A 55,945-nucleotide genomic window follows, 5' to 3' on the forward strand; every position below is an offset into this window, starting at 1 on the left:
GTAATGAAAAAACGTGAACTGTCGTTTGCTTAAATACATTTGGATAGTGGCTGCTAAGAAACTCAACATAAATAATCGCCCCCATTGTTTAATAAATTCAATGATGTCTAACCAGCTCATGCGCTTTCCTTTGTTGTTGGGTTTAAGTCTGAATACTCAGGCTCTTTAAATTCAATATGCTGTGCAGCGGGTAAGTAGTTATTAATACCCAGTACGTCTTGCTGAAGCGGTACCACTTCATTGTTGTAATAAGCGCGGGTGATTTTGTCTAAATCACCAAAGCCAGGGCTATCACCAGATGATTGCCCGCTGAGTGCTTCTTGTGCGCGGTGCATGCTGAGCATGTCGTTTAGGGTTATTTTTTTGATGCGCTCAAATTCGTCTTTAGTGGATATATCACCGACAGGCGTTATCTTTATCGCCTTTTCAGCATCGGCTTTGTTGCTGCGGAAATTAAAATACAGGCTTTGAAAGTTACCCACGCCTTTTGAATTTCGAATCGCTTCTTTTAGTGCAGCTTCGTCTTTTTCACTTAAGTTTGGATCTGCCATGGAGAAGATAAAGCCCATGTGCGCACCGTTTTTGTAATAACGGCGCCTAAATAAAGTGGCATCTTCATTGAGTAGTGCAGACTGAATACCGCCATAATATTGCGGAATGCCATAAATACCTTGCGCAGGGTCGTACTCTTTTACGTGAATGACTTCGCCAGCCTTGAAATAAATAGGTTGGTGAGTGCGGTTGCTAAGCTGGGCGTAGACACCACGCGTCTTGGTATAACGCATCGTCAATGCGGGTAAATGGCGCAGCCTAATCACTTGCCCAAACGCATTACGAATAATCTGCAAGTAGGCGTTACCACTCCAAAGTAAATCAAACGCAAATTTGCTTAGTGCTTGGTGGCTCAACAATGGGTTTGGTTTATACCACTTTAAGATCATGTTGCGCTTAAAGTAGAGTATGGGCCCATGCTGAGCATTCACTCTGAGCAGTTTCACCAAACCTTGCAAACTAATAGGCGGTGCATAAATACCGTTGCTATCACTAAACACACCAATGTAATCAGTGAGTCGATTATCTAAGCACGGCTCAGGGTCGCCAAAACTAAAGGTATCGGTTACGGCTGTTCGTTGGCTGTAGTTCGGCAATTGGCCGTTACTGACTTGTAATCGTGGTTTACTCATTAAGCTGCAATTCCTACAGAGGTTTGGCGGCTGTGGGCATTGCCGTCCAATGGTTCAAATTTCATAGCATGCATAATTGCCCAAGCAATATCGGCATGGCCTGTGGTGGCTGTGCGGTTGGTGGCATACGTGATCTGGTCGCCAGACACTTTACGGCGAATATTAATAAATGAGCTGGCAATGTTTACCGCGTCTTGGTCAAACTCAAAGCGGCGGTTTTTAATCACGTTAATGGCTTTAATAACCAGCTGGTTCTTGATTATTGGGTTGTAATGAATAGGCTCAGCGTTCGGGAAAAACTTAGTGATCATTTCCCACACGCCATAACCAATCCCAGTGGTATCAACGCCAATATGTTGTACGTTGTATTTTTCAGTGAGTAACTTTATCTCTGCGGCCATGGCTTCAAAGTCATTACCGCTTAAATCGATTGCTTCAAGCAGGCGGAACTTTTCACCTGGTTTCATTGGGCAGCTTAATACTGCCACACTGGCTTTATCACCAAAGCGGGCGGGGTCAAAACCAATCACCACCGGTTTTAACGCAAAAGGGCGCTCCCATTCTAAATTGAAGTCATCCCATTTAGTTGAATCAACCACACACGCCATGATTTGGTTCAGGTTAAAGGCGCTGTGTGCATCATCAATAAACTTACACATAAACAAGTTATTAAACTCGTCTGTGCTGTATTCGTTTTCAAGTACGCCAATATCAATGCGGTCAAAGCCTGAATTAACCACATCATGTACAGTGAGCATTTGGCGCCAAATACCGTCGTCACACAACATGCCATCTTTCAGCGCTGTGTGGCTTACATCAATTTCAAATTCAGGATCGTTACAGGCTTTTGTTTTGCGGTACCACTTACCATTCCAATGATCATACGCTTCATGGCTGGTAACTGAAGGCGTACTAAAATAGGTAATACGTAAATGCTTGTGCGTGGCCATGGCTTGTGCAAGGCCGCGTAATGTTTTGTATTTTGGTATCCAAAATACTTCATCGATGTATAAGTCGCCGCTTTCCGATTGTGCCGTTCGTGCGTTGGTCGATTTAAAAATAAGCTTAACCGTTTTACCACCTTTAAGGTTTAACACCATTGGTGAGCCGGTTAATTCAATATTAAAGTGTTCACGTACTAGCGCGACAATATTTGCTTTAAATACTTCGGCTTGGTCGCGGCTCGCTGATATAAAAATCTTGTTCCGGCCGTTAACCACTGCATCGTAAAATGCTTCAAAGGCAAAGTAGAAGGTTGCCCCAATTTGGCGTGGCTTTAATATGAATCGGCTGCGGTGATCTTGATTCTCAAACCAATGCTTTTGGTGTGGGTAAAGTAGTTTGTCTTTAAGCTCATTAAGCATGTCAACGGTAATGCCAGAGCAATCGTTTTTCTTTTTCGACTTTTTATTGCTGCCATTACTTTGTTGGTTTGGCGCATCATCATTAATGGCACGTTGCTTAGGGGCAGGGGCAAGTTTACTTTTATTCAGTGCGCATAATTGGCGCGTGCAAAAGTCGAGCTCTTTGTAGTCCGCTTCGGTTTTGTTGTCTTTATCAGCCAGCAGGTTTATGCGCTTGCTAAAGGCCATTTCAGCGTTATAGCTTGGACACATGTCCTCCCATTTGCCCGCCTCAGCCCAGCGGCGAACACTACGCGCACTTGGCATGTCATCCAGGTCGGCAATTTCATCCACCGTGTAACCTTCAACCACATACAAGTCTTGTGCTTTTTTGCGTATTTCTGGTCCGTAGTTCGCCTTCATAATGCACCGCGTTTAATAATCCATAGCGGCAGTGTATTCGTTATAAAGCGTGTGATCTGTCAGTTAAAAACCTATCAATTCCTAAAAGCTAAATATAGGAATTTCAAAAAGTTAAACCGTTGGAAAGGTGTAAAAAGAGGGTGCAAACTGCAAGCAACTTTAAAGCAAAACGCTCAACCAACAAAGGTTTTATTTATGCCAGGTCAACTACGTACAAAACCACTTTCCATTGCTGCGGTAGGCATGACAGTTGATGGTCGTGAAATCACAGAGCAAGACGTAGCCGACATTGTAGAAACCTACAACCCGCGCAAATATGGCGCACGTATCAACCTTGATCATGAATTCAATTGGTCGGGCTGGGCAGCTAAAAACCTACACAACGTTGATATAGCAGGCATGTTGGGCGATGTGTTGAGCGTTGAAGCATACGAAAACGAAGAAGGTGTGGTGTGCTTATATGCGGTGCTTGCACCAAATCAAAGCTTTGTTGAGCTAAACAAAGCCGATCAAGCGGTGTACTTCAGCATTGAAATAAACCGTGACTTTATGGGCTCGGGCAAAACCTACCTAACAGGCCTTGCTGTCACCGATTACCCAGCGAGTTGCTACACAGACCGTATTAACTTTAGCAGTAAGAGTAAGTCAGACGACAAGGACGTCGCCTTATTAAAAGTCGAGTTAGGGGCATGCGAACCCGTCGATGATGAACCCACTAAAAAACCCTTTTTTAAACGACTATTTTCATTCAATCAGGAAGAACCCGATATGAAACCAGAAGACTTAGCCACCGCATTAAAAGATGCACTGGGCACACCGCTTGCCGAATTCAGCCAAAAGCTAGACGGCTTTTCAACAAAGCTTGATTCATTCTCAACCACCAAAGTGGAAGGCGAAGAAACACCGCCTGAAGATGGCGAAAGCACTCAAGTAGCTGAGCTAAAAGAAGAGCTATCCACAACGAAAAAACTGCTTACAGAACTGACAGACAAGTTTGAAAAAGCAGTAAACGCACCTGCGGGTAATACCACCGACGCCGACGATGAACCCGAAGGCGACGAAGGTAAATACAGCCAGTTGCTGTAATCACACGGATTGAACGTAACCAATTTAAACGCAGGAAAGAACATGAAGACAAGAACCAGAGAATTATTTGTTGCCATTATGGCAGGCATGGCCGTTAACTATGGCGTGGCATCAATGTCAGAGCAATTTAACGTTGAGCCAACTGTAGAGCAACGCCTTTATGACGCAGTGTATGAATCGTCTGAATTCTTACAGATGATTAATACCGCACCGGTTGATGACCTAGTCGGTCAATCGGTGATCATGAGTGTTGACGGTGGTGTGACGGGTCGTGCTGGTGTTGAAACCGACGACACCAAAGAGCGTAAAACCCGCGATGTATCGAAGCTCGATAAACGCGAATATCGCTGTTACCCAACTGAATGTGACATTCATATCACATGGGTGAAAATGGATCAGTGGTCGAAGTTCCCTGATTTCCATGAACGCTACCGTAACCACGTTCGCCAGGCGATTGCACTGGATATCATCAAAATCGGTTGGAATGGTACGCATGCCGCTGATACCACGGATATTGTGGCATACCCAATGATGAATGACGTCAACATTGGTTGGTTGCAATTACTTCGTCGTGATGCACCAGAGCGTGTTGTGACCGAAGGTGTAACAGTGAATGAAATCCGTATTGGTGCAGGCGGCGACTATGAAAACCTCGATCAAGCAGTGCATGACGCATTGCAAGGTATTCCAGAGCATAAACGTGCCAACATGGTGGCGATTATCGGTGATGAACTACTCGCACACGATAAAAATAAGCTGTACGCCAAACAAGCACACACACCAAGCGAAAAGACAAAAATTGAGCTTCAACAGGTCATTGAAACCTATGGGGGCTTGGCGAGTTACAAAATTCCTTTTTTCCCCGCACGCGGCATCTTAGTCACCAGCTTTGACAACCTAAGTCATTACGTGCAAACAGGTTCAACCCGTACGAGCGTTGAAAATAACGCGAAGAAAAAACGTGTTGAAGACTATCTGTCACGTAACGATTGCTACTACGTCGAAGACTTAGAAAAAGCGATTTACTTTGAATCAGCCAATGTGAAGTTACCAAATCAAGCAGGTGACGGCTGGGTTTAGTTTACTAACAGCAGCAATTGCCGCCCTTTTTTCCAAGTTTCAGGGCGGCTCTTTTTAACCAACTAGTAGAGTGTTTTTAAATGAGCTTAGTTAAAAAATCATTAGCCAAAACAGCAAACAGCGTACCAAATAGCACTGACACAAAGGCGCCAACAGCAGCGGTTGAAGCCGTTCAAGCTAATACGCCAGTAACCGACAATGAGCAAAAAGAGTACCCGTTTTTTGTAGCGGCCATCGAGTCTGACTTAGCTCAACTAAAAACATTTAGCGATATTGCAGATAAAGCCAGTTATAAGTCAGAAGCCCTAAAGCGTAATGACTATCTAGGCTATATCAACCGCTATCGCCTAAGCGGCCAAAACCACCCCAACACCGTGTTGGCATGGGTATTTATTTGGCTAGTAGATTTAAAACGCTGGGATGCAGTGCTAGGGCTATTGCCATTGATGGTTGAACAAAAGCAGCCATTACCCACGGTGTTTAATACCAAACATTGGCCTGCGTTCGTTATCGATCAGTTGTACGACGATGCCAACTTTTACTTATCAGAATCAAAACATGATGGGTTATTTGAAATCAGTTTTGTACTGCATCGCTTAATCAAGATCGTGAAAAACCAAAACTGGACAGGTTTAGAAGTCGTGGGCGGCAAGCTCTACGCCATCACCGCTAAGGTCGATGCGTCATTACACAATTACGGCTTTGCTGCGATTTTTGCTGAGCAGGCCCTCGCCATTAACGATGGTGCAGGTGTAAAGGGGCTATTAAAAGATCTGCAAAAGTTACTAAAACAAAGCGAGCCAGAAAAAGCGGCAGACGCTGACTAGCTCCATCGCCGGTGGGCAACTTAGCACAGCGTTTGCATTGCTTGCTTAACGCATGTGACTAAGTGGCGCCCACACCCAATTTAATTGTCATGTGAATGGTCTAGTGAAAGGTGTGTGATGAATTTAAGCGGTATGCCACAGGCAGATTTACAAAGCGTCAATGTTGAAGTGCCAGGCAATGGCTATTATCCAGCACTCGGCACGGCTCACTTTATTGAGCATTACGCGGTTGCCAGCGAGTACGCGAATAAACCTGATCTGCTCGTTGAAAAACTCACCCGTGCTCAAGCAGAAATAAACCAAGAGCTAGACGGTGTTCAACTGACCAATAGCGAACCGCTTAACGCGCAACAAGTGATTTTTTACTGTGATGCTGTGTACAGCAAAGCCAAAGCAAATTTGCTGGTATCAAAGCTTGGCAATACACACCGTGATAACGCGACAGCACAGAGCCAATCAGCGGTTGATAATCATGAACATTGGCAACGCGAGAGTATTAACGCTTTGCGTTTATTGCAGTCGCTCAGCGTGAACTTGTCGGTTGAATTGCTATGAGCCAAAGCAAAATAGCAATGCTTAAACAGCATTTAGTTAGCGCTGTGTATCAGGGTCACAAATTAGCCCTTGATACCCAGTTTGATAGTTGGATTGAAGGCGGACGCATTGAGCCCTGTAGCAAAACAATAAATGGAAACGGGTTATTAGCCGCACGTTTTTATTACTCAGGGGTGATCAGTATAAACCCGTGCTCAGCGCCAGCAGCATTGATTTGTGCCTTTGCCTCGTTTTGGCTGCAAAACAATGGCGGTAAATACGACAGCCGCGACCTTGAATTCAGTGCTGATGTGAATGATGACAACAGCAATGAAGTTGAATTGATGATTGAACAGCTATGTGAAGAGATTGAGCTTGTTCAAACAGAGAACGGCCCGTTTGAATTAGACGGCATACGTTATGACTTTGGTGAACAAAGCGTGTGGATTGCTGAAGAGTTTACATTGCTAGGGCAAATAAGCCGTGCTTAACGTCAAATTTGACGAGGGGCAAAGTAAAGAGCAGCTCGCGTTTTTACGCCTTAGCCCAAACAAGCGCCGCAATTTAATACGCGGTGCAATTCGCGCGGCAAACCGAAGTAGTAAAACGCGGATCACTGAACAACAAGACTTGATGGGGAAGCGCTGGCAAGGCAGGGCAAACGGCAGAAAAAAGAAAATGCTCACCAAGCTTAAGCGTCGCATGAAAGTGCGGTACGGACCTGATAGCGGCCGTGTGTACTTTAATCACACACGCACTGCAAAGATAGCCCGCGCCCATCAAGAAGGGGTCAGCCTTGATGTAGAAAAACAATCAAGTGCTGGCAATCAAACTAAAGATGGGCCAGCAACAAAAAACCTCGCCCGTGCATTAATTGCGGCGGGTTACACAATCCCACGGGGGAAAGGTAAAGGCACGAAACGGCCTACGATAATCTGGATAACCGAGCATTTAAGTAAAAACCAAGCAGGGTTTTTACTGCGCGAATTAAAGGGCAGCTCAAGTAAGAGCAGTTGGCAGATTGATTTGCCTGCCCGCTCATTTTTAGGGCAGACCGCCTCTGAGCAAAAAGAGCAGCAGAGTTTTATTTTAAACAAAGCTATGCAAGTGGCGTAGCGCAGCAAATAAGGAACGACCATGGCACAAGGTAAAGTATCCGTTGCAGCCAGACAAACAGGCAGTGGCGCTACGAAAGAAGTGGAGCGCAGCGTGTTATTCATTGGCGAAGGGCCAGAGAGTAACGGCAAAATTCTACCTATTAATGCACAAAGTGATTTTGACAGTGAATTTGGTGAAGCCGATTCGCCATTAAAAACACAAGTAAAAGCATGGCAGCGTAACGGTGATGATTTGGTCAGTGGCTATGCCATTGCTCATGCTGTTGGTGCGAACATTATGACGCTCATTGATAAAGCGATGGACCAAGACGTCAGTCCTGAAATCATCGTGATTTGTACGCCTGTTACAGGCAAAGCCGACATTGAAAGTTACCAGGCTAAAGCCCTCGAAATCTTATCAAGTCTTGCAAGACGGGTTCATATTCTTGTTGCTGCGCCAGGTCTTGCCGCAGAGCAAACATGGTCTGATTTAGTAACCGCGCTTCAACCGTTGACAGATGGGGTGGTTGCCCCACGTGTGGCGGTGGTGCCATTGCTATTTGGTGATGAACTCGGCGCGGTAACAGGGCGCTTGTGTAAACGCTCAGTCACGATTGCAGATAGCCCAATGCGTGTACTGACGGGTGCCATGTCTTTGATGCCACTACCAGAAGATGCCGAAGGCAAACCACTCACCAATGCAACCACGGCAGCACTGGATGCACAGCGCTTTAGTTGCACTCAGTTTTATGCTGATTTTGATGGTGTGTACTTTGGTGATGTGAACACCCTTGATGCGGAAGGTGGCGATTTTCAACAAATTGAAAATGGTCGCATTGTTGATATGGCCGCGCGGGCTGTTCGCATCATTGCGATTCAAAACATTAAGAACCGCCGCTTAAACAACAGCCCCAGTGGCACTGAATTTGGCAAGCGCGTGATGAGTAAACCATTACGCGAAATGAGTAAGTCAGTGAACATTGGTGCAGATAAGTTCCCAGGTCTCATTGAACCGCCGAAAGAAGACAGCATTAGCATTACATGGCTGAGCGCTAAGCAAATTCAAATAATGATGAAAATCACGCCGTATGATTCACCAAGTGAAATCCTCGTCGGCATCATGTTAGACCGCCAAGATCAGGAGTAAGGCACATGCAAAAAGTATTAGGTGGTAAAGATTTTGATGTGTTCATTGGTTCGTCAATGGTGCACGTAATAGAAGCACAGGTAAAAATCACCGATGGCCGAAAACCTAAAACCGTGCGTGGTGTGCCTAAAGGCTACATTGATGGCCCAGTGTCAGCGGAAGTAACCCTAAAGCTTGATCATGAGAACTGGCTAATTGTGCAATCACAAGCAGAAAAAGCGGGAAGCTGGAAGGGGATTGAGCCGTTTGATGTGGCATTCAATGCTGAGGTATCAGCAGGGAAAAAGAATATTGAGGCATTTGGTTGTTTACCGCAACTAGAAGACTTGCTTGATCTGAAAGCGGAAGGAGGCGACGAAGACGTCACCTCGATTAAGTGCCCTGTGACGAGTCCTGATTTTATCAAAATCAATGGTGTGCCGTATCTAACCGCTGATGAAGTGAGAGATCTGTAATGACTAAAGCCATTCGCAATCTATCTGTTACAGCGTTACTTAATACATTACAAGCATGTGGCTACCGTGTGTTTGAAGGTGAATTAAACCTAAACATTATTGGTATTCGCCATGCAAACACCCGTGCCAATACGTTTAATGATGCGATTTGTGTGCTGTATCAACAAGGTGGTGAGTGGCAATTAAACCAGTTTAAAGCCACTACAGACGCAGGCCTTTACTGGCGTAAACACCCGATGAACGTAGACGGTACTGCCGTGCTAGTTGCAGGACAGCATAAAAGCTTATGGACGTTGGGTTATCACCAGGGCAAATACCGCGCCCTTGTACAACATAAACCCGTTGTTGTCTTGCGTGACAACAATAAAGACACCGAGTTAGACACGGACGTCACACCAGAGGCGCAACTACAGCAAGGTTATTTTGGCATTAACTGCCACCGCGCAAACAGTAAAACCACATCAACCCAAGTTGATAAGTGGTCTGCCGGTTGCCAGGTGTTTGCAAATCCAAATGACTTTGACGAGTTCATTGCCTTGTGTGAGCAATCCGCTGCCAAGTATGGCCCTTATTTTACCTACACGCTGCTAGACCAAGCAGATATTAAAGAGAGTATTGATCATGGCGTTTGAAAAGAAAATTACCGTTGAGACTTCGAAAGGTGAAATCACCTTTAACATTAACGCTAACGACTACAACAAGTATTTAAATGCAACGCAGCCCAATAACAAAGTGCAACCGGCAACCAACTTTTTGTTAGACACCGTCATTGAAAGTCATGTAGCGAAGCTTAAAGAGTTAGTGCAAGAGCCTGGTGCGCCATTGTTCTTAGTGGGGGCGGTGGTTGAAGAGTATCAACCAGAGTTTAATTTCAAAGTAAAAAAATCGAAAGCCGAGCCAAGCAAATAGGCAAAAACAGACTTGATCAGTTGTTGGCGTATCACGCTAAATACTTTGGCGTGATCCCCCCAACGGATGAAAGCTTGGCACAGGCTCTTTACTTATACACCAGTGAACAAGAGAACTTAGCAATAGCCGTAAACAACGGTATTTGTACAGCAATAGGCGGCGATTAATGGCAACCCTCAGCAAGTTAGATAAGCTCACTTATTCAATCGGCATCATTGATAAAGTCACTGGGCCGGTTAATAAAGTCATGGCTAAAATTAACCAGCTGAGCAGCCAAGCACGAGCTTCGCAAGATCAAATGATGCGCGGTGCAACAACGGCTGTCGCGGGCGGTTTTGCGCTGGCTCGTTCTTTAAATCCCGCCATTGATCATGTGGCCGCATTGGGTGAAGTACAATCATTGGGTGTTGCCGATGATGCGCTACAAAAACTGACTAAAACCTCCTATGAGTTTGGCTTTCAATTTGGCGGTAACTCCGCAGAGTTTGTGCGAAGCGCTTATGACATTCAGTCTGCGATTGCGGGCTTAAATGGTGATGAATTATCTGAGTTTACGAAAACATCAAACATGCTCGCTGTGGCGACCAAAGCGGACGCGTCAACAATCACCAGCTACATGGGCACCATGTACGGTATTTTTGAGCAAACCGCCAATAAAATGGGGAAGGCCAATTGGGTAAATCAAATTGCAGGCCAAACAGCGACAGCGGTACAACTATATAAAACCACCGGTGCTGAAATGCAAGCCGCATTTGCCAACCTTGGGGCAACGGCAACCAATATTGGCTTAAGCTCAGCACAGCAATTTGCCTTAGTGGGTGAATTACAGCTGGTTGCTAAATCAGGCTCGGTGGCAGGCACGCAAGCCGCCTCGTTACTACAGGGCATTGGCAAAGCACAAGACGCACTGGGCATTAAACTGACCGCTGATAATGGTGATATGTTGGCGATTGATGTGGTGTTAGGGCGTATCAATGAACGCTTATCCTCATTGGGTTCTGTACAACGCGGTGATGTGTTGACACAAATCTTTGGTAAGCAGGGCGCGAAAGCAATCGACGTACTGAGTACCAAAGTTGATAAGCTCAAAGCAGGCATTAACACCTTTGAAAATGTACAAGATGCGTCAAAAGCCGCGGAAATGGCAAACATTATTGCCAGCCCGTGGGATCGTTTAGTCGGTTCGTTTAATGCCGCAGCCACCGCGGTAGGCAATCGTTTACTACCTGTGGTTGAACCATTTGTTGAACAACTCGCCGCTGGCTTTGCATATATCGTTTCCCTGACTGAGCGCTTTCCTGTTTTATCCAGTGTGATAGCAACGGCTGTGGTGGGCATTATTGCGCTGATCACCGTGTATGGGTTGGTTATTTTCACAATGGGCCTTTATCGCATGGCGCTTGTATCAACCGCTGCACTCACCAGTGGTTTAACCTTACTGACTAAGCTTTGGCAAGGGGCGTTGATTGCTTTACGTGTACTGGGATTCTTATCACTTATTGCGACAGTCGCCGCTGCATCGATTGCGTTTGGTGCGTTTAAAACCGTGATGTTGGCAGGTAAAGCCGCCACATGGTTATTTAATGCTGCACTGTGGGCAAACCCTGTTACATGGGTTGTTGCAGGTATTATCGCATTGGTTGCCGCCGTGGCTGCGCTGATTTATTACTGGGATGATCTTGTTGCCGCATTCCAAAACACGGCATGGGGTCAAGCACTCATGCAAGCATTTGTGAATGTGAAAGCATCGTTTGATTACGTGATTGACAGTGTTAAGTGGTTACTTGAAAAGCTTGGTCTTATTGATGATACCGAAGCAAAAATAAGAACAGAAGCGGTATCAGCCTATGAAAGCATTGATCGCAGCCAACCAAAAAACTTAGTTATGCAGCATGCGGATCAGGCCTATAGCCGCGACTATGGCAAACGCATTATTGATAATGCCGCTGCTATACCTAATCGTACCGTTACGAATAACTATGCTTCAGCTAACCATTTTACTAACGCTGCTAATTCGCCTGTATTTGATGCAAAACAAGCCGAGTTATCTGGCCTGAACAGTCATATTAGCCAAACAGTAGCAAAAACAGATCAGGCAGTTACTAACGCAGTACACACCAATGCTAACAGCGTTGAGCAACTGAGTACCCAACAACACAGTAAAAGCTATAAGCCAAGTGTGAAAAAGTCAGCGTATTTGCAAAGCCTAGCAACAAGTAACAACACAGACAATTCGCGTCAAACGGATAACAGTAAACGTGTCTACATCGATAATTTAACGGTTAAGTCTGAAGACCCATTAAACAGTATTGAAACAATGATGGAGCTTACAGGCTAATGACAACTATCAATATTGATTTAAACATTGTTGATCAGGACTTGGCCCTTGATAGCTTTGCCGTGCCTAGCCAGCTAACGAATAGCGATGTGATTGCACAGGATATTAAGCACCGCATTATTGAAAGCGGCAAACTGGTTGAGCTCATTGGCCTTCGTAATAACAACATCGTTGCCAAAATTTTAACGGAGATAGAGTTGATAGTGGAGCAAGATCAGCGTTTGAAGCCAGGCACCATCAAAGTGATAAAGCAGCTGACAGGTGAAATTAGTGTCACCGCTCACACGATTGAGGGGGCCATTTAATGGACTACACCACGTTATTTAAGCAAGAGCTTCAAGCCGCGGGCATTCCTGTCACGGATGAAGAACTGCACGCACTGTGGCAAAAGCATGTTGAGCAAGGTGAGTTTTCGGTTAACAACACAAGCACGTTTAGCCCGTTTTTTCGTTTGCAAAAATCCATCATGGTTGAGCCTGCACGACAGCTTATCGATAGCTTGATCACAAAGGTAATGCCTAATTCCTTTGTTATGCTTGCCAGTGATGAGTGGTTAGAGCAACACGGCGAATCGCGTAAAACCTTTAAGTTGCCTGCGGTAAAAGCAAAAGGACTGATTGAATTTACACGCACAGATACCGACACGGAATTAGTGATCCCCCAAGGCACAGTAATAGAGAGCTTACCGATCAACGGGCACGTATATCGTGTCGTGACGTTATTTGATCAAACCTTTGCTGCGGGAGAAGCAACACACACTGTGTCAGTCGAGGCTGAGCAGACAGGGCAAAGCTACAACTTAGCCGCGGGTTACTATGTACGTGTTATCTCAGATATTGAAAACCTCACAGCTACGAATAAGACTGATTGGCTAACCAGAGCAGGGCAAGACGTTGAAACAGATGATAACTATCGGTTGCGTATACGTGATGCATTTTCGTCTCTAGGCAGCTATCACGTTGATGCGGTGTATCGCTCTATTATTTCAACCTTTACGGGTATTTCAGTTGATAACATCGTATTTGAAAAGAACGCACCACGGGGGCCAGGTAGTGCAAATGCCTATGTGTATTTAGATGTAGGTGCAATCAGCACGGCTTTATTGAACCAAATTAACAATCACATTGCTGAAGGTAATCACGGCAGTGGCGATGATTTGCAGGTTTATGCAATTAACTATCAGCCCTTTGATATTGTCGCGAACTATCAACAACACCCCAATACCGCTGATCGTCGTGCCGACATTGAGCAGTTTATTCGTGCAGCATTCAGACAAAACGCGGCTTACAAGCATGTCACTCGATGTCGGCCCAACACATTATTTAGTTTTAGCCAGCTCGCCAGCGAATTACACGCAGAGTTTCGAGAGCTTAAGACAATCCGTTTCGACAATGCAGATATTAACTGCGAGCTATGGTTGCCGGCAATCAACAGTGTGGTGCTAACGAATGCATGATGAATTAGTACCGCAATTACCTAGTTGGTTGAGCGGCAAAGATGCAGAAGCACTGGCAAAGGTTGCGCAAAGTTACTGGCAGGAAGTTGAGAGCTATCTATTTTGGTGGCTTGAGCAGCAACACAGCGAAACAGCACAAACCGCTATTTTAGACTTGCTTGCATGGGAACGCTCTATCAATCGCCTACCTGGTGAATCAGCCGCACTTTATGGCTTGCGTGTAAAACATGCGTTTGCCAATGCCACTGATGCTGGCTCAAATGTTGGCATGGAGCGGATCTTTAAGCGTCTTGGTTTTGGTTATATCCAAGTGAATGAGCGCGTACCAGGCTTTGATTGGGATATGGTGGAAATTGCCATGTTAGAAGATGAGTTTAGCGGCAAAGAACAACTTGTTAATGAAGTCATCGAGCAGTATGGCAGAACATGCCGCCGCTACTTTTTAAGCGCGATGGCAACGGTCAATACAACCGATGCCATTGGCCTTGTGGAATATGATCAAGAGGTAACAGGGTGAGTCAATTACAAATAACCAATGCGGGCTTAGATTATCGCAACGCCGTATTCGCCGGTGATGAAGTACAAAACATTACGCATTTTGTGTTTGCGAATATTGATGGCCAAGACGAAACCGCGCCAATAGACCCAAACACGGTGATCCCAGCAAACATTGTGCACAGTGAACCTGTTAAAGCGGTATCGCGCATCGATGGTAATGCCGTGGTGATCAGTGCCGTGATGGGCTACGACGTCGGCGACTTTGACTATAACTGGTATGGCGCCGTTGCGACCAAGGCGAATAATGAGCAAATTCTTATCGCGGTGGTCACGACTGCACGACAAAGTAAAACAAAAACGAGTGCTGAGGTTTATGGAAACTACAGCGCGAAAAGCATTGTATGGCGAAGCCAAAACATTGCTGATGACTTAAATATCACGTTAAGCGCGTTGCCCTGGCAAGTGCAAGTGGGGGAGTTTGTTAGTAAGTCTGAATTTGATGTCCACACACATGCGCAATACCTAGAAAAAACAGACTACATCACTAATTTACCCTTTAAACCAGAGGGGCCAATCACTGTTTTTAATCGTTATTCGTTAAAAGCCGCAGAGTTCGCGGCGCCAATTACTCGTAAAGACGAAACCCAATTACAAGATGGGGATTGGTTTTCAGTTCGAGCAAGTAACGGTGAGCCAGTGTTAAAAATCGCAGAGGGCAAAGCAACAAAGTTTAAGCGTCTAGAAGATGGTGCGGTTGATGTGCAAGTGAACATCGTGGCTGATGATAAAAACGAGCGGGTGTTTGTTTATAACGCCGCAGATGATGTATGGGAGTTTTAAATGGATAGCATTGTTAAGCAGCGCAACGATGGGTTTAAAGCTGGGGAGTTCTTACATAGAACCACGCAGTTATTGCCATGGCCTGAAAATGAGCGTTTAGCATACATTTATGATGCAACAACAGCAGCGAGTTATACATTTGGCTCAGTTGCATCACGAACTTATCCAAACGTTTATGATGCGCTAGGTGGTTATATCGATATACATGCGACAGGGCTTCGGTATTACAACAAAGACGGCTCTATTCGATGGGTATTATTGAGAAACGACTTACCGCGAAATAATGTTTCATTTAAAGGAAGCGTTTCAATCATACATTTGATTGATGGTGTGCCGCACTTTATTGGCCTTGTTGATGAAAATAGCTCTAGTTATCACAGAATTGTAAAAGTTAACTTGATTGATATGACGGCAGTAGTGAGCCCTACTGCATACGAAAATACAGAGTTGATATCGAGTTTCGGTATACTTGAAGATGGCACTTTATACTGTACTCACTTGTATTCGAATAATACGCGAAGCGCATCAAAGCTGGTTGACTTAAATACCCTCACAAAAACGGATGACATACCAGAGGTCGGCATAGTGAGGCAGTTAAGAAGTAATCCAACTTCTACATCGACCGACAAAGATTTTTCAGGCATTGCGTTATTCAATGGTTCGTTATCGCTAATCGGTTCATCAATCGGTTCGTCAAGCAGTGGCGGCTACACATATGATATTTGCAGCATTTTATTTGGCATTAACCCTGACTTAGATATGACAACAGCAAAAGCAGGAAAGACGCCATTGCGTACCAGCCACTCCTTTGCAGTGAATATGTTTTCAGGAGGGCTTACGCAAGTATCAAAAGATCTATTTATGTCGGATATGCAAGAGCAACATGGTTACTTCGCTATGACTAACATCTCGAATAAATATTTCACTCGACAAGCATTAGAAGAGTGGGCGTCTAATTGTCTTTATGAAACAACAGGTTTTCGTATTCCGCTAAGTGCAAGCGAAGGAACATGACATGCAAGTTTTATTATTAATTCAATCAGGTGCTATCGCACCACAGCTCCCCGATAGTATCACGTTATTTAAGCAACAGAGTATCGTAGATATTGGTGGGAAGGCCTATTTCTTTGCTGATTATATTGGCTCTAAAGCGCTTGTCAGTGATCACAATGTTGATGATTACCTCGCCAGTCTGAATCCTGTTGAAACACAGTTAATCCCTGTCATTATCGATAATGTTGCAGGGCAGCTTGAGGGGTATGTAAACAACGAAAACGAATACACGGTGCCGCAATCAAGTGATGCGGTGATTGCGACAGGAAAATTAGCTATCCCTGATCGTAAATTCAAAGTGCCGTTTAAGCGCGTTGATACGGGCCGTGTTCAATTAATGCCTGCCGAAGTGGTAGATGGTGTATTCACCTTGCCACTTAAATTTGAAACCAATGGCGTGTGGATTGTTAACCAAGCGCTTATCAATACCGACTATGAGCAAGATATTTTTGAGCTAAAAGAACGTAAGTTCTCTGTCATTTAGGGTGTAGCTATGCAAGTAAAACTTAACTTTATCAGTGCAGGCAAAGCACAATTACTTGAGCCACTCAAAACTAAGTTTGGTGAGGTGCACCGGTTCTTTGTTACAGACGGGTTTACCTTACCTTGGTATGTGCGCTGGTTTCATAATCCCTTTGGTAAAGGCTTACCCGCGGCTATTTGGCATGATTACGCATTGAAAACAGGTCGTGAGAATGCACATTACGAGTTCTTTATTTTACTTACGTTCTACGGTGTACCTCGTTGGAAAGCATACCCTATGTGGTTTTTTGTGTGGGCTTACGGCTCGTTAAAGTCACTGCTTACGGTTTTTAGGTAACGCTATGGAACTACCAGCTTCGTTTAATACACAAAGCAGGGCGGCACTGAATGCTGCGTGCAAGAGCATTCATATCATTGCCCTAAACAGTTACCAAACGCCTAGCCTTATTACGGCAGCGGCGGGGAGTCAGTTACTTGCAAAAGCAATCAACGATGCAACAAGGCAGCAACGACCTAACGCATTCAATGCAGTCATACTTAGTTGCAGCGCCCCAAGTGCAGCTGGTTTATCTAGCAAGCTTACGGCCTTTAATGTCCTGTGTGCGCTGCCAGCCTTTACGCATGCGCAGCAACATGCGAGCAGCTTAGCAACCCTTGATACCGATAAAATGCGTCTGCCTACAACAGAGCAATCAATCGAGTGGCAGCATGTAAATGATTGCTGTGCATTGCCTGCGCTTGCTAATGCTTTTGTCGACAAAAGCAAGCAGCTGGTGAACGACGAAGGTGTGCAACTCATTACAGATATTAATGCGGCACTTACTGACACCGAGCAGTTAAAAGCTGCCCGTGATAATCGGCTAACTGAAACAACCTTTCAAGCGGGTGCAAACTTAACGGTAACGCATAGCAATGCACAAAGTGCGCGAGCACTTGCACAGCAAATTGAAACATTAGGTAATAACGACATGCATTGGGCTTACTGCGTGTTTGTTGGCAGTGGCGATAACATTCAAACAATTAAAGAGCTTTTTGCATGATCACGTTAAATGGCTGGCAAGTACCAGGTTATGAAATACGTATTAATTGTGGCATTAAGTTGCCAAGTGATGACTTGAGCGGGTTAGGTTCGTTTACCTTGTCGGGTGATAAAGGGGTTAAGCCAGGTGTGGTCACTATCAATACAAAAATTCCTTTTAAGGATCATGCTGAACTTGCTGAGTTAATCACACAGGCCAAAGCAACCGATGAAAATGGCGCTCGTCTACAGTACACCATTAACAGTGAAATCACAGAAGCGTACAAAATACGTAAAGCGAAGTTCAATGATGAAGTAAAAGCAGTTGAGCTTGAAGAGGTTAAAGCGTGGCAAGTCACGTTTAAGTTGCTTGAAGTCCTTTCAACCGCCGAGCGCAATCAGCAGCAAATTGATGGTAAGGCTAAAGAAAACAGCCAAACCCAAGCCGTTGATGGACACACCACAGTACAAGCTGCGTTTGAACAAAGTGAAGGGCCATGAGTAGTAACCGGCTAATTAAAGTGCTCACCATTGGTGGTGCACAGGTGACAAGCATTGTTAGTGATAATACACAGCTTGATTTGTTCAGCACTGGCCGTGCAAGCTTTGTTATTGTCGCAGAGCATGAGCCACAAGGGATTGTTGAGTTGCACATAGGCTACAGCATTGATGCTATGCAGCCGTATTTTTTAGGTGTGATTGAAGCAAAACATCAAAGCAATGGCCGCTGGTTTTTAACGTGCCGTGAATTGATCGGCGCCTTATCGTTTGCCCATAACTTTGCTATTCGTCATGCCACCTTTGCGAACGTGTGTGACGAGCTAAGTAAAACAGGTTTAGCGTTTGTTTATCCTGATGCAGATTACACACAAACCGCCGTGCCGGCATTTTATCACCATGGCACAGGGATTGAAGCGCTAAGGCAATGCGCTGATGTGTTCAGTATTCCTCAGTTTATATTTCAGCAGCGCCCTGATGGGAAGGTGTATGCAGGTAGCTGGCACGACTCACGCTGGGCAAACACTGAAATCACCGACTTTGAAGAACACCCAATTAAAGTAATAGCTTCAAACGCAGGTATGCTTATGGCAATCCCTAAGCTACGCCCTGGTATAAAGTTAAATGGGCGGTTTATTACTGAAGTAACATTACAAGATGATAGACAGGTGATCAGATGGTCAAAAACGCTATAAAGCGCTTAGTACTTCGATACTTTCCAGAACTTGGGCAACGTAAGCATTTACCCCAGCTCGCCCGCATTAAACGTATTTATGATTTGCCAAACAAAGCGATGATCAGCAGTGCCTTTAAGCCACTCAAAGGCGCTGATGTGCAATTGCTTAACCCTAAAACAGGCGAACCATTAGCGGTGCCTGTATTTCAGCAAGTCACATTAGGCACAGGCCAAGCCGCTGATCATGGTGTGTTAAACGAACCTGCACCAGGCATGCATTGCTTAATTCAATACATCGATGGACTGAACAGCCATCCAGTCATCACCAACTTATTACCTTGGCAAAGTTTGGTGCCAGAACACAAGCGCACCGATGTCACGCTACAACAAAGTAGCCGCAGCAAGTTACAAGGCCGCGATGGTCACTGGCATTTTTCAACGGACGGGGAAATAACACAGCAGAGCGATACCAGCAAAATAAAATCGCGTAACCGTGAAGAGCAATATCACCAACGCACCTGCAGCATAGACACCCACGAAATAAGCAAAGTCGATGGCAACCAAGTCAATGAAGTCATGGGGGCCTTAAAAACACTTGTTGGTGAAAAAGCCTTAATCGTTGCACTTGAAGGCTTATTGCTTGGCAGTAAAAAACAGGTGGATATTGAAGCCACTGATAACATGAACTTAAAAACATTAAAAACCCTACACGCCAAGGCAAGTGAGCTTGCAAAGGTTGAAGGCAAAACCGTGTGGTTGGGTGACAGCTCAGTAAACGTAGCTCAGGTTCTCCTTGATTTAATAAGCCTGGTCGAACAAATGAACCAGACTTTATCAACGCATACTCATAATGCACCATTACCAACCCCAACCGAAAAAGCTGATTTTGTGAGTTATAAAAGTAAGGCAAAAGGCTTGAACAGTAAACTAGAACCTATAGTTGAATAGATAAGAGGTATCGCTCGAGTAAAGATGAATTTAACTATGTGGCCTGGTATTACAGTTGTTCATAACTATAGTCGACATAAGTCATAGTTAAATTTAACTGTATTGGCCACATCTATTCAAAAAGCAAAATTAACGTATTCAACTCTAGTTATAGATAGGGTTTAAATAAATGTATCGAGCTCGTAACAACGCCTTGAAAAATATATTCATCTAAGTCTTTAACTTTCACAGGTGGAAAGCTTGGGTTAGCAGAACATAGTTGATTATTTATCATGTCAGCGATTTTACAAACAAAAAGTCCGTTGTAGGAAGCAACAATAACATCATTGTGTTTAGGTTTTAATTTCCTATCAATTATAAGTATATCGCCATCAAAAATGCCTACACCTTGCATACTGTCTCCAGAAGCTTTACCAACAAAGCTAGATACAGGATCCAGTAATAGGTCATTCAAACTTGTATCAATGTCTTTAATGTCAGAACTTATCAGAAAGTTACTATCAACCATAAATAAAGCCCTAAAGAAAGTTATTCAGTAAACTTATCATGCAATTTATGCGGGAACAATTGCGTATAAACTTGCCACAAAATATTTAAATTACGGTGGCCTGTCACTTGAGCTACTTCTTCTATCGAGTAACCTTTTTCAAATAAGCGGCTGGCACCTTCGCGGCGTAAATCGTGATAACGCAAATCCTCAATACCTAACGCATTACGTACACGTTGAAAACCTGCTGTAACAGACTTTGGATTGTAAGGGAAAATGAGTTCACCATCCTTAGGCTGTTTAATAGCAATATCAAAAGAGCCAGCAAGCAAAGGTACTAGCATGTGATTACCTTCTTTTTTGCGCGGGTCTTTCCTGTCACGTACTAATATAGTTTTATGATCTTCGTTCAAATCATCCCAGCGCAACTTGCAAACTTCACCAATACGCATACAAGTTAAAATACTAAAGTCCAAAATATCTAAAAAAGGAATGCGTACTTTACCGTTTGGCCTGTAGTCCATGCGTTCCTTTAAGCCTGCGCGCAACTTATCTAATTCATTATCAGTAGGGCGGCGTGTTCGCTTTTGGCTTTTGCCAACCAACCCCATTTCAATGAGCACCGGCACTGCGTCTTCAAATATTTTATAATTAGCATCGATGTTCCAGACTGGACCTGCCTTTTTCATGACACTTCTTAAATATGCAATATCGTGATAAATGGTTGCTGGCCCAGCTCCTGAACTTCTTCGGTTTTTACAGTGCTCAATTAAGTCGCTAGTCTTAAGATCATTAGTTTGTACTTTTGCAATGTCGCAATCTATCAGCATTTTTATTACAAACTGTTTTGTGCGGCCAGTTGCATTCCAAAGATCATGATCATTAAAATATAAATTTAATAGTTCAAAAATAGAAACGACAGTACCGCGATTAAATACCTCATCATTCTCAATAGCACTAGAACGATTTAAGCCCCAGCTACGTGCCAGTTCTTTTTTACTGAAAGTTTTCGACTCTCGGTGTATAATTTTGCCATCTTTTTTAACGCGAACAACTGCTCGGTAACTAAAAGAGCCATTAGTTTTAGCGCGTTTTTCAATATTAAATGAAGCCATGGTTAGCCGTTTTTATTGTATTTAGTCCTACCCCAAATGGGGCCCATTTGGGGCACTCTATATCGAAACTCGCGGCAATTCAAGGCAATTCAAGGCAATTCAGACTATATGAGTAACACACTAAATAAGGGCTCTAGCCCAGTAATAGCAGGTAATACAGGGTTTAGACGGTTTAGCGTGGCACCCATGTTAGATTGGACTGATCGTCACTGTCGAACCTTTCACCGCAAAATGACTAAGCATGCTGTGCTTTACACTGAGATGGTGACAACCGGCGCTATTTTATTTGGTAAAGGTGACTACTTACACTTTAATGAGCATGAAGGGCCTGTGGCATTGCAACTTGGTGGCTCAGATCCTGAAGCGTTGGCTAAATGTGCAAAATTAGCGGCAGAGCGTGGCTATCATGAAGTAAATTTGAATGTGGGCTGTCCGTCTGATCGCGTGCAAAATGGTCGCTTTGGTGCTTGCTTAATGGCTGAGCCGAAGCTTGTTGCTGATTGCGTTGCAGCAATGAAGGCCGAAGTGACAATTCCTGTTACGGTTAAAACACGCATTGGTATTGATGAGCAAGACTCGTATGAGTTTTTGTGTGCCTTAATAGAAGCAAGTCATGATGTGGGGTGTGATGACTTTATTATTCATGCGCGTAAAGCATGGTTAAATGGTCTAAGCCCAAAAGAAAACCGTGAGATCCCACCTCTTGATTACCCGCGTGTTTATCAGTTGAAAAAAGATTACTCGCAGCTGCACTTAAGCTTAAATGGTGGCGTGAAAACCATTGCTGATAGCATAGCTCACCTTGATTATGTTGACGGTATTATGATTGGCCGTGAAGCGTATAGTAATCCGTTTATTTTGTCTGAAGTGGATGAAAAAATTTATGGTGATGCAGCTTTTATGCTTAATCGTCATCAAGTTGTGCGCGCTATGTATGACTATATTGAAGATGAAATGAGTAAAGGCGCTAACTTTTGGCATATTGCTCGCCATATGTTGGGAATTTTTCAAGGCCAACCTGGTGCGCGTGGTTTTAGACGTCATTTGTCTGAGAACGGGCATGGTAAAACGGCTGACTTAACTGTTATGGATAAAGCCTTAAGTTTTGTCCCAGAAGTCTAATCATATACCTCGTTAAAAAAGCCACATTTTGTGGCTTTTTTTGATCCTAAAATTTGGTGAAAAAGTTAATTTTTTAGTCAAATTAGTTATTTCTCATTCAGTCACTAGTCAGTCAAAATCTAAATTCTATTAACTCAACTTATTGTATCTAAATAACAAAATTAATTTATTTGTTAGTTGGCACAAGAATTGGAATCTCCTAGCTGTATTAACCCAATTATCAACAGGAGAGTCACATGGGTGTATTAAATCGCGTAAATGACATTATTCAGGCAAACCTTTCTGCAGCACTCGATAAAGCGGAAGACCCTGAAAAGTTACTTAATCTACTCGTGCAAGAAATGCAGGATGCACTGACTGAATGCCGTGCAACCGCTGCGACATTTTTAACGCAAGAAAAGCAAATGAAGCGTGAAATTGCAGCGAAACAAGCGAAAGTAGCTGACTGGCAAGCGAAAGCAGAAAAAGCGTTGAGTAAAGATCGTGACGATCTTGCCAAAGCAGCATTAGTTGAAAAGCAGCGTTTAACGACAGAAATCGAAGCGCAACAAGCTGAAATGGATAAAGTGGCAGAGTCACTCGCAAAATTGACTGAAGATTGTCAGCGTTTACAAAACAAGCTTGCAGATGCCAAAGCCAAACAGCTGACTTACATGCAAAAAGAACGCGTTGTTACAGCACGCTTAAAAGTAAAAGAGCAGTTGCATAGCAGTAAAGTTGAAGATGCATTAGCACGTTTTGACTACTTAGAGCAGCGTGTTGAAAACATTGAATCGCAAGTTGAAGCATATGAACTTACACAAGGTGATGCCGCAAATTCAACAGCTGCACAAATCGCTGCCTTAGAGAAAGATGAAGCAATCGATAAAGAGCTTGCTGACTTGAAAGCAACGATGAAGCAGTCAGCTTAGGAGGTTAATAATGAACACTTATCATACATCATCACGTTGGTATCGTGATCTAAGTAACAAAAAGATCTCGGGTGTGTGTAGCGGACTCGCTGCGCGTTTAGGGTTTCCTGTATGGTCTACGCGATTGGTGATGATCATACTACTGATTAATATGCCGCTGTTAATAGGCGTGGGTTATTTAATTGCTCACTGTTCTTTACCAGTAAAAGGTTACTAGGAGTAGAGCATGAAAACGTTAGCTATCATCGTCTTAGCAATGCTATTGCTGTGTACCGATGCAGTGTCATTCGTATCGTTTGACTCATGGCAGTTGCCGTTATCAATTGCTGATATGAGCTGGGCAGGGCTTGAAGTCATCGGTGCGATAGTGGCAGTGATTGTCGTTGTTGCTGGTGTTGCATTATTCACTATTGGCTTACTTGGCGCAGGTGTTGTTGCTCTGATTGGTGTTGTGCTTGCGTTTCTATTTGGCTCAGTGATGGTTGCATGGCCATTGTTGTTAATCGCCGCATTATGCTGGTTGATTGCTGATAACAAAAAATCGGCGGCTTAGCGCCTTAATAAACTGCCTTAATAAACAAAGTATGCTAAATTTAGCGGGTAAGTTGATGTCTTAACAAGGATTAAAGCACGATGAAGCTGTTACCCGCACTCTCTTTTCTTACTGCAAGTTTGCTTTATAGCACTTTTTCATTTGCTCATAGTGGTCATGACCATAATGATAGCGCTGAAATTTCAGTCAGTAATGCACAAGTCCGTGAGTTTTTACCCGCGAGCAAAGCCAGTGTTGCTTATATGACTATCACAAACCCTAGCAATCATGCAGCTGTTTTAACGAAGGCTGAACTAGATGGTTTAGGGCGCGTTGAAATTCATCAGCATACACATGTGGATGGTATGATGAAAATGGAGCAGGTTTTGTCATTAAAGATTGATGCCCACAGTAGTGTTGAGTTTAAACCAGGGGGTTATCATTTGATGGTGTTTGAGCCAGAAGATAAGCTAAAAGCAGGGCAAGAACGAAAACTCACGCTATATTTTAATGATGGAAATCGAGTTTTTACTCAAGCTAAAGTTGTGTCTTTACAAACAATGTCAGAAGAAAAACCGCAAAAAAGTAAAGAGCACTCACATCACTAGGAGATAATATGTCTGAACACAAAGGAAAAATAGCCAGTGCGTTGCTTATAATCTTAATTATTTTTTATGCAATTGCCGTTTATTGGAGCAGTGAACCTGCTCGTATGGATGTGGTAAGCAAGGCGAAGCAAGAAGCACAAATGCGCGGCGATAAATTTGTGACGGGCTATACCACGACAAGCACGCTGATCAATGTTGCTGATACGCTGTTAAATAAACCGGGTGGTTATCTATCTAATGATATTATGCCACCTAGTGTAATGATGGATAATATGCCTGCGTGGGAATATGGCGCGCTTGAGATGACGCGAGACTTAGTATTGTCGATGCGAAAAGACTTTAGCCGTTCACAATCCCAATCAACAGAACATGCAGCACTTAAAAAGGCACAACCACAATTTAATATTAGCTCTGAGGCGTGGGCATGGCCAAGTGCAGAAGCAGAGTATCAAAAAGGGATCAATTACCTCATTGTTTATCGAAGCCAAATTGCCGACCAAAATGACAGAGACAGTCAATTTTATGCTCGTGCAGATAACTTGCGTAGCTGGCTAAAAGAGGCTGAGAAGCGCCTTGGTAGCTTAAGCCAACGATTAAGTGCTAGTGTCGGTCAAGATCGTTTAAACACGGATTTAGCCGGCGATACAGCGGCTCATCAAGCAACGTACACGCCATTGCAAAATCAAGTGAAAACATCTTGGTGGCAAATTGATGATGTATTTTATGAGTCGCGAGGTGCAACATGGGCATTACTGCACTTTTTACAAGCGGTGGAGTATGATTTTGCCGATGTATTAGAAAAGAAAAATGCTCGAGTGAGCCTGCAGCAAATTATTCGTGAATTAGAAGCTACACAAGAAACTGTGTGGAGCCCGATGATTCTTAATGGCAGTGGGTTTGGCTTTGTAGCAAACCATTCACTGGTGATGGCAAATTATATTTCGCGAGCCAATGCGGCTCTAATTGAACTTAGCGAACTTTTAGCGCAAGGATAAAATGATGAAAAAGTACTGTTTAGCGGCCGCGCTGTCGATGGCCTGTTTAGCACCTACAGCACAAGCTGATACTTTATTGGGCCTGTACTTGGGTGTTGATGGCTGGCGGTCAGATAATAGTGGTAGTTTTGCTCAAAACGACAACTTACAAAACTTTAATTATGATGATGAGACATTCATTAGTTATTACGCGGCATTAGAGCATCCAGTGCCTTTAGTTCCTAACTTTAAATTTAAGTACACTGAGCTTGAGCTAAATGGCTCAACAACCTTAGATGATACGTTTAGTTTTGGTGATGCTGATTATGTTGTTGGTACGCAAGTAGGCACGGTGAGTGATTTATCTCATATCGATTATATTCTTTATTACGAGATTTTTGATAATGATCTCGTTTCGATTGATTTAGGCTTAAACGCTAAGCAATTTGATGGTGATATCGTTGTCACTGGTACGTCACAAAATGGTGGCCCTGCATCAACAGAACGTGTTGATTTTTCTGGCTTCGTTCCTTTAGTTTACGGTCGTGCGGAAGTGGGTTTGCCACTGACAGGTCTGAGCGTTTTCTTTGAAGGAAGTATGCTTGCGATTGATGATAGCAAAGTACAAGACTACCAAGTGGGTATCGCGTATGCGTTACTTGATAATCTTGCGGTTGATTTAGACGTTAAAGCCGGTTACCGCTCAATGACCTTAGAACTTGATGATGTTGATGATATTTATACAGATATTGATGCATCAGGCCCATTTGCGGGTATTCAAGTACACTTCTAAGCACTTTACTTAGTAAAAGTAGCTGGCAGGTTATTTGTTTACTTGCCAGCTAGTTTCGAATTCCTCTTCTAACGATGTAGATACTATTTGTTTGTAAGCCTTGTTAACAGGTGAAGCGATAAGCTTTCTTAGCTCATCCCCCGTTTGTGTAAATTTATAATAGCTCAGTACTAAGTCATTACTTTTTGCTTTTAGGGTTAAGCGCTGATGCATAAAGCTTAAATTAAATTCCTGTCCGGCTTTTAAAACAGCCGATTCGATCTCTTTTCGGTATAATAGGTTAATATCCATCAGTGTCAAAATATCAGGAAAACTGACAGGTGTTTTACCTAAGTTTAATGACACCTTGTTACCTTTACGTAGTAAATCAAACAAGGAAGGCTTTTTATAAAAGCCCAACAAAATAAGGTTACTGTTATCTTTTTCATTAAAACCACATAGCGATGTGCAGCGCTGAAGTGCGTCAGCTTCACGCTGAGTCATATGCTTGAGTGTTTGCAGGCTTTTTATTGAAAAAGTGCCAGGCGAAACAGTTTCACCTGCCAATATCTTAGCCCAGAGCTTTTGCATTGAAGTATTGGCCGTATCTTCGCATAAACTTATGAAACGCTCTATCCAATCCGAATCAGGTTGATGGCGCCCTGTTACATCAGGGCAAAAGCCCATTGCCATAGCCATGATTGTTTCTATATTTTCTTGGCGCTTAATAAATTGAATCTCTTGACGAGTGTGAGCTCGCTCTAATAAGCCCACATCAGCCTTTATTTTGTAGGGAAGTTGTTGTTGGCCTTGTGAAGAATAGCTATCACTGTCTGCGTTATTAATTTTTGCAGAAGGAGATTTATGAATAGAATACCCTAGTTGGTTTTCTATAATATTTGCAAGATTAACTCTTGCTTGTGCCGTTTTGACTGTCATCGGTGGCATTGGCCTTGTCGGTAGTGGTTAATTGCGCATGTGTTTTTATATTATTAAGCGCAAGTTTTACTGTGTTGTTAAGTATGTATTGGCTTAAAAGGGCAAGATAGCCACCTATAATTGGGGTATTTACCTCACCATGAAGCGTACATATGACTTCAACATCATTGCCTTGATTTAAGTAACGAATAGAACCTCGAGCAATGTGTTCTTGATTAAATAAAAGGTTAAAGCTCATTCCTTCGTCGTTCATTTGTGTAATTGTCATTTCACCAACCCCCCAACGGCTATCCCAAAATTGGTGGGCACCGACACCTTGACTTGGTTCAGCAAGTGTAAACTGAATACTCGGATCGACTGCTTCCCAAGGTTGCCACTGTGGCCACTGGTTCAAGTCCGTAACGAGCGAGGCAATATCATCACGATTAGCGGTGACTGTTATTGCTTTATTTACGGTATATTGCTGTGAAAGCATCAGCCCAACCACTAAAGTTATAAGGGCACATATAAACAGTGTTTTTATACACAGAACGAATAGTTTAATAATCTCACCTCAGGTAATAATTTTATAGCTTTCATAACATTATACGTATCATAGACTATAATCTACACAATATAAGTTATCAGCAATGTATCATAGTCAAATTAAGTGGTAGAATTTTCCATCAAGGCTGTAAAATGGGATGGAGTCATCGTTGCAGTTTTTGGATGAGTAGTCTAAGGAATTATCAATGGCATCAGAGAGTAACGACTTTTTATTTAGTGATCAGGATGATGAGCAGCCGCTAGAGGAGTCTGTTTCGGATTTTTGGGATGTATTAATTGTTGATGATGATCCTGAGATACACTCTGTGACTAAACTTGCTCTTTCTGGTGTAGAGTTTTGGGATAAAACGTTACGCTTTCACCATGCCTACTCAGGGGCCGAAGCGCTCACTGTCCTTAAAGAAAATTTATCTATTTCTGTTGTATTACTTGATGTTGTAATGGAGTCTGATGATGCAGGCTTGCAGGTTGTTAAACAAGTTCGCGAATGCCTAAATAACCATAACGTACGTATTATTTTACGTACAGGGCAACCAGGTTATGCCCCAGAAGAAAAAGTAATTCGTGAGTATGATATTAATGATTACAAGACGAAAACAGAATTAACACGTAGTAAGCTAATTACATCACTGGTTACTGCTATTCGCTCGTATGAGCAAGTTTGTCAGCTTGAGTTTCAAAGTCGTGCGCTGAACAACATTCTTTATGCTTCAAAAGCTATTTTAGGGTTTACTGATATTAAAGCATTTACGATGGCTGTGATTAAACAGTTATCGTTTATTTTAGATTGTGAGCCGAAAGGGGTCGTGTGTGGCTCCTTAGAAGATGATAATCAAATATGTGTGTTAGGGGGCTGTGCAGAATATAACAGTTTTATTGGACAAGGTATTGAGCAACTTGATGATGGTCGCATTATTTTACAAGTTAAAAATTGCCTAGAGCAGTCACAGCACCAACATACAGAGATTGATAGCACCTACTTACTGAAAAGTAAAAACCGTCAAGCTGCAATCTACTTGGAAACAGAGCATATTCCAAGCCCGTCACAACTTCAGTTTGCTGAAATATTCCTCACCAACGTAAGTGTGGGATTAGATAATGTTCGTTTATTTAATCGTCTGCGTGATGCTGCCTATAAAGATATCTTAACGGGCCTGCCTAACCGTAATGATTTTATGAACAAAATTGAACGCTTCTACCAGCCAAATAAAAATGATTACGTATTTTTATTAATAGATGTTGCGCATTTTTCAGATATAAACAATGGCTTAGGTCAAGAAATTGGCAACCTGTTGTTAATGGCCATCGTTGAAAGGCTTGAGCAAGAATACCCTAATGCAGAGCTAATATCGCGCATTGGTGCGGATGTGTTTGGTTTGCTATTGCCAAAAGAGCAGTATGATCTTGAGCTACTTCGAGAGCATTTGAGTTTACCATTTAATGCTGGGGAACATATTTTACCTATTAACTTTAAAATAGGTTTATGTAACCAAAGCGATTTTCAGCAAGCAGGGATCGAGACTTTAAAATTAGGTTATATCGCGCTAAACCAAGCTAAAAAGCAGTCAATGGAAGCCGTGGTTACTTATACGCCTGATATGGAAGAAAAAATGGCGTGGCGATTAGGAATTATCAGACAGTTACGTCAAGACTTTGAGCAACGTAAGCTAGAAGTATGGTTTCAACCACAACTTGATTTAACGACCCTTGAGATTATTGGCTGTGAAGCATTGTTGCGTTGGCCCTCTGGAAATGGTCAATATATTTCTCCGGCTATTTTTGTGCCTATGGCAGAAGATGCTGGCTTAATTGTTGATATTGGCCAATGGGTACTAGAACAAGCATGTATGCAGCAAAAGCGACTAGAAGCTATGGGCATCGAAATTAGTATAGCGGTTAATGTGTCAGTGCCTCAGTTTAAAGTGAAAGGTTACGCACAGCAGGTAAAAAATACATTAAATCAATACCAGGTTAAGCCGCAATTTATAGAGTTAGAAGTAACAGAAAGCGTGGTTATGGACGAACTTGCTAGTGTTATTACCACCTTAAAAGAATTGAAAGAGTTTGGCATAGAGATTGCGATTGATGATTTTGGTACAGGGTTTTCATCACTCAGTTATTTACAACAACTCCCGTTAGATCGCTTAAAAATTGATAGGGCATTTGTTAAAGACTTACCAGATAAGGATAGTGAAGCAATTGCAGCATTAATTATTTCTTTAGGCGCAAGACTCGGCTTGAAAACCATCGCAGAAGGGGTGGAAACACAAGCTCAAGCTGATTATCTAGTAGAACTTGGCTGTGATGAAGTACAAGGCTTTATGTATGCTAAGCCTATGCCAGAAAAAGAGTTAATAACGTATTTGCAAGCCAAGCATTAAGTGGCTCTTTAAAAAATAAACTCACATGCTAACGCCCTTCAAATTGAAGGGCGTTTTGTTTTCTATAATAATGATTCATAGTGGGGTATAATTCGCCCCCTTTTGGTAGCAGAGTATATTTTATGAGCGCATTAAAAGCCGAGCGCGGCCTGTTTTCTTATCCTAAATATTGGGCCGAATGCTATGGCACAGCGCCATTTTTACCCACTACTCGCACTGAGATGGATGCGTTGGGCTGGGATAGCTGTGACATTATTATCGTCAGCGGTGATGCGTATGTTGACCATCCTAGCTTTGGTATGGCGGTGATTGGCCGCATGCTCGAATCGCAGGGGTTTCGTGTTGGTATCATTGCCCAGCCTGATTGGAACTCTAAAGATGCTTTTATGGCGTTAGGTAAGCCTAACTTATTCTTTGGTGTAACCGCGGGTAACATGGACTCAATGATCAACCGTTATACCGCAGAAAAACGTATTCGTCATGATGATGCTTATACTCCTGGTAATGTTGGCGGTAAGCGTCCTGATCGCGCAGTGGTTGTATACAGTCAACGCTGCCGCGAGGCCTATAAAGATGTACCATTGATCATTGGTGGTATTGAGGCGAGTTTACGTCGAATTGCTCATTATGATTATTGGCAAGAAAAAGTACGCCGTAGTGTGTTGTTTGATGCCAAAGCGGATATTCTTATTTACGGTAATGCCGAGCGACCACTAGTTGAGGTTGCTCACCGCATCGCTGGTGGCGAAGCCATAGAGACAATTCAAGATATCCGCGGTACTGCGGTTATTCGTAAAGAGCCTTTACCAGGCTGGCGTGGTAGTGATTCCACTGCCATCGATAAAATCGGTAAGATTGATCCCATTCCAAATCCGTATGGGGCCGATGATGTTGGTTGTAGTAAGTCGGAGTTTAAACAAGCGGGTATTGATTTAACCGCCGAGGCTGCTAAACCAATTACTATTCAGCCTGCGCGGCCTAAGCCATGGGAAAAGACATACGTTAAGCTGCCAGCGTATGAGCAAGTGAGTGTGAATAAACCACTTTATGCCCATGCATCGCGTATTTTGCACCAAGAAACAAACCCTGGCTGTGCGCGTGCGTTATTTCAACGTCATGGCGATCGTTCTATTTGGGTTAACCCGCCTGCATTCCCACTTGAAACAGAAGAGATGGATGGGGTATTCGGTTTACCCTATCAGCGTATTCCACACCCAAGTTATGGTGATGAGAAAATCCCTGCCTACGAGATGATCAAAACCTCAGTGAATATTATGCGTGGCTGTTTCGGCGGGTGTTCATTCTGTTCGATTACTGAACATGAAGGGCGCATTATCCAAAGCCGTTCTGAGCAATCTATCATTGATGAAATTGAGCAAATTCGTGACAAAGTGCCAGGTTTTACAGGGGTTATTTCTGACTTAGGCGGGCCGACAGCGAATATGTATAAGTTACGCTGTAAGAGCAAAAAGGCAGAAAGCACGTGTCGTCGTTTATCCTGTGTATACCCTGATATTTGTAAGCATATGGACACTGATCACACGCCAACTATCGAACTTTATAAAAAGGCTCGTGACGTTAAAGGTGTGAAGAAGATTTTAATTGCCTCTGGCGTTCGTTATGACTTAGCAGTTGAAGATCCTCGTTATGTAAAAGAGTTAGTTACTCACCATGTTGGTGGTTACTTGAAAATAGCTCCAGAGCATACTGAAGATGGCCCACTCTCTAAAATGATGAAGCCGGGTATGGGTGCCTACGATAAGTTTAAAGAGTTATTTGATAAGTATTCGAAAGAAGCGGGTAAGAAGCAGTACTTGATCCCGTATTTTATTTCGGCTCATCCAGGCACCAAAGACGAAGATATGGTGAACATGGCGCTGTGGTTAAAGTCTAATGACTTTAAGCTTGATCAAGTGCAGAACTTTTATCCATCACCCATGGCAAATGCAACAACGATTTATCATACTGAGATGAACTCGCTGCGTAATATTAAAAACAATACTGAGCAAGTAGCTGTACCAAAAGGTGCACGCCAGCGTCGTTTACACAAGGCTATATTGCGTTATCATGATCCAGCAGGTTGGCCAATGATCCGTGAAGCGCTAAAAAAAATGGGTAAGGCGAACTTAATTGGTAAAGGACCAAATTGCTTGGTGCCTGAAGAGGGCCGCAACGAGAAAGCAGCGAAAGGGAAGGGCGGTAAAGGCCGTGCAGCACTGACACGTCATACTGGTTTTAGCCAGTTTAAAAAGGCCAATACTAAACCTAGAGTGGGTAAAAATAAGCAGCGTGCAAAGTAAATATAAATACGGCCCTTAGAAGGGCCGTTTTTATATTAAATTAGATTAATAACCAGGTTGCGGTGCCTAAAAAGGCAAAAATACCCACAATATCGGTGACGGTGGTCAGCACGACACTGCCTGCAAGAGCAGGGTCAATTTTCATTTTCTTTAAGATTAAAGGAATGCTCGCACCAGCAATACCTGCTGCAACGAGATTCATAAACATTGCGAAGGCTAGCACCGCACCGAGCTTAAAGTCCCACTGCCAGAGTGCAACAACACCGGCGATTAATATCGACCAAATAACACCATTTAGTGCCCCAATGGCGAGTTCTTTGAGTAATAAAAAGCGTTGGTTGGTTTGGTTAATATGGCCAACGGCTATACCACGAATAACTAAGGTAAGAGTTTGGCTACCAGCAACTCCTCCCATTGAAGGCACAATTCCATTAAGTACCGCCAGGATTGGTAAGATTGCTAAGGTGTTTTCAAAGAAGCTTGCAACGATGGCAGCTAACAATGCGGTTAATAGGTTAACCCCAAGCCAAATAGAGCGACGCTGCGAGCTTTTCAGAACGGGTGCAAAGGTGTCTTCTTCATCATCAAGACCCGCTAGGCTAAGCATGCTATGCTCTGCATCTTCACGAATGACGTCAACGATGTCATCGATGGTTATACGACCAAGCAAGTGGGCGTTATCATCCACAACAGGCGCGGAAATCCAGTTATGACGCTCGAATAGTTGAGCAACATCACTTTCGTCCATCGAAATGAGAATAGACTCACATTCTTCATCCATTAAGTCGCGAACAATTTTGTCTGATGGGCTGGTTAAAAGTGTCGTTAATGACAAGGCGCCTAAAAAGCAGTTATGTTTATCAACCACGTACAGATCATCTGTACCTTCAGGTAGCTCACCACGTAGACGTAAATAACGCAGTACAACGTCTAATGTAACATCGGGGCGAATAGTGACAGTATCACTATTCATTAGTGCGCCTGCAGAGCGCTCCTGATAAGAAAGTGCTTGAGTCGCTCTTTCTCTATCTTGCGTATCCATAGCCCCGACAACATCTTGATAGACAGTATCAGGTAAGCTACGAAGTACTTCACCTAAGTCATCATCGTCCATGTCCTCAGTTGCGGCGGCAATATGCTCAGGTTCCATCTGGGCAATAATGCCAAGACGTACATCCTCTGAAAGCTCTTCAAGTACGTCACCACGTACATCCGGATCAACGAGTTGCCACAACATGCGGCGGATTTTATGAGGAGATGACTCAAGTAACAGTGCTGTATCGCAAGGTGCTGTTTTAGCTAGCATACCGCGCACTTGAACAAATTGACCACTATTAAGTGACTTGGTCACCTGTTTAAGTTGTTGTAGTGGGTAATCTTGTTCAAAGGCTTCTGGCATTGGCGTCCTTACAACTAAAAAAGTGAGCTCTGGCTAAATAAATACAGCATAGTTGCACAATAATAAATTTGCTGAGTTATCGTTTAAAGCAACCATTATATTAAGAATATTTGTTATATAAGATGAACGAATGACTTAAAAGTAAGATATTTAAGAGAAATTTAAATATCTAAGTTAAGTTTAACGTAAATCTTTCGTGCTTAGCAAATGCTATTCTTGCTCATGAAAGCGTTGTGCTATTAATTCACCTATTGCATTAAGTGCAGCTGTTGCATCAGGGCCTTCGCATACAACTCGAACTTCTTTACCTTGACTGCTCTCTAATAACATTAGAGCAAGTACACTGTCACCTTCAGCTTCTTTGTCATCTTGATATAACATAATTTTAGCATCAAATTGAAGTGCAAGTTGTGCAAGTACAGTTGCTGCGCGCGCGTGTAAGCCAAGTTTGTTTTGAATTAAAAACGTATTTTCAGCATACATGTTAAAGCCCTTGTTATAAGTCTTGCTCACGATGGCGAATTTTTACATTCGCATGGCTTTTCGCGAAACTTTCACCAATCGTCTGTGCTAAGTAAACAGAGCGATGCTGTCCACCCGTGCAGCCAATTGCGATAGTTAAATAACTGCGGTTATTGCGTTCAAGGTGTGGTAACCACGTTTGCACAAAGGTTTGAATCTGCCAAGTAAATTTTTGCACTATGCTATGGCTTGCAAGGTAATCTTTAACGGGTTGGTCGAGCCCCGTAAGTGGCTTAAGATCTGGCTCCCAGTGCGGGTTTGGTAAAAAGCGTGCATCAAATACATAGTCAGCTTCTTTCGGGATACCATGCTTAAAGCCAAATGACATAAAGGTAATAATGAGCTTTTTATCTTTTTTACCGAGAATCTTCTCACGAATTGACTCTGCTAGCTGATGTACACTTAAATCCGTTGTGTCGATCATAAAATCAGCGCGGGTAATTAGGACATCAAGCAGTATTTTTTCTTGCTTAATTGCTAAATCGAGCGGTAAAGAATCTAAAGAAAGCGGGTGTAAGCGTCTTGTCTCAGAGAAACGTTTAATGAGTGTTTGATCATCACTATCAAGGTAAAATAATGTTGGGTTGGCGAAACCTGGCAAGTATTCAAGAATATCATTAAATTCTTGTTGCTCTTTTGGCAGGTTACGCACATCGATACTGACCGCTATTTTGTCGTAATTATCAGAAACACTACGCACTAGCGAAGGTAATAGGTTTACAGGAATATTATCAACGCAATAATAACCAAGGTCCTCAAGGACTCGTAAAGCGACTGATTTACCTGAGCCAGAACGGCCACTGATAATAATTAATTCCATTTATGCCTCTGATGCAATAACTTGAAACAGTTCCTGATCGGTTTTTGCGCTGCGTAACTGTTTACAAAATTCTTTATCTTTTAGTCTATCAGCAATTGTTGATAAGGTCTTTAAATGAAGTTGGCAGTCTCCATCAGGTACAATGAGTGCAACAAAAATATCAACAGGGCGGTTGTCAATTGCATCAAAGTTAATTGGCGATTCGCTCACTATAATAAACGCATGTGGTTTATCAGCACCCGACATACGACCATGCGGAATAGCAATGCCTCTACCAATTCCTGTACTCCCCAACTTTTCTCGATTGAGTAAAGCATTAAGAATATCTTGCTGCGATAGATGAGGAAGCTGCTCATGAGCTAGTTCGCTGATAAATTCGAGAATTCTTTTTTTGCTATTAAAAAGGACCGCAGCTTTGCTGCAGTCCTGGCTAGTAAGTGAACTAAGTTTCATAATTTAGTGTCGAGCTAATTTCTCTTTGTGTTTAATAACTTGGCGATCAAGCTTATCAATTAGCGAGTCGATGGCCGCGTACATATCTTGATGCTCTGTAGAGGCAAACAGTTCGCCTCCGTTTACATGTAAAGTTGCTTCTGCTTTTTGACTTAATTTTTCTACATCTAGAATGACATGAACATTATTAATATGATCAAAATGCCTTTCTAGTTTCGCAAACTTGGTGTTTACATAGTCTTTTAATGAATCTGTGATTTCTACATGACGACCAGTTAGGTTTAGTTGCATAAGCATTTTCCTTCTATGTAAAACGTCTAAATCAAGCTTTTACGCTGATTAGACGGCGGTATTGCTAGAGACTCTCGGTATTTTGCAATTGTACGTCTAGCTACTTTAATTCCTTGCTCAGCCAATATATCTGCAATCTTACTGTCACTCAATGGCTTCGCTGAGTTTTCTGCGGCAATAAGCTTTTTGATTAAAGCGCGTATTGCCGTTGATGAACACTCGCCACCATTTTCTGTGCTGACGTGGCTTGAGAAGAAATATTTCAACTCAAAAATACCCCTTGGGGTATGCATATATTTTTGCGTTGTTACCCGTGAAATCGTCGATTCATGCATTTCGACCATTTCAGCGACATCATTTAGCACCATCGGCTTCATCGCCTCTGGGCCGTGTTCAAAGAAAGCCTGTTGTTGTTGAACAATACAGTTCGTTACTTTTAATAAAGTATCATTCCGACTCTCTAAGCTTTTAATAAACCACTTAGCTTCTTGCAGATGAGAGCGAATAAACTGGCTGTCACTGCTTGATTTTACAGAGCGTGACATAGCCGCATACTGGCTGTTTACTCTGATCTTTGGCATACAGTCAGGGTTTAGCTCAACCACCCAACGACCTTTAACTTTTTTTACCGATACATCAGGTATGACGTATTCAGACTCTTCACGTACGATGCTATCCGCGGGCTTAGGGTTCAAGCTATGGATAAGCGTCATCACTTCTTTAAGCTCGTTTTCTTTAAGCTTAGTCTTTTTCATCAAAGTACGATAGTCGCGACTTGCTAATAATTCGATGTGCTCAGATAAAACCATTTTAGTTTCAGCCAAATAAGGTGTATCTGCATCGAATTGACGAAGTTGTATACATAGGCACTCTTGTAAACTGCGAGCACCAATACCGACAGGATCAAATAGCTGTATTCTTTTTAAGACCGCTTCGACTTCATCAAGTTCTATTTCTTCTTCATCATCATTTTGATTAAAGCTTTCAACAATATCCTCACAACTCACAGTTAAAATACCTGAGTCATCGATAGCTTCGACTATAGCAACAGCAATTGCTTCGTCGGTCGGACTAAATGGAGTCAACTGTAGTTGCCACATCAGGTATTCATGGAGAGTTTCGGTTGACGCACCTTGGTAAATAGACTCATCTTCTGGCATTGGCCCTGACGAGGTTGAAGGGGCTGCACTCATGTACTCATCCCATGTGACATCCATTGCTAGGTCGTCACTGACGGTATCTTTATTGAGTGCATCACTGCTTTCTTGCTCGTATTCACTGGGTGCTTCTTCTGCTGTAGCTGTGACTTGTGAATCATCAGAGTCAGATTTTTGTTCGTTTTTACCGATCGCTTCTTCATTATAATCCGCTTCTTCTACTTCAAGCAGAGGATTACTATCAAGCGCTTCTTGTATTTCTTGCTGGAGATCCAATGTACTAAGCTGCAATAAGCGAATGGCTTGTTGCAGTTGTGGAGTCATTGTAAGTTGCTGGCCCATGCGCAGCTGTAATGATTGCCTCATGTATCCCTAACAATCCTTTTAAATCATTGATTGATACTACTTTGAGTAAATATCAATATGTTGTCATTATTGTAAGTCTAGCAGATGCTCTAGTCGGTGGTGTATTGGTTACAACCTGAATTGCTCGCCTAGATAGACATCGCGTACCGTTTGGTCTGCTAATACGTGTTCAGGCGTGCCTGATGCAATTAGCTCCCCATGAGAAACAATGTAGGCTTTTTCACAAACATCAAGGGTTTCTCGAACATTATGGTCAGTTATTAGTACACCGATACCACGGTTTTTCAAATGCTCTATAATTTTCTTTATATCTAACACTGAAATTGGATCAACACCAGCAAAAGGCTCATCTAGCAGAATAAATTTTGGATCTGCGGCTAATGCTCGCGCGATTTCAACACGGCGACGCTCGCCTCCTGATAGCGCCATACCTTGGCTATCTCGGATGTGCTGAATACTAAATTCATCAAGCAGGTTATTGAGTGTTTCTTCTCGTTGCTGTTTTTTAAGATCTTTGCGTGTTTCAAGAATCGCCATCAGGTTTTGGTAGACTGTCAACTTTCTAAAAATGGATGATTCTTGAGGTAAATAGCCAATACCTAATCGAGCACGATTATGCATGGGTAATAAAGTGATGTCGTTGTCATCAATGCTAATTTTACCTTTGTCGCTTGGCACTAGCCCAACAATCATATAAAAGGTGGTGGTTTTACCTGCACCATTAGGACCTAGTAAGCCGACAATACTGCCTGCTTCGACTTCTAGTCCCACATTTTTGACAACTTGGCGGCCTTTATAGCTCTTTGCTAGCAGCTCTGCTTTTAATGTACTCATGGCTGGCCTTTATCATCTTTTTTATTATCAACAGGCACTAAGATTGTATGCACACGATCCGTTGAGTTTTCGTCTTTTTCAGCACTAATTAGCTGTTGTTCCATGTCATAAGTTATACTTTTTGCGCTGACTTTTTGCCCTGCTTGTGTCACTTGCGCATCGCCAACTAATGTGAGTAAACGCTTTGCTACATCGTAACGAACTTCGTCTGCGCTGGCGCTCATAACCGTGCCATCTTCTTGTTTTTCTTCAAAGTAGGCTGGCTTACCTGTGGCAATGATAAGTGAAACAGTACCATCAACTTCACCTGCATGTGCTTCTAGGCGATCTGCGGTAATACGACGATTACCATGGGTTATTTCTACATTTTCTTCAAAAATCCCTACACCATTTTTTAACTGACCTACTTGGCGATCTGAGCTAATGCTGATAGGAGTACCCGCTTGGTCTGCAGCAGCGCTTGAAAACGCAATCAATAAGCTTGGGATTAGAAGTAATTTTTTAAGTTTATTGGTCATAGTATATGGTTCGTGTATGGTTAGTTAACTCGACGATTTCGGCTTTTAAATCGGCTTTTAAACCTTTACCGGTAATCTTTAAGTTTGGGCCTGTTAATGTAACAGGTTGTTTTGAGTACATGGTCATTTTTTCAATATCGACATTGATATTTTCTGCGTTGATATCTTCAATCATGCCATTATGAGTTAGGTTTTTTGCAACAACGTCACCTTCAAAAATGAGTTGATCGTTTTCGTACAAGGTAGCCTCTTTTGCTTTTACCTGCCAAACCTGTTGATCCCCATAAATGGTAAAAATAGGCTGCTCAAAAAAAGTAAATCCTAATTGCTGGTATAGCTCCATTTTAGCCGCAGCGACTTTATGGCTGATGTTACCTTGCTCATCATACGCAGTTTGCTTTAGCGCAATGGCGGTGTAATCCGGTGTTGCGATTATCTCGTCTTCACTGTTTATTGCGTCTGTTGGTTGGCTAAAGTACGGATACCATAACCAGATCATGCAACAAACAAAAACAATACTCAGTAAAATACGGGCTATATTCATGCGCTGGTTCCATCAGTTGTTAACGCTTTCGCGTTTTCCAGCATTAATAAATCAGTCAGCTCTCGCACAGCACCAAACCCTCCGGGTAACATGGTAGTGTAATGAGCGAGTCTTTTTATAAGTGGGTGAGCATCGTTTACAGCAACGGCAAAGCCTACCTTTTCCATGACGGGTAAATCAGGGCCATCATCACCGATATAAGCTATTTGCTCATCGGTCAAAGCCAGTTTGTCTTTTAATTCTTGATACGCAATAAGCTTGTTTTCTTGACCTTGATAGATGTGTTGTACTGTTAGGCTAGTCATGCGTTGCTGAACTATTTGTGAATGTCGCCCTGTAATAACCGCAACCTCAAAGCCACTATTTATTAATGCTTTGATACCAAAGCCATCTTTGGTATTAAACGCTTTGAGTTCTTCACCGTTATTTCCTAAGTAAATACGGCCATCAGAGAAAACGCCATCAATATCGCAAATGAGTAGTTTTATTTTCTGAGCACGTTGGCTTACATCTGTGCTTAATGGCTGATAAAGCTCGGCAAACGTCATGTTTAAAGTACCCCTGCTTTTAAAAGGTCTTGCATATTAAGTGCGCCAATCGGTGTATTACTTTCATCTATTATTATTAAACCGTTAATGCGTTTTCGTTCCATAATATTCAATGCTTCCGCAGCGAGCATATCTGCATGTGCGGTGGTGCATGAGCGTGTCATTACTTGGCTAATCGATGTGTTATGAATATCGACACGTTGCTCTAAAATACGGCGTAAATCACCGTCAGTAAACAGGCCTGCAAGCTTTTTGTTTTCATCGACAATAGCTGTCATACCGAGGCCTTTGGCTGACATTTCTATCAGCGCATCTTTAACGCTTTGGGACTCGGTAACGATAGGTGTGGCACTGCCAGTATGCATGACGTCTTCAAGGCTCAGTAATAAGCGCTTACCTAAGCTCCCCCCAGGGTGAGATAAAGCAAAGTCATCGGCAGTAAAACCGCGCGCTTCGAGTAGGGCAACGGCTATCGCATCGCCCATAACTAATGTCGCAGTGGTGCTGGCAGTAGGGGCGAGGCCTAATGGACACGCTTCTTGGCTAACTTTGATGCACACATGGACATCCGATAGCTTACCCATAGTTGAGTTAGGGTTACCTGTTAGAGATATCATTTTTGCGCCAATACGCTTAATAACAGGGATAATACCAAGCACTTCACTGGTTTCACCTGAATTTGAAATGCACATCACAACATCTTCACGTGTGATCATACCTAAGTCACCATGACTCGCTTCACCTGGATGAACAAAAAATGCTGGGGTGCCAGTACTTGCTAATGTTGCGGCTATTTTATTGCCAATATGGCCTGATTTACCCATACCTATGACGATAATACGCCCTGTGCAATGAAACATTAATTGGCAGGCATGTTCGAAATCAGCATTGATATACTGTTCAATTTCTCTTAATGCTTGCGCTTCAACTTCAAGAACTCGCTTACCTTGCGCAATAAAGCTTTGCTGCGTCATTTGTTATCCTATTTGACTGAAAATATAGCCTTGGTATGCAATAAATGCGACTAACAATAAACCACCTTCAATTCTATTGATACGACGAGCACCTCTTAAGTTCAATGACATAGCGATTAAAGCAATGGTTGCGCCAATCATAATCAAAGCATCTCGGTTAGCCGCTGAAGGGTCGATGATTGATGGGTTGATAATCCCTGCAAGAGGCAGTACCGCCAATAGGTTGAATAAGTTTGAGCCAACAATATTACCTAAGGCTAAATCATCTTCATTTTTTAGTACGCCGGCTATACAGGCTGCTAGTTCAGGTAAACTGGTGCCAATAGCAATGATGGTTAACCCAATCATCAAGTCGCTTAAGCCAAAGTATTTTGCAATATCTACTGCCGAACCAACCAGAAAGTGTGAACTGATAGGAAGAAGGATCATACCTACGACAAGCCAAAACAAAGCTGAGCCTGTAGAAACATTATCCGGGATATCTTCACATGCTTCAGAGACGAAAGGGTCATCCGCTTGGTTTTTATCCCTTAAAGAAATAATAACTAAGCCTACAAGGAAAACAATAAAGCCAACAAGTAGCGCAATACCTTCACCAAATGAAAAGAAGTTATCAGAGAATATATACCAAGAAGCAACTGACACTAAGAGTACTAACGGCATCTCACGTTTGAGTGTTGTAGAAGAGACAGATAAAGGTCTTAATAGTGCAGTAATACCTAATACTAGTAGGATGTTAGTAATATTAGAACCAACAGCATTACCTACAGCGGTATCTGTTTTGCCTGCAAGGGCTGCTGAGGCTGATACCATCATTTCTGGTGCCGATGAACCCATGGCAACAACCGTAAGGCCAATGATTAGGGTTGGGATCCCCATGTTTTTTGCCAGTGCCGCTGCCCCGTAAACAAAACGGTCTGCACTCCATACAAGTGCGGCAAAACCAATAATTAAAATGACAAAAGAAGTCACCATTTTTATACGCCAATATTACTTAAACAGATGACTGCAAATAGTAACAAAAGCAAACCTGAAAGTATAAGTAAAAGAATAGACTGAATGTTTTAAATGGGTGTTTTTTGGAAACTAAATTTAAGCGTGTATTAAGTTCGACATTTCTAACATAGATTATTTCGATAGAAAATATTACAAAATTTTACGATTTGTTTTTTCCATCTTGACTAAAAAACCCTTAAAATGGCAAAACTAGTGAAAAAAGTTATGGAGAGCGACTTGTCGCAATCAATAGTAGAAATCAAGGATGTAACCTTTTCACGGGGCGATAGAATCATATATAAAAATATGACTTTTAACATTCCGAAAGGCAAAATCACCGCTATTATGGGACCAAGCGGCATTGGTAAAACCACCATGTTACGCTTAATCGGCGGTCAGCTTAAACCTGATTCTGGTGACATTTTATTTGAAGGCAACAGCATTCCTGGCATGACTCGCAAGGAACTTTATGCTGCCCGCACCAAAATGAGTATGCTGTTTCAAAGTGGCGCTTTATTTACCGATATGTCAGTGTTTGACAATATCGCCTTTCCTTTGCGTGAACATACTCAACTCAGCGAAGATTTAATCCGTCTTGTCGTTTTAATGAAATTACAAGCAGTCGGCTTACGTGGTGCACAAGACTTAATGCCGTCTGAGCTTTCTGGTGGTATGGCTCGCCGTGCTGCTTTAGCGCGTTCAATTGCTCTTGATCCAGAGCTTATCATGTACGATGAGCCATTTGCTGGCCAAGATCCTATCTCTATGGGTGTGTTAGTTAAGCTAATAAAGTCACTGAATGAGGTGCTAGGTTTATCATCACTTATTGTGACCCATGATGTAACAGAGGTTATGAGCATTGCTGATCACGTGATCATTATTGCTGATCAAGGGGTGATAGGCGAAGGCTCCCCTGAGCAAATGCAGAACCACGAGTCTGAATTAGTACAACAATTCTTAAAAGGTTTGTCTGATGGCCCCGTGCCTTTTCATTACCCAGCTCCTGAATACAGTGAAGAGTTATTAGGAGTGCGCAATGTTTGATCTTTTGCAAAAGCTAGGACATAAAACCTTAGGGCGTTTTGCTGCACTGGGTCGTTCTACACAAATGCTATTTGGTGCCTTAGTTAACAAGCCAAACTTTAAAAAGGGCACGCCTTTACTTATACGCCAGTTGTATATGGTGGGGTCGCAATCGCTGCTTATTATTATGGTGTCAGGCTTATTTATAGGTATGGTACTTGCGCTCCAAGGCTACACAGTATTAGTTGGTTATGGTGCCGAGGACAGTTTAGGTCCATTGGTTGCACTTAGTTTATTGCGTGAGCTTGGGCCTGTGGTTACAGCACTACTTTTTGCTGGTCGAGCGGGAAGTGCTTTAACGGCGGAAATCGGTTTAATGAAAGCAACCGAGCAACTATCGAGTTTAGAGATGATGGCAATTGATCCGCTCAAGCGAATTATTGCGCCTCGATTCTGGGCTGGTTTCATTAGCATGCCCATATTGGCACTTATCTTTTCTGCGGTAGCTATTATAGGCGCTCATTTAGTGGGTGTTGATTGGCTTGGTGTTGACTCAGGGAGCTTCTGGTCAATCATGCAATCGCAGGTGTCGTTCCAACAAGATATAGTAAACGGCATGATTAAAAGTTTTGTTTTTGCCATGATCGTGACTTGGATTGCTCTTTATAAAGGGTATGACTGTATCCCAACCTCAGAAGGGATAAGCAAAGCCACAACAGAAACCGTTGTGCACTCGTCACTGGCAGTATTAGGTTTTGACTTTATTTTAACAGCGGTAATGTTTACCAGCTAATTAGGGTATAAAGATGAATTCACGGAAATTAGAAATTTTAGTTGGCTTTTTTGTAGCACTTGGTATTGCTGCATTTGCGCTATTAGCATTTAAAGTCGCCAATGCGGGGATCAGCGGCAGTGGTGAGACCTACCAGCTTAATGCAAAGTTTGAAAATATTGGCTCTTTAAAAGCGCGTGCGCCAATTAAAGTGGGGGGGGTTGTTGTGGGCCGTGTCGAGTCTATCTCAATTCATCCTAAAGAGTTTGTTCCTGTGGTTAACATGGCTATTGATGCGAACTATTTATGTAAGTTTTCGGACACGACATCAATCTCTATTTTAACGTCAGGTATTTTGGGTGAGCAATATTTAGGTATTAATCCTGTTATTGCGCCACAGTCAGCTGAGCAACGTTGTATGGGAAGTGAAGTGACTGCTGATGAGCAAGATGCAGGCTTAGATGAACTATTTGGTGTCGAGAGTAAAGCATTAGCTGATGGTGATTACATTACTGATACTAAATCAGCATTAGTACTTGAAGAGCTAATCGGTCAGTTCTTATTCAACCAGGGTGGTGAGTAATTATGTTTAAGAAATTTTTGTTATGTTTAAGTGCTGTATGTGCACTAAGTGCCAACGCGGCTGAACCAACCGTCGATTTAAAAGATCCATATAAAATGGTGCGTGAAGTGTCTGACAATACATTCGCACGTATTACTAAAGATCAGCCATTAATTGCCAAAGACAAAGAGCACTTACGTGTTATCGTTGAAGAAGAGTTGATGCCATACATTGATTATAAATACGCAGCGCTTCGTGTTTTGGGTAATCATGTTTCAAAAGTAAGAGCAATCGAGGATAAGGCTGAAAAAGAAAAAGCAATTAAAGAGTTACAGCGCTTTATTGACGTGTTTCAAAAGTATTTAATTGCGACGTATGCAGGTGTATTCACACAATATACCAATCAAAGTGTAGAGTTTGGCCCTGCTCAGCCTTTTAAAGGTCAAGACGTTGTTTTAGTTAAGACAAAAATTGTTGAGTCGGGCAAACCTGATATCAAAATTGATTTTAAAGTACGTGAAGATCGTGATGGTGATTGGCGCGCTTACGATATGATTGCAGAAGGGATCAGTTTACTGGATGCAAAGCAAAGTGAGTTTCAAGGTATCTTACGTCAGCAAGGTATTGAGCATGTTAGTGACTTACTAGAGCAAAAGAGCCAACTGCCAGTGCAATTTAGAGGTGAAGGTGGGAATGAGTAAAGTATCGATTACTCAACTCGACGATGACCAATTTCGAGTCAGCGGTGAACTGACTCGAAATTCGATCAGCCATGAACGACTTCTGAATATGAAGCCACAAACTAAGCATAAAACATGGTATTTTGACCTTTCTGAGGTCTCTAGGGTTGACACGGCGGGCTTAGCTTGGTTAATTCATTCTTTCGCAGAATTAAAGCAGCAAGGTGTGCGCCTTGAGCTGAAAAACAGCCCTGATCAACTGCAGAAATTAATGCAATTAGGTCAGGTCACAAACCTTTTTGAGTGAGATTTATGGAAACAAGCCAAGTCGAAACGTTATTACGCGACGAATTAAAATTAGATGAAGTAATTGTTAAAGCAAACGGTAGCCACTATGAAGTGATTGCTGTTGGTGAGTGTTTTGATGGTTTATCTCGCGTTAAAAAGCAGCAACTGGTATATGCTCCATTAATGGCGACTATCTCAGACGGTACCATCCACGCAGTGTCAATCAAAGCATTTACACCAACAGAGTGGAAACGCGAACAAAAATTTATACTTCCACAATAGTCACAGGACCTCCTCATGGATCAATTTGTTATTCAAGGTGGTACATCACTGGCTGGTGAAGTCACTATCTCTGGCGCTAAAAATGCCGCTCTGCCAATCCTTTTTGCTGCACTGTTAGGACAGGGCAAAAGTACCTTTAGTAATGTTCCTCGCTTGCGCGATATTGGTACCACAGAAGCCTTGTTAAAAACGCTGGGCGCAAATGTCGAGTGGCAACAAGATAAGCTTGTAATTGATGGCGCAACTGTCAATAAGACACTTGCACCTTATGAATTAGTAAAGCAGATGCGTGCCTCGGTGTTAGCTTTAGGGCCGCTGGTTGCGCGTTTTGGCGAAGCTCAAGTTTCATTGCCTGGCGGCTGTGCAATTGGTGCTCGTCCTGTTGATATCCATATTCAGGGTCTTGAGCGCATGGGTGCGGCGATTAAGGTTGAAAACGGTTATATAAATGCCAAAGTTGACGGTCGCTTAAAAGGTGCTGAGATTTTCATGGAAATGGTCAGTGTCGGCGCTACTGAAAACTTATTAATGGCGGCAACGCTGGCTGATGGTAAAACCGTACTTGAGAATGCAGCCCGTGAGCCTGAAATTACCGACCTTGCTAATTGCTTAATCGCAATGGGCGCAAAGATCACTGGGGCAGGTACGAGTCGAATTGAAATTGAAGGCGTTGAGTCGCTTTCTGGCTGTGAATATAGCATATTACCAGATCGTATTGAGACAGGTACTTTCTTGGTTGCTGCGGCAATGGCCGGTGGCGAGGTACTGTGTAAAAATACCCACTACCATAGCCTTGATCCTGTGATTGAAAAACTGCGTGCTACTAATGCATTGGTTGAAGTGACAGATAACAGTATTTACCTAGATATGCGCGGCCGTGATTTAAAAGCCGTGAATATCAAAACCATGCCACACCCAGGTTTTCCAACAGATATGCAAGCACAATTTACCGCACTTAATGTTGTGGCAAAAGGCAGTGCAACAATTACAGAAACGATCTTCGAAAACCGTTTTATGCACGTGCCTGAGTTGCAGCGTATGGGGGCTAATATTCGTTTAGAGGGCAATACAGCGATTTGTGGAGATACTGATAAGTTGTCAGGTGCACAAGTAATGGCAACGGATCTACGCGCTTCAGCGAGCCTTATCTTAACGGGGATTGTAGCGCAAGGTGAGACGATTGTTGATCGTATTTATCACGTTGATCGTGGTTACCAGCGTATTGAGGATAAACTTAGCGCGCTGGGCGCTAATATTAAGCGCCGCTCAAATTAGTTAGAAAACGTTAAGTGTAAAAAGGCCTAATACTAAGTTAGGCCTTTTTTGTGCTTATAATTTGGTTTCGAGTTCAGCAACTGTGACCATGATTTTCAATATTTTACCATCACGGTAGAGCTCAAATTCAATTTCTTTGCCAGGTTCGGTGTTCCCGATTTTTTCGAGAACCTGCTGTGGGTTAGCGACCGATAAGCCGGCGATCTTAATCACAATATCTTGCTCTTTAATACCCGCTTGCCAAGCAGGGCCTAGGGGATCGAGGTTATTGATACGCATTCCAGTGACGGGGGTGTAGCTGTCACTCACATCTTTACCCGTGCTATCAACAGCCGTACCCGTAAAGCCAAGATAGCCTCTGACAACACGACCATGTTTAATCAGCTTGTCCATAATATCCTTTGCCAGTGAGTAGGGCACTGCAAAGAAAATACCTTGTATATCTAAATTTTCACGGGTTTTAAATTGTGCAGAAGTAATACCAACTAAATCACCCCGAGAATTAACTAATGCACCACCCGAGTTACCCACGTTTATCGCAGCGTCCATCTGGAGCAAGTTATTGTAAGGACTATCTGTAATTTTTTGTTTTCCTGTTGCGCTGATAATACCTTGAGTAATTGTTTGCCCTAAATTAAGTGGGTTACCAATCGCTAAAACAACATCACCAACGCGAGGCTTGAAGTCATCATTAATCGGGATAACAGGTAAATGATCAGAATTGATCTTTAATAAGGCCAAGTCTGTGATTGTATCAAAGCCAATTAACTGAACATCATAAAAGCGACGACCATCAGTTAAAATAACAATGATTTGATCGGCATTATTAATGACATGATAATTCGTTAAAATATACCCGTCTTGCGACATGATTACACCAGAGCCAAGCTCTTGAATGGTATTTTGTCGCTTATAACGAGGTTGATTACTGATGCTTTCTGAAAAAATAGTCACTACCGAAGGAGCAGCACGATGGACTGCATCCGCAAAACTCATATGTTGAGTTGATATTGCATCCGGTAGGCTGACATTCGGAAACAGCGCCGCGCGCATCGTAGGACTGAGCAAAACGACTAAAAAGGCAATGCCTAAGCCTGTGAAAAGCGGTGGAAGAATAAATTTTAAAAGTTTAAGCACAGTATTCTTATTATCAGTGAGCAATCCCTTAATGATGGCACAAAAAAAATAACAGCGGCAAGCACCACTGTTATTTTTTCATGATTAATCAATTAAGTTTATTGGATAAGAACAAAAATAAGCTCTCTTCCACGTTTCACGCCAAGGACAATATTGCCTTGAGTGTTTTCAATAATCTTGTGCATATCTCGGATATTCTCAACGCGTTGTCGGTTGACTTGCATGATCACATCTCCCTCTTCCAAGCCTACTCGCGCTGCTGGTGAGCGAGCTTCTACCGAGGTAACCTCTACGCCTTTGCCATCACTTTTTTGCGTGTTTTCAAGTGTTGCGCCTTGGAAAGCTGGGTGAGTTTCTTCGCCAGCGGACACTGAGCTTGCAGCACCATCTAAGGTAACGCTCACTGTTTTAACTTTACCATCGCGATAAATGCCCAGTTTAACTTTTTTACCTTCACCTAGGGTGGCAATCTTACTGCGCAGTTCATGAAAACCACTGATCTCGCTGCCATCAACACTAATAATGACATCACCAGCCTTTATGCCTGCTTTACTTGCTGCGGTATCATCCATTACTTGCATCACATAAGCACCTTGTTTCACATCGAGCTTTTGCGCTTTAGCAAGGCCTGCATCAAGTGGGCGACCTGAAATCCCTAACGAGCCACGTCGCACTTCGCCGTGTTCAATAATTTGATCAACAAGGTTTTTCATCATGGTTGATGGAATAGCAAAGCCAATACCTACGTTACCGCCTGAGGCGCCTAAAATAGCCGTATTGATACCAATTAGTTCACCATTTAGGTTAACTAAGGCGCCGCCAGAGTTACCTTGGTTTATAGCTGCATCGGTTTGAATAAAGTCTTCATAGCCTTCTATATTTAAACCGCTGCGGCCAAGGGCACTGACGATACCTGATGTTACTGTGTGACTTAAACCAAATGGGTTACCAATCGCAACGGCAAAGTCACCCACACGAAGTTTATCTGAATCGGCAATCTTTAGGGCTGTTAAGTCTTCGGCATCAATTTGCAGCAATGCGACATCAGACTCTTTATCACTACCGATTTTTGTTGCTTCATACTCACGACCGTCTTCTAGCGTGACGACCATTTTTTCTGCGTCTTCAATCACATGGTTATTCGTGACAACATAACCCTCTTTCGCATCAATGATTACACCTGACCCAAGACCACTAAACTGGCGTTTTTGGCTACCACCTCGGGGGACACCAAAAAAGTCATCAAAGGGTGTTGCACGGCGGCGTACTTCTTTTGAGCCAGAAACTTGGATACTGACAACCCCAGGGGTGATCTGTTCAAGCATAGGCGCTAAGGTAGGTAACTGTTGACCATTAACTGCAATAGGAAGTTTTGCAGTTGCAATCGCAGGACTTAATAATAAGCTTGACGATAAAAGGGCAGCACTAATAACAGATAATTTCATTTTCATAGTCTGGGTTTACTCCACTTCAGAGATTTCAGAGTTAAAGCAAATGAGGCGTGTTAATTTTTGATGTTAACTCGCCTAAAAGAAAAAGGCTGCGTAAGCAGCCCTTTTCTCGGTTTAGATATAAAGCTGTTATACCTAAAGACTATGGGGTCAAAAAAAAGTTCATCAAGAGGCTTTAGAATGTTCTGAAACTTTATTTTCACCTGCAAACAAACCACTCTCACCAACAACGTAGTCAGCTGGCTGAGCCTCGGCGTTTGAGCGATCGCTGCTGCGATCTTTTAATGAGTTTTGTAACTGCTCAGTGGTTTCTTTCGAAAAGAAAGGCTCTGCAGGGTGCTGCTTCTTATCTGCAAGTAATAACTTATTTGTTTCTTCAACATGATTTAGTAATTGGTCGTAGTTATCCTTCATTTTCGATACAAGCTTACCTGTGCTCGCAAGATGATCAGCAACATCTTGGCGATATTGCTCAAGTGCATTGTTTGCTTGCTCAACTTGCTCTTCTAATTCGTCTTGCTTAAATTGCTTTTTAGTTACAAATGCGCCAATGAAGAATGCCGAGATTGCAACGATGATTAAAATACCTATCCAGGTAATAGTACCCATAAATCTACCCCTTTGGGAAAAATAACAAAAAACTATGCTGTTGAAGCGTTTATAGTCCAATCTATATTAAAAAAAGCTTAATGTGATTGTGAAATCATACTGCGGGTTAATATACCCTGAGATACGATGCGTGTTAATATACTGTGCAAATTTAACTGTGTTTTATTGTAACGACCTATGACTCCTTGGCAAAAATACCAACAAGATTTACAGCGAGAAGACTTTGTACATGATGCAGCGCAAGAAAATGCAGTGCGCCATTTGCAAAGACTCTATGATGACCTAACGGCAGACAAACCCGCCGCGAAGGGCTGGTTTGCCAAACTATTCTCTAAAGATAGCACGGTGAGTATAAAAGGGCTGTATTTTTGGGGCGGAGTAGGCAGAGGTAAGACCTATTTAGTTGATACGTTTTACGAAGCTTTACCCACTGAACGTAAAATGCGTGTGCACTTTCACCGTTTTATGCATCGCGTGCATGATGAGCTGAAAAAGTTAAAAAATACCAGTAACCCATTAAATGTGGTTGCCGATATCTTTAAATCAGAAACAGACATTATCTGTTTCGATGAATTCTTTGTACAAGATATTACCGATGCAATGCTGCTCGGTGGTTTGATGGAAGCATTATTTGAACGTGGCATTGTGCTCGTTGCTACGTCAAATATTGTGCCTGATGAGCTGTATCGTAACGGTTTGCAACGGGCGCGTTTTTTACCAGCGATTGAGTTGGTAAAAGCCAATACTGAAATCGTCAATGTTGATTCTGGCATTGATTATCGATTACGTACACTAGAGCAAGCAGAGATTTTCCATAGCCCGCTTGATAAGCAGGCTGATGAAAATTTATTTGAATATTTCGATAAATTGTCGCCTGAGCCAGGTGTGCTTGATAAGGCAATTGAAATTGAAGGGCGAATGATCAAAACCCGCAAAGTTTCAGACTGTATTGCCATGTTTGAGTTTAGTGAACTGTGCGAAACAGCTCGTAGCCAAGTCGATTATATGGAAATAAGCCGACTTTATAACACGGTGATTTTGTCGAACGTAAAAGCACTTGGTCAGGCTAATGATGATGCCGCACGTCGTTTTATCGCTCTAGTGGATGAATTTTATGAGCGTCACGTAACGCTGATTATTTCCGCTGAAAAGCCAATTACAGAGCTGTATAGTGACGGAAATTTAAATTTTGAATTTAAGCGTTGTATTAGCCGATTACAAGAAATGCAATCGCTCGAATATTTAGCAAAAGAGCATTTGGCATAAAGCTGTTGACGCAATTTCTGTCATTGAAATGTGCCTGACAAGCCTAGCGGCTATGCTTTATTTTTTAGAATAAAAAACGACCATCATATAGCAATGTGGTTTAAGTGCTGGTATACTCCCGCGTCTGCCACGTTGCGTTCTATTGCCTGATATTAGTTTAGCCTCTAATTGATGGCTCAAAGTCTTAAACTCGAAGGGGTTAAAGCATTCAACTTAGAGCGGTAATTAATGATAATTACCTGTGGTTTTAAATAAGAAAACATTGGATTTTAATAAATGAAAACGTTTGTTGCTAAGCCAGAAACAGTAAAACGTGACTGGTACGTAGTTGACGCTGAAGGTAAAACTTTAGGTCGCATCGCTACTGAAATCGCTCGTCGCCTACGCGGTAAGCATAAAGCTGAGTACACTCCTCACGTAGATACTGGTGATTACATCATCGTTATCAACGCAGAGAAGGTTACTGTTACTGGTAATAAAGCAAAAGACAAAATGTACCACGCTCATACTGGTTTCCCAGGTGGTCTTAAGTCTACTACTTTCGACAAGCTTCAAGCTGCAAAGCCTGAAATGATTATCGAAAAAGCTGTTAAAGGCATGTTGCCACGTGGTCCTTTAGGCCGCGCAATGTACCGTAAACTTAAAGTTTACGCGGGTACTGAGCACAACCATGCTGCACAACAGCCTCAGGTTCTAGACATTTAAGGAGCACTATCATGGCAAATCAATACTACGGTACAGGTCGTCGTAAAAGTTCAAGTGCTCGCGTATTCTTACGCCCAGGCACTGGTAACATCGTAATCAACAAGCGCTCTCTAGAAGAGTACTTTGGTCGTGAGACTGCTCGCATGGTTGTTCGTCAAGCATTAGAGCACGTAGAAATGACTGAAAAGTTTGACCTACACATCACTGTTTCAGGTGGTGGTACTACTGGTCAAGCTGGTGCTATCCGTCACGGTATCACTCGTGCACTTATGGAGTTTGACGAGTCACTACGTCCTACACTTCGTAAAGCAGGTTTCGTTACACGTGATGCACGTAAAGTTGAGCGTAAGAAAGTGGGTCTTAAGAAAGCACGTAAGCGTCCACAATTCTCAAAACGTTAATATTTACGTTTATCAGAATACCAAAAACCCAGCTTCGGCTGGGTTTTTTGTTTTCGTGCAAAAGCGTATTGATTCACTCAGCCGCCACGGTTAACTCACAAACTATATTCTTATTCCTCACTTGATATGGATGGCTCTCAATTCGTAATGTAGAAGAACAAAATCAAGCATGCTTTGCGTACAGATGTTTCATTTTTTTCGCTCGATATTTAACCGCTCTTAGTAATTCCTACGTATTACAGTAAAAAAACTTCATGATTTGGCAAAATTAGCTTAAATCCATCAGTTAATTGATGAATTTTTTTGCTACAATTGGGGGGCAAGTAATGTGAGTGAGTTCAACAACAGCTAATACAGAATTCTGTTTCCTCTTAGTGAGGTTGATCTTGGTCAGTATATTGTTTTTTTATATGCGTTATCATAAATAGCGGCTTCATACTCGAGCTAACCCAAATTAATAAGGTATTAAAACGGGTTTATTCAAGCATGAGACTGTGAATAACCTTGTTTTAATCAAGGCTTTTAATTATGATCGCGTCTATTTTGAAATTTCTAAAAATTAACCTGCTGTAACTGATGTTCTCAATATGGCAAGTGTTGGGAATCATAGTGGAGATAAGTGGATGAGCAATGCGCCTGTAGACAATGGCCGACGTCGCTTTTTAACCATAGCTACCTCTGTTGTTGGTGGTGTTGGTGCGGCTGGGGCTGCTGTTCCTTTTATTGCGTCTTGGAATCCAAGTGAGCGAGCTAAATCTGCGGGTGCGCCTGTAGAAGTAGATATCAGCAAGCTTGAGTCAGGACAATTAATACGTGTCGAGTGGCGTGGTAAGCCTGTATGGGTTATATCACGTACCCCGAGAATGCTTGAACAGATGAAAGAGCATGAAGGTCAACTTCGTGATCCTGCATCTGAAGAGCCTCAACAACCTGAATCATCAACCAATGAATACCGTTCACAACGACCAGAGATTTTCGTTGCTGTTGGTATTTGTACACACTTAGGTTGTTCTCCGAGCTTCTTACAAGGTGGCTTTGGTGAAAAAGTAGAGGGCACAGATGACGGTTTCTTCTGTCCGTGTCACGGTTCTAAATTTGATATGGCTGGTCGTGTATTCCAATCTGTACCTGCGCCATTAAATTTAGAAATCCCTCCGTATACCTTCATTGATGATACGACTATCTTAGTCGGTGAAGAAGAAGGAGTGGCATAATGTTTGGAAAAATTATTGGCTGGATCGACGATCGCATTCCAATGACACGTGTTTGGAACATGCATATTGCACAGTATCCTGCACCAAAAAACTTTAACTTCTGGTACTTCTTTGGCTCATTAGCCATGTTAGTACTTGTTAACCAAATCGTAACGGGTATCTGGTTAACAATGAACTTCGTACCGTCTGCTGAGGGTGCTTTCGCATCGGTAGAATACATCATGCGTGATGTTGAATACGGCTGGCTACTTCGTTACCTTCACTCAACAGGTGCATCAGCGTTCTTTATCGTTGTTTATTTGCACATGTTCCGTGGCATGATCTACGGCTCTTACCAAAAACCACGTGAGTTACTGTGGTTATTCGGTATGTTCATCTTCTTAGCACTTATGGCTGAAGCTTTCATGGGTTACTTACTTCCTTGGGGACAAATGTCTTTCTGGGGGGCACAGGTAATCATTTCACTATTCGGTGCGATTCCGGTTATTGGTGATGACTTAACGCTTTGGATCCGTGGTGACTACGTAATCTCTGGTGCAACGCTTAACCGCTTCTTCGCACTTCACGTAATTGCGTTACCTTTAGTTATCGTTATTTTAGTATTCTTACACATTGTTGCACTTCACGAAGTGGGTTCAAACAACCCAGATGGTGTTGAAATCAAGCGTAAGAAAGGTTCTGTTGCTGAAGAAGATAAACCTAAATTCAAATTCCACGAGTATTACACCAACAAGAAAGACATTGTTGATGCAATCCCGTTCCACCCTTACTACACAGTGAAAGATATTGTGGGTGTGGTTGGTTTCTTAATCTTATTCTGTTGGGTTGTATTCTTTATGCCAGCGATGAATGGTTTCTTCTTAGAAGCGCCAAACTTCGAAGCTGCGAACCCACTGAAAACACCTGAGCACATTTTCCCTGTTTGGTACTTCACGCCATTCTATGCGATTCTGCGTGCTATCCCAGATAAACTAATTGGTGTTATCGCGATGGGTGCATCTATCGTAGTGCTTGCGTTACTACCTTGGATTGACCGTGGTTCGGTTCGCTCTATTCGTTATCGTTGTGGCTTACACAAGTTAAACATTGCTCAATTCGTGGTAACTTTCATTATCTTGGGTTGGGTTGGTGCAACACCACAAACTGATTTCAAAACGCTGTTATCACAAATCACGACTGTGACATACTTCATGTTCTTCGTATTGTTATTTGTTTACAGCAAGAATGAGAAAACTAAGCCATTACCAACGAGGTTGACGAAATGATGAAAAAGCTAATTATCGGTTTATTCGCATTGTTGCCATCGTTGACAATGGCAGCAGGTCCTTCGGTTCCTTTAATGGATGCGAACATTGACCTAAAAGACAATGCGTCTTTACAACGTGGTGCTAAATTGTTCATGAACTACTGTCTTGGTTGTCACCAAATGCAGTATCAGCGTTATGAACGTACGTTCCGCGATATCGGTATTCCTACTGAAATTGGTCAAGAACAACTTATTTTTGACGGTTCAAAAGTAGGTAGCCATATCAAAAACGCGATCGGTAAAGAAGATGCTGCTAAGTGGTTTGGTGCTGCGCCACCAGACTTAACACTTGTAGCACGTGTTCGTGGAACTGACTGGATTTATACATATCTGAAGTCGTTCTATAAAGATGAATCACGTCCGTTTGGCGTAAATAATATTGTTTTCCCATCGGTAGGTATGCCTCATGTTCTTCAAGAGCTACAGGGCTTACCAACACCAATCACTGAAGAAGTCGAAGAACATGGTCATACTGTGACTAAAGTTGTTGGCACTGAAACAGATGGTACCGGTGAAATGAGTGACGATGAGTACGACCGTGCTGCTCGTGACTTAACTAACTTCTTGGCTTATGTTGGCGAACCGTCACGTTTAGAGTCAGAAGCGTTAGGTCTTAAGGTAATTGGTTTCCTAGTGATTCTATTTATCTTGGCATTCATGCTGAAGAAAGAATACTGGAGAGATGTTCACTAATCCTGGGCATGTTGAAAGGTAATTTTGTGATAGGGGCTTAAGCCCCTATTGCTGTTTTTGTAATATAATGGAGGTAGGCATGGCCGTAGCTGCCAATAAGCGCCCTGTAATGACCCTGTTTTCTGGTGCTAACTGTATGTATAGCCATCAAGTACGTATTGTACTTGCTGAAAAAGGTGTAAGTGTTGACATTCACCTGGCTGAAAAGGATAACCTGCCAGAAGCACTTCATGAAATTAACCCTTACGGTACAGTACCCACACTGATCGATCGTGAGCT

67 protein-coding genes (1 of these 67 cut by a window edge) are annotated in these 55,945 nt (G+C 42.6%); 46 read left to right on the plus strand and 21 right to left on the minus strand.

From position 1 onward, the window contains the following. Positions 1-116: 116 nt before the first annotated feature. Positions 117-1,184 carry a phage portal protein gene (locus NYF15_RS19155; protein WP_371353311.1) on the minus strand — a complete coding sequence of 356 codons (1,068 nt, stop codon included), beginning with the start codon at positions 1,182-1,184 and terminating at the stop codon, positions 117-119. Then, a complete protein-coding gene (locus NYF15_RS19160) occupies positions 1,184-2,950 on the minus strand; it encodes a terminase large subunit domain-containing protein (RefSeq protein WP_371353310.1) in 1,767 nt (588 codons plus the stop codon). The genes NYF15_RS19155 and NYF15_RS19160 overlap by 1 nt, the downstream gene beginning before the upstream one ends. Before the next feature lie 195 nt (positions 2,951-3,145). Here NYF15_RS19160 and NYF15_RS19165 point away from each other — a divergent pair, with 195 nt between their 5' ends. The 23 genes from NYF15_RS19165 to NYF15_RS19275 all read left to right on the plus strand — a co-directional run bounded on the left by NYF15_RS19165 (position 3,146) and on the right by NYF15_RS19275 (position 19,893). Continuing rightward, positions 3,146-4,036 carry a GPO family capsid scaffolding protein gene (locus tag NYF15_RS19165; protein WP_371353309.1) on the plus strand — a complete coding sequence of 297 codons (891 nt, stop codon included), beginning with the start codon at positions 3,146-3,148 and terminating at the stop codon, positions 4,034-4,036. Between the two features lie 42 nt (positions 4,037-4,078). Beyond that, entirely contained in the window at positions 4,079-5,116 is a 1,038-nt protein-coding gene (locus NYF15_RS19170; protein WP_341803346.1) for a phage major capsid protein, P2 family, read from the plus strand. 80 nt (positions 5,117-5,196) lie between these two features. Then, positions 5,197-5,943, plus strand: coding sequence for a phage terminase small subunit (gene gpM / locus NYF15_RS19175; RefSeq protein WP_371353308.1), 747 nt, complete (start codon positions 5,197-5,199; stop codon positions 5,941-5,943). Between the two features lie 117 nt (positions 5,944-6,060). Next, on the plus strand, positions 6,061-6,498 hold the full coding sequence (locus tag NYF15_RS19180) for a phage head protein (protein WP_371353307.1): 438 nt from the start codon (positions 6,061-6,063) through the stop codon (positions 6,496-6,498). Next, a complete protein-coding gene (locus NYF15_RS19185; protein ID WP_371353306.1) occupies positions 6,495-6,968 on the plus strand; it encodes a phage tail protein in 474 nt (157 codons plus the stop codon). Before NYF15_RS19180 ends, NYF15_RS19185 begins: the two co-directional genes overlap by 4 nt. Continuing rightward, a complete protein-coding gene (locus NYF15_RS19190) occupies positions 6,961-7,593 on the plus strand; it encodes a phage virion morphogenesis protein (RefSeq protein ID WP_371353305.1) in 633 nt (210 codons plus the stop codon). The genes NYF15_RS19185 and NYF15_RS19190 overlap by 8 nt, the downstream gene beginning before the upstream one ends. 21 nt (positions 7,594-7,614) lie before the next feature. Next, a complete protein-coding gene (locus NYF15_RS19195; protein ID WP_371353304.1) occupies positions 7,615-8,721 on the plus strand; it encodes a DUF2586 domain-containing protein in 1,107 nt (368 codons plus the stop codon). A gap of 5 nt (positions 8,722-8,726) precedes the next feature. Further along, positions 8,727-9,176 (plus strand): phage protein, encoded by a 450-nt coding sequence (locus NYF15_RS19200; RefSeq protein ID WP_341803340.1) that lies wholly within the window; start codon positions 8,727-8,729, stop codon positions 9,174-9,176. Next, complete coding sequence (locus NYF15_RS19205) at positions 9,176-9,808, plus strand: hypothetical protein (RefSeq protein ID WP_371353303.1); 633 nt, start codon at positions 9,176-9,178, stop codon at positions 9,806-9,808. The genes NYF15_RS19200 and NYF15_RS19205 overlap by 1 nt, the downstream gene beginning before the upstream one ends. Next, positions 9,798-10,085 (plus strand): putative phage tail assembly chaperone, encoded by a 288-nt coding sequence (locus NYF15_RS19210; RefSeq protein ID WP_371353302.1) that lies wholly within the window; start codon positions 9,798-9,800, stop codon positions 10,083-10,085. The genes NYF15_RS19205 and NYF15_RS19210 overlap by 11 nt, the downstream gene beginning before the upstream one ends. Before the next feature lie 20 nt (positions 10,086-10,105). Further along, positions 10,106-10,252 carry a hypothetical protein gene (locus NYF15_RS19215; RefSeq protein ID WP_371353301.1) on the plus strand — a complete coding sequence of 49 codons (147 nt, stop codon included), beginning with the start codon at positions 10,106-10,108 and terminating at the stop codon, positions 10,250-10,252. Continuing rightward, a complete protein-coding gene (locus tag NYF15_RS19220) occupies positions 10,252-12,423 on the plus strand; it encodes a phage tail tape measure protein (protein WP_371353300.1) in 2,172 nt (723 codons plus the stop codon). Before NYF15_RS19215 ends, NYF15_RS19220 begins: the two co-directional genes overlap by 1 nt. Next, positions 12,423-12,728 carry a DUF2590 family protein gene (locus tag NYF15_RS19225; protein ID WP_341803336.1) on the plus strand — a complete coding sequence of 102 codons (306 nt, stop codon included), beginning with the start codon at positions 12,423-12,425 and terminating at the stop codon, positions 12,726-12,728. The genes NYF15_RS19220 and NYF15_RS19225 overlap by 1 nt, the downstream gene beginning before the upstream one ends. Beyond that, positions 12,728-13,879, plus strand: a complete 1,152-nt coding sequence (locus NYF15_RS19230; protein ID WP_371353299.1) for a baseplate J/gp47 family protein — start codon at positions 12,728-12,730, stop codon at positions 13,877-13,879. The genes NYF15_RS19225 and NYF15_RS19230 overlap by 1 nt, the downstream gene beginning before the upstream one ends. Further along, positions 13,872-14,396, plus strand: a complete 525-nt coding sequence (locus tag NYF15_RS19235) for a hypothetical protein (protein WP_371353298.1) — start codon at positions 13,872-13,874, stop codon at positions 14,394-14,396. The genes NYF15_RS19230 and NYF15_RS19235 overlap by 8 nt, the downstream gene beginning before the upstream one ends. Then, complete coding sequence (locus tag NYF15_RS19240) at positions 14,393-15,217, plus strand: phage tail protein (protein ID WP_371353297.1); 825 nt, start codon at positions 14,393-14,395, stop codon at positions 15,215-15,217. The genes NYF15_RS19235 and NYF15_RS19240 overlap by 4 nt, the downstream gene beginning before the upstream one ends. After that, positions 15,218-16,231: a hypothetical protein gene (locus NYF15_RS19245; RefSeq protein WP_371353296.1), complete on the plus strand. Its 1,014-nt coding sequence runs from the start codon at positions 15,218-15,220 to the stop codon at positions 16,229-16,231. A 1-nt stretch (position 16,232) separates the two neighbouring features. After that, positions 16,233-16,754, plus strand: a complete 522-nt coding sequence (locus NYF15_RS19250) for a hypothetical protein (RefSeq protein WP_371353295.1) — start codon at positions 16,233-16,235, stop codon at positions 16,752-16,754. Positions 16,755-16,763: 9 nt separating this feature from the next. Beyond that, entirely contained in the window at positions 16,764-17,090 is a 327-nt protein-coding gene (locus NYF15_RS19255) for a DUF1353 domain-containing protein (RefSeq protein ID WP_371353294.1), read from the plus strand. A gap of 4 nt (positions 17,091-17,094) precedes the next feature. Next, positions 17,095-17,793: a hypothetical protein gene (locus tag NYF15_RS19260; protein ID WP_371353293.1), complete on the plus strand. Its 699-nt coding sequence runs from the start codon at positions 17,095-17,097 to the stop codon at positions 17,791-17,793. Next, positions 17,790-18,272 carry a hypothetical protein gene (locus tag NYF15_RS19265; RefSeq protein ID WP_371353292.1) on the plus strand — a complete coding sequence of 161 codons (483 nt, stop codon included), beginning with the start codon at positions 17,790-17,792 and terminating at the stop codon, positions 18,270-18,272. Before NYF15_RS19260 ends, NYF15_RS19265 begins: the two co-directional genes overlap by 4 nt. After that, positions 18,269-18,964 carry a hypothetical protein gene (locus NYF15_RS19270; protein ID WP_371353291.1) on the plus strand — a complete coding sequence of 232 codons (696 nt, stop codon included), beginning with the start codon at positions 18,269-18,271 and terminating at the stop codon, positions 18,962-18,964. Before NYF15_RS19265 ends, NYF15_RS19270 begins: the two co-directional genes overlap by 4 nt. Then, complete coding sequence (locus tag NYF15_RS19275; RefSeq protein ID WP_371354399.1) at positions 18,946-19,893, plus strand: hypothetical protein; 948 nt, start codon at positions 18,946-18,948, stop codon at positions 19,891-19,893. The genes NYF15_RS19270 and NYF15_RS19275 overlap by 19 nt, the downstream gene beginning before the upstream one ends. 148 nt (positions 19,894-20,041) lie before the next feature. Here NYF15_RS19275 and NYF15_RS19280 read toward each other — a convergent pair whose 3' ends face one another. Continuing rightward, on the minus strand, positions 20,042-20,401 hold the full coding sequence (locus NYF15_RS19280) for a LexA family protein (protein WP_371354400.1): 360 nt from the start codon (positions 20,399-20,401) through the stop codon (positions 20,042-20,044). 20 nt (positions 20,402-20,421) lie between these two features. Then, positions 20,422-21,495, minus strand: a complete 1,074-nt coding sequence (locus NYF15_RS19285; RefSeq protein WP_371354401.1) for a site-specific integrase — start codon at positions 21,493-21,495, stop codon at positions 20,422-20,424. 108 nt (positions 21,496-21,603) lie between these two features. Between NYF15_RS19285 and dusA the strand changes: the two genes are divergently transcribed. The 7 genes from dusA to NYF15_RS19320 all read left to right on the plus strand — a co-directional run bounded on the left by dusA (position 21,604) and on the right by NYF15_RS19320 (position 26,435). After that, a complete protein-coding gene (dusA, locus tag NYF15_RS19290) occupies positions 21,604-22,617 on the plus strand; it encodes a tRNA dihydrouridine(20/20a) synthase DusA (RefSeq protein WP_371354402.1) in 1,014 nt (337 codons plus the stop codon). Positions 22,618-22,853: 236 nt separating this feature from the next. Continuing rightward, complete coding sequence (locus NYF15_RS19295) at positions 22,854-23,528, plus strand: PspA/IM30 family protein (protein ID WP_054554144.1); 675 nt, start codon at positions 22,854-22,856, stop codon at positions 23,526-23,528. A 10-nt stretch (positions 23,529-23,538) separates the two neighbouring features. Further along, positions 23,539-23,745, plus strand: a complete 207-nt coding sequence (locus NYF15_RS19300; protein ID WP_130149353.1) for a PspC domain-containing protein — start codon at positions 23,539-23,541, stop codon at positions 23,743-23,745. 9 nt (positions 23,746-23,754) lie between these two features. Next, on the plus strand, positions 23,755-24,081 hold the full coding sequence (locus NYF15_RS19305; protein ID WP_130149354.1) for a hypothetical protein: 327 nt from the start codon (positions 23,755-23,757) through the stop codon (positions 24,079-24,081). 80 nt (positions 24,082-24,161) lie between these two features. Then, entirely contained in the window at positions 24,162-24,668 is a 507-nt protein-coding gene (locus tag NYF15_RS19310) for a copper chaperone PCu(A)C (protein WP_130149355.1), read from the plus strand. 8 nt (positions 24,669-24,676) lie between these two features. Then, the gene (locus NYF15_RS19315) at positions 24,677-25,663 is read left to right on the plus strand and encodes a DUF2333 family protein (RefSeq protein WP_341803321.1); all 987 of its coding nucleotides are present in this window, start codon (positions 24,677-24,679) and stop codon (positions 25,661-25,663) included. A gap of 4 nt (positions 25,664-25,667) precedes the next feature. After that, a complete protein-coding gene (locus NYF15_RS19320) occupies positions 25,668-26,435 on the plus strand; it encodes a TIGR04219 family outer membrane beta-barrel protein (protein WP_130149630.1) in 768 nt (255 codons plus the stop codon). Positions 26,436-26,465: 30 nt separating this feature from the next. Here NYF15_RS19320 and NYF15_RS19325 read toward each other — a convergent pair whose 3' ends face one another. Next, positions 26,466-27,353, minus strand: a complete 888-nt coding sequence (locus NYF15_RS19325; RefSeq protein ID WP_237120045.1) for a TIGR03899 family protein — start codon at positions 27,351-27,353, stop codon at positions 26,466-26,468. Then, positions 27,322-27,828: an SRPBCC family protein gene (locus NYF15_RS19330; RefSeq protein ID WP_371354403.1), complete on the minus strand. Its 507-nt coding sequence runs from the start codon at positions 27,826-27,828 to the stop codon at positions 27,322-27,324. Before NYF15_RS19330 ends, NYF15_RS19325 begins: the two co-directional genes overlap by 32 nt. A 256-nt stretch (positions 27,829-28,084) precedes the next feature. On the opposite strand from NYF15_RS19330, the gene NYF15_RS19335 reads away from it, so the two are divergent. Together NYF15_RS19335 and NYF15_RS19340 are read left to right on the plus strand one after the other, a co-directional pair. Then, entirely contained in the window at positions 28,085-30,280 is a 2,196-nt protein-coding gene (locus NYF15_RS19335) for an EAL domain-containing protein (protein ID WP_371354404.1), read from the plus strand. Positions 30,281-30,402: 122 nt separating this feature from the next. Next, a complete protein-coding gene (locus NYF15_RS19340) occupies positions 30,403-32,580 on the plus strand; it encodes a YgiQ family radical SAM protein (RefSeq protein WP_371354405.1) in 2,178 nt (725 codons plus the stop codon). A gap of 40 nt (positions 32,581-32,620) precedes the next feature. Here NYF15_RS19340 and mgtE read toward each other — a convergent pair whose 3' ends face one another. The 12 genes from mgtE to NYF15_RS19400 form a co-directional block, all read right to left on the minus strand. Further along, on the minus strand, positions 32,621-33,979 hold the full coding sequence (gene mgtE, locus NYF15_RS19345) for a magnesium transporter (protein ID WP_062568551.1): 1,359 nt from the start codon (positions 33,977-33,979) through the stop codon (positions 32,621-32,623). A 210-nt stretch (positions 33,980-34,189) separates the two neighbouring features. Beyond that, positions 34,190-34,462, minus strand: a complete 273-nt coding sequence (locus tag NYF15_RS19350; RefSeq protein ID WP_062568552.1) for an HPr family phosphocarrier protein — start codon at positions 34,460-34,462, stop codon at positions 34,190-34,192. Positions 34,463-34,475: 13 nt separating this feature from the next. Beyond that, positions 34,476-35,321, minus strand: coding sequence for an RNase adapter RapZ (rapZ, locus tag NYF15_RS19355; protein WP_130149362.1), 846 nt, complete (start codon positions 35,319-35,321; stop codon positions 34,476-34,478). Then, positions 35,322-35,774 carry a PTS IIA-like nitrogen regulatory protein PtsN gene (ptsN, locus tag NYF15_RS19360; protein WP_062568554.1) on the minus strand — a complete coding sequence of 151 codons (453 nt, stop codon included), beginning with the start codon at positions 35,772-35,774 and terminating at the stop codon, positions 35,322-35,324. 3 nt (positions 35,775-35,777) lie between these two features. Further along, positions 35,778-36,065, minus strand: coding sequence for a ribosome hibernation promoting factor (gene hpf, locus NYF15_RS19365; protein ID WP_062568555.1), 288 nt, complete (start codon positions 36,063-36,065; stop codon positions 35,778-35,780). A 26-nt stretch (positions 36,066-36,091) separates the two neighbouring features. Then, a complete protein-coding gene (locus tag NYF15_RS19370) occupies positions 36,092-37,588 on the minus strand; it encodes an RNA polymerase factor sigma-54 (RefSeq protein ID WP_341803315.1) in 1,497 nt (498 codons plus the stop codon). A 108-nt stretch (positions 37,589-37,696) separates the two neighbouring features. Next, positions 37,697-38,422 carry an LPS export ABC transporter ATP-binding protein gene (gene lptB, locus NYF15_RS19375; RefSeq protein WP_062568557.1) on the minus strand — a complete coding sequence of 242 codons (726 nt, stop codon included), beginning with the start codon at positions 38,420-38,422 and terminating at the stop codon, positions 37,697-37,699. Then, on the minus strand, positions 38,419-38,940 hold the full coding sequence (gene lptA / locus NYF15_RS19380) for a lipopolysaccharide transport periplasmic protein LptA (RefSeq protein WP_062568558.1): 522 nt from the start codon (positions 38,938-38,940) through the stop codon (positions 38,419-38,421). Before lptA ends, lptB begins: the two co-directional genes overlap by 4 nt. Next, positions 38,930-39,484 carry an LPS export ABC transporter periplasmic protein LptC gene (lptC, locus tag NYF15_RS19385; RefSeq protein WP_371354406.1) on the minus strand — a complete coding sequence of 185 codons (555 nt, stop codon included), beginning with the start codon at positions 39,482-39,484 and terminating at the stop codon, positions 38,930-38,932. Before lptC ends, lptA begins: the two co-directional genes overlap by 11 nt. Further along, on the minus strand, positions 39,481-40,032 hold the full coding sequence (gene kdsC / locus NYF15_RS19390; protein ID WP_130149364.1) for a 3-deoxy-manno-octulosonate-8-phosphatase KdsC: 552 nt from the start codon (positions 40,030-40,032) through the stop codon (positions 39,481-39,483). Before kdsC ends, lptC begins: the two co-directional genes overlap by 4 nt. A 2-nt stretch (positions 40,033-40,034) precedes the next feature. Beyond that, positions 40,035-41,006 carry a KpsF/GutQ family sugar-phosphate isomerase gene (locus NYF15_RS19395; protein WP_062568561.1) on the minus strand — a complete coding sequence of 324 codons (972 nt, stop codon included), beginning with the start codon at positions 41,004-41,006 and terminating at the stop codon, positions 40,035-40,037. A 3-nt stretch (positions 41,007-41,009) separates the two neighbouring features. Then, positions 41,010-41,981, minus strand: coding sequence for a calcium/sodium antiporter (locus tag NYF15_RS19400; RefSeq protein WP_371354407.1), 972 nt, complete (start codon positions 41,979-41,981; stop codon positions 41,010-41,012). A gap of 246 nt (positions 41,982-42,227) precedes the next feature. Between NYF15_RS19400 and NYF15_RS19405 the strand changes: the two genes are divergently transcribed. The 7 genes from NYF15_RS19405 to murA are packed head-to-tail and all read left to right on the plus strand — an operon-like array spanning position 42,228 to position 46,884. After that, complete coding sequence (locus NYF15_RS19405; RefSeq protein WP_371354517.1) at positions 42,228-43,046, plus strand: ATP-binding cassette domain-containing protein; 819 nt, start codon at positions 42,228-42,230, stop codon at positions 43,044-43,046. Continuing rightward, complete coding sequence (mlaE, locus tag NYF15_RS19410; protein ID WP_062568564.1) at positions 43,039-43,818, plus strand: lipid asymmetry maintenance ABC transporter permease subunit MlaE; 780 nt, start codon at positions 43,039-43,041, stop codon at positions 43,816-43,818. Before NYF15_RS19405 ends, mlaE begins: the two co-directional genes overlap by 8 nt. Positions 43,819-43,831: 13 nt before the next feature. Beyond that, on the plus strand, positions 43,832-44,380 hold the full coding sequence (gene mlaD / locus NYF15_RS19415; RefSeq protein WP_130149366.1) for an outer membrane lipid asymmetry maintenance protein MlaD: 549 nt from the start codon (positions 43,832-43,834) through the stop codon (positions 44,378-44,380). Positions 44,381-44,382: 2 nt separating this feature from the next. After that, complete coding sequence (locus tag NYF15_RS19420) at positions 44,383-45,060, plus strand: ABC transporter substrate-binding protein (RefSeq protein ID WP_237120041.1); 678 nt, start codon at positions 44,383-44,385, stop codon at positions 45,058-45,060. Then, a complete protein-coding gene (locus tag NYF15_RS19425; RefSeq protein ID WP_130149368.1) occupies positions 45,053-45,346 on the plus strand; it encodes a lipid asymmetry maintenance protein MlaB in 294 nt (97 codons plus the stop codon). The genes NYF15_RS19420 and NYF15_RS19425 overlap by 8 nt, the downstream gene beginning before the upstream one ends. A gap of 5 nt (positions 45,347-45,351) precedes the next feature. Next, complete coding sequence (locus NYF15_RS19430; RefSeq protein WP_062568568.1) at positions 45,352-45,609, plus strand: BolA family protein; 258 nt, start codon at positions 45,352-45,354, stop codon at positions 45,607-45,609. Positions 45,610-45,624: 15 nt separating this feature from the next. Beyond that, positions 45,625-46,884, plus strand: a complete 1,260-nt coding sequence (gene murA / locus NYF15_RS19435) for a UDP-N-acetylglucosamine 1-carboxyvinyltransferase (RefSeq protein WP_062568569.1) — start codon at positions 45,625-45,627, stop codon at positions 46,882-46,884. A gap of 54 nt (positions 46,885-46,938) precedes the next feature. Here the strand turns inward: murA and NYF15_RS19440 are convergent, their stop codons facing one another. The 3 genes from NYF15_RS19440 to NYF15_RS19450 all read right to left on the minus strand — a co-directional run bounded on the left by NYF15_RS19440 (position 46,939) and on the right by NYF15_RS19450 (position 50,081). Then, complete coding sequence (locus NYF15_RS19440; protein ID WP_130149369.1) at positions 46,939-48,021, minus strand: trypsin-like peptidase domain-containing protein; 1,083 nt, start codon at positions 48,019-48,021, stop codon at positions 46,939-46,941. Between the two features lie 98 nt (positions 48,022-48,119). Further along, positions 48,120-49,472 (minus strand): Do family serine endopeptidase, encoded by a 1,353-nt coding sequence (locus NYF15_RS19445; RefSeq protein ID WP_062568571.1) that lies wholly within the window; start codon positions 49,470-49,472, stop codon positions 48,120-48,122. 165 nt (positions 49,473-49,637) lie between these two features. Further along, positions 49,638-50,081, minus strand: a complete 444-nt coding sequence (locus NYF15_RS19450; RefSeq protein WP_062568572.1) for a YhcB family protein — start codon at positions 50,079-50,081, stop codon at positions 49,638-49,640. 177 nt (positions 50,082-50,258) lie between these two features. Here NYF15_RS19450 and zapE point away from each other — a divergent pair, with 177 nt between their 5' ends. From zapE to sspA, 7 genes are all read left to right on the plus strand, one after another. Then, positions 50,259-51,347 (plus strand): cell division protein ZapE, encoded by a 1,089-nt coding sequence (gene zapE, locus NYF15_RS19455; RefSeq protein WP_130149370.1) that lies wholly within the window; start codon positions 50,259-50,261, stop codon positions 51,345-51,347. Between the two features lie 276 nt (positions 51,348-51,623). Beyond that, a complete protein-coding gene (gene rplM / locus NYF15_RS19460) occupies positions 51,624-52,052 on the plus strand; it encodes a 50S ribosomal protein L13 (protein WP_062568574.1) in 429 nt (142 codons plus the stop codon). Positions 52,053-52,060: 8 nt separating this feature from the next. Next, a complete protein-coding gene (gene rpsI / locus NYF15_RS19465; protein WP_095209788.1) occupies positions 52,061-52,453 on the plus strand; it encodes a 30S ribosomal protein S9 in 393 nt (130 codons plus the stop codon). Between the two features lie 623 nt (positions 52,454-53,076). Beyond that, a complete protein-coding gene (gene petA, locus NYF15_RS19470) occupies positions 53,077-53,667 on the plus strand; it encodes a ubiquinol-cytochrome c reductase iron-sulfur subunit (protein ID WP_062568575.1) in 591 nt (196 codons plus the stop codon). Further along, complete coding sequence (locus tag NYF15_RS19475; protein ID WP_062568576.1) at positions 53,667-54,932, plus strand: cytochrome b N-terminal domain-containing protein; 1,266 nt, start codon at positions 53,667-53,669, stop codon at positions 54,930-54,932. The genes petA and NYF15_RS19475 overlap by 1 nt, the downstream gene beginning before the upstream one ends. Continuing rightward, the gene (locus NYF15_RS19480) at positions 54,929-55,666 is read left to right on the plus strand and encodes a cytochrome c1 (RefSeq protein WP_062568577.1); all 738 of its coding nucleotides are present in this window, start codon (positions 54,929-54,931) and stop codon (positions 55,664-55,666) included. The genes NYF15_RS19475 and NYF15_RS19480 overlap by 4 nt, the downstream gene beginning before the upstream one ends. A gap of 79 nt (positions 55,667-55,745) precedes the next feature. Continuing rightward, positions 55,746-55,945: the start of a stringent starvation protein SspA gene (gene sspA, locus NYF15_RS19485; RefSeq protein ID WP_062568578.1), read on the plus strand. The gene runs 427 nt beyond the window's last position; only the first 200 of its 627 coding nucleotides appear in the window; its start codon is at positions 55,746-55,748; the stop codon falls past the right edge of the window.

Origin of the sequence: Pseudoalteromonas sp. 68 DY56-GL68, assembly GCF_041414825.1 — a bacterium.
GTDB lineage: Bacteria > Pseudomonadota > Gammaproteobacteria > Enterobacterales > Alteromonadaceae > Pseudoalteromonas.

Coding starts and splice junctions, on each gene's coding strand:
- NYF15_RS19430 (WP_062568568.1), top strand. CDS start 45,352: ATGGAAACAAGCCAAGTCGAAACGTTATTACGCGACGAATTAAAATTA.
- NYF15_RS19315 (WP_341803321.1), top strand. CDS start 24,677: ATGTCTGAACACAAAGGAAAAATAGCCAGTGCGTTGCTTATAATCTTA.
- zapE (WP_130149370.1), top strand. CDS start 50,259: ATGACTCCTTGGCAAAAATACCAACAAGATTTACAGCGAGAAGACTTT.
- NYF15_RS19265 (WP_371353292.1), top strand. CDS start 17,790: ATGATCACGTTAAATGGCTGGCAAGTACCAGGTTATGAAATACGTATT.
- NYF15_RS19185 (WP_371353306.1), top strand. CDS start 6,495: ATGAGCCAAAGCAAAATAGCAATGCTTAAACAGCATTTAGTTAGCGCT.
- ptsN (WP_062568554.1), bottom strand. CDS start 35,774: ATGAAACTTAGTTCACTTACTAGCCAGGACTGCAGCAAAGCTGCGGTC.
- NYF15_RS19370 (WP_341803315.1), bottom strand. CDS start 37,588: ATGAGGCAATCATTACAGCTGCGCATGGGCCAGCAACTTACAATGACT.
- NYF15_RS19225 (WP_341803336.1), top strand. CDS start 12,423: ATGACAACTATCAATATTGATTTAAACATTGTTGATCAGGACTTGGCC.
- NYF15_RS19400 (WP_371354407.1), bottom strand. CDS start 41,981: ATGGTGACTTCTTTTGTCATTTTAATTATTGGTTTTGCCGCACTTGTA.
- NYF15_RS19220 (WP_371353300.1), top strand. CDS start 10,252: ATGGCAACCCTCAGCAAGTTAGATAAGCTCACTTATTCAATCGGCATC.
- NYF15_RS19320 (WP_130149630.1), top strand. CDS start 25,668: ATGAAAAAGTACTGTTTAGCGGCCGCGCTGTCGATGGCCTGTTTAGCA.
- NYF15_RS19310 (WP_130149355.1), top strand. CDS start 24,162: ATGAAGCTGTTACCCGCACTCTCTTTTCTTACTGCAAGTTTGCTTTAT.
- NYF15_RS19405 (WP_371354517.1), top strand. CDS start 42,228: ATGGAGAGCGACTTGTCGCAATCAATAGTAGAAATCAAGGATGTAACC.
- NYF15_RS19275 (WP_371354399.1), top strand. CDS start 18,946: ATGGTCAAAAACGCTATAAAGCGCTTAGTACTTCGATACTTTCCAGAA.
- NYF15_RS19325 (WP_237120045.1), bottom strand. CDS start 27,353: ATGACAGTCAAAACGGCACAAGCAAGAGTTAATCTTGCAAATATTATA.
- NYF15_RS19160 (WP_371353310.1), bottom strand. CDS start 2,950: ATGAAGGCGAACTACGGACCAGAAATACGCAAAAAAGCACAAGACTTG.
- NYF15_RS19420 (WP_237120041.1), top strand. CDS start 44,383: ATGTTTAAGAAATTTTTGTTATGTTTAAGTGCTGTATGTGCACTAAGT.
- NYF15_RS19165 (WP_371353309.1), top strand. CDS start 3,146: ATGCCAGGTCAACTACGTACAAAACCACTTTCCATTGCTGCGGTAGGC.
- NYF15_RS19205 (WP_371353303.1), top strand. CDS start 9,176: ATGACTAAAGCCATTCGCAATCTATCTGTTACAGCGTTACTTAATACA.
- NYF15_RS19260 (WP_371353293.1), top strand. CDS start 17,095: ATGGAACTACCAGCTTCGTTTAATACACAAAGCAGGGCGGCACTGAAT.
- NYF15_RS19425 (WP_130149368.1), top strand. CDS start 45,053: ATGAGTAAAGTATCGATTACTCAACTCGACGATGACCAATTTCGAGTC.
- mlaD (WP_130149366.1), top strand. CDS start 43,832: ATGAATTCACGGAAATTAGAAATTTTAGTTGGCTTTTTTGTAGCACTT.
- NYF15_RS19245 (WP_371353296.1), top strand. CDS start 15,218: ATGGATAGCATTGTTAAGCAGCGCAACGATGGGTTTAAAGCTGGGGAG.
- NYF15_RS19450 (WP_062568572.1), bottom strand. CDS start 50,081: ATGGGTACTATTACCTGGATAGGTATTTTAATCATCGTTGCAATCTCG.
- NYF15_RS19350 (WP_062568552.1), bottom strand. CDS start 34,462: ATGTATGCTGAAAATACGTTTTTAATTCAAAACAAACTTGGCTTACAC.
- NYF15_RS19335 (WP_371354404.1), top strand. CDS start 28,085: ATGGCATCAGAGAGTAACGACTTTTTATTTAGTGATCAGGATGATGAG.
- NYF15_RS19155 (WP_371353311.1), bottom strand. CDS start 1,184: ATGAGTAAACCACGATTACAAGTCAGTAACGGCCAATTGCCGAACTAC.
- NYF15_RS19180 (WP_371353307.1), top strand. CDS start 6,061: ATGAATTTAAGCGGTATGCCACAGGCAGATTTACAAAGCGTCAATGTT.
- petA (WP_062568575.1), top strand. CDS start 53,077: ATGAGCAATGCGCCTGTAGACAATGGCCGACGTCGCTTTTTAACCATA.
- NYF15_RS19445 (WP_062568571.1), bottom strand. CDS start 49,472: ATGAAAATGAAATTATCTGTTATTAGTGCTGCCCTTTTATCGTCAAGC.
- NYF15_RS19210 (WP_371353302.1), top strand. CDS start 9,798: ATGGCGTTTGAAAAGAAAATTACCGTTGAGACTTCGAAAGGTGAAATC.
- mlaE (WP_062568564.1), top strand. CDS start 43,039: ATGTTTGATCTTTTGCAAAAGCTAGGACATAAAACCTTAGGGCGTTTT.
- rplM (WP_062568574.1), top strand. CDS start 51,624: ATGAAAACGTTTGTTGCTAAGCCAGAAACAGTAAAACGTGACTGGTAC.
- NYF15_RS19480 (WP_062568577.1), top strand. CDS start 54,929: ATGATGAAAAAGCTAATTATCGGTTTATTCGCATTGTTGCCATCGTTG.
- NYF15_RS19270 (WP_371353291.1), top strand. CDS start 18,269: ATGAGTAGTAACCGGCTAATTAAAGTGCTCACCATTGGTGGTGCACAG.
- mgtE (WP_062568551.1), bottom strand. CDS start 33,979: ATGCCAGAAGCCTTTGAACAAGATTACCCACTACAACAACTTAAACAG.
- NYF15_RS19170 (WP_341803346.1), top strand. CDS start 4,079: ATGAAGACAAGAACCAGAGAATTATTTGTTGCCATTATGGCAGGCATG.
- dusA (WP_371354402.1), top strand. CDS start 21,604: ATGAGTAACACACTAAATAAGGGCTCTAGCCCAGTAATAGCAGGTAAT.
- NYF15_RS19305 (WP_130149354.1), top strand. CDS start 23,755: ATGAAAACGTTAGCTATCATCGTCTTAGCAATGCTATTGCTGTGTACC.
- NYF15_RS19330 (WP_371354403.1), bottom strand. CDS start 27,828: ATGCTTTCACAGCAATATACCGTAAATAAAGCAATAACAGTCACCGCT.
- lptA (WP_062568558.1), bottom strand. CDS start 38,940: ATGACCAATAAACTTAAAAAATTACTTCTAATCCCAAGCTTATTGATT.
- gpM (WP_371353308.1), top strand. CDS start 5,197: ATGAGCTTAGTTAAAAAATCATTAGCCAAAACAGCAAACAGCGTACCA.
- rapZ (WP_130149362.1), bottom strand. CDS start 35,321: ATGGAATTAATTATTATCAGTGGCCGTTCTGGCTCAGGTAAATCAGTC.
- hpf (WP_062568555.1), bottom strand. CDS start 36,065: ATGCAACTAAACCTAACTGGTCGTCATGTAGAAATCACAGATTCATTA.
- NYF15_RS19250 (WP_371353295.1), top strand. CDS start 16,233: ATGCAAGTTTTATTATTAATTCAATCAGGTGCTATCGCACCACAGCTC.
- NYF15_RS19230 (WP_371353299.1), top strand. CDS start 12,728: ATGGACTACACCACGTTATTTAAGCAAGAGCTTCAAGCCGCGGGCATT.
- NYF15_RS19285 (WP_371354401.1), bottom strand. CDS start 21,495: ATGGCTTCATTTAATATTGAAAAACGCGCTAAAACTAATGGCTCTTTT.
- NYF15_RS19200 (WP_341803340.1), top strand. CDS start 8,727: ATGCAAAAAGTATTAGGTGGTAAAGATTTTGATGTGTTCATTGGTTCG.
- NYF15_RS19235 (WP_371353298.1), top strand. CDS start 13,872: ATGCATGATGAATTAGTACCGCAATTACCTAGTTGGTTGAGCGGCAAA.
- NYF15_RS19280 (WP_371354400.1), bottom strand. CDS start 20,401: ATGGTTGATAGTAACTTTCTGATAAGTTCTGACATTAAAGACATTGAT.
- NYF15_RS19395 (WP_062568561.1), bottom strand. CDS start 41,006: ATGACGCAGCAAAGCTTTATTGCGCAAGGTAAGCGAGTTCTTGAAGTT.
- lptB (WP_062568557.1), bottom strand. CDS start 38,422: ATGAGTACATTAAAAGCAGAGCTGCTAGCAAAGAGCTATAAAGGCCGC.
- kdsC (WP_130149364.1), bottom strand. CDS start 40,032: ATGACGTTTGCCGAGCTTTATCAGCCATTAAGCACAGATGTAAGCCAA.
- murA (WP_062568569.1), top strand. CDS start 45,625: ATGGATCAATTTGTTATTCAAGGTGGTACATCACTGGCTGGTGAAGTC.
- NYF15_RS19340 (WP_371354405.1), top strand. CDS start 30,403: ATGAGCGCATTAAAAGCCGAGCGCGGCCTGTTTTCTTATCCTAAATAT.
- NYF15_RS19300 (WP_130149353.1), top strand. CDS start 23,539: ATGAACACTTATCATACATCATCACGTTGGTATCGTGATCTAAGTAAC.
- NYF15_RS19295 (WP_054554144.1), top strand. CDS start 22,854: ATGGGTGTATTAAATCGCGTAAATGACATTATTCAGGCAAACCTTTCT.
- NYF15_RS19255 (WP_371353294.1), top strand. CDS start 16,764: ATGCAAGTAAAACTTAACTTTATCAGTGCAGGCAAAGCACAATTACTT.
- lptC (WP_371354406.1), bottom strand. CDS start 39,484: ATGAATATAGCCCGTATTTTACTGAGTATTGTTTTTGTTTGTTGCATG.
- NYF15_RS19475 (WP_062568576.1), top strand. CDS start 53,667: ATGTTTGGAAAAATTATTGGCTGGATCGACGATCGCATTCCAATGACA.
- NYF15_RS19195 (WP_371353304.1), top strand. CDS start 7,615: ATGGCACAAGGTAAAGTATCCGTTGCAGCCAGACAAACAGGCAGTGGC.